Origin of the sequence: Stenotrophomonas sp. MH181796 (assembly GCF_009659995.1) — a bacterium.
GTDB lineage: Bacteria > Pseudomonadota > Gammaproteobacteria > Xanthomonadales > Xanthomonadaceae > Stenotrophomonas > Stenotrophomonas riyadhensis.
This window is the reverse complement of record NZ_RAHU01000002.1, coordinates 665,204-716,596: the sequence shown is the minus strand read 5'-3', so window position 1 is coordinate 716,596 and position 51,393 is coordinate 665,204. Positions and strand designations below refer to the sequence as shown.

Genomic DNA, 51,393 nt, shown 5'->3' with positions numbered 1-51,393 from the left:
AGTTCGAGTCTCGTTTCCCGCTCCAAATTTTGATCCACAGACTTCTACTGGGGTCTGTAGGTCATTGAAAAAAGGAGCTTCGGCTCCTTTTTTCATTCCAGCGAGTGCCACGGAAATCCACCCACAGCTACCGTTTTTGAGTGACCAAATAAGGCACAAGAATATGGGTGGGTTGGCTACCGGATAGTTGCTGGGGCTGAGCGGGAACCATGACGAGCATAGGGCCTAAGTCATTACTTAGGAGTCTCGAAATGGCGCTCTCTGATCTGACCGTCCGGCAGGCGAAGACCACCGGAAAACGCTACACCCTCTCCGACAACGACTGCCTGGGCCTGATGGTCTCAGCCGCAGGCGGCAAGTCATGGCAATTCCGCTACTACTGGCTGGGCAAGCAAAAGCGCCTGTGCCTGGGTGGCTATCCTGCCCTCAGCCTGCGCGAGGCCCGGACCGAGCGGGACAAGGCCCAGGCCCTGCTCGCCAGGGGGATCGATCCCCAGGTCGAGCGCGACCAGAAACGGCACGCGGCCAAGCTGGCGGGCGAATACACCTTCAAGACCGTCTTCGATGCTTGGGTAGAGCATCGCCGCAAGGAACTCAAGGAAGGCCGTCAGAGCACGCTTTCCCAGATCCTGCGCATCTTCAACAAGGACGTGCTGCCCACTCTGGGAAAGATGTCGATCTACGACATTCGTCGCCCCCAGCTCCTGGGCGTCCTGGCGGCGATCGAGAAGCGCAAGGCGTTCACCACCGCCGAGAAAGTCCGCACCTGGTTCAACCAGATGTTCCGATATGCGCTGGTCATCGCCGAGGGACTGGAAGTCAACCCGGCCGCGGACCTGGACGTGGTGGCCGAGCCCAAGCCCCCGGTGGCCCACAACCCCTACCTGCACCTGCCCGAGATGCCCGAGTTCCTTCAGAGGCTCCGGCTCTACAACCCCCGTGGCTGGCAGACCCAGCTTGGCGTCCGGCTACTGTTCCTGACCGGGGTGCGCACCGGCGAACTGCGGTTGGCCGAACCTGAACAGTTCGACCTCGACAGGGGCTTGTGGATCATCCCGCCGCAGATCGTCAAGCAGCTCCAGGACGAAATGCGCAAGGCGGGGAAGCGGCCGCAGGACGTGCCCCCCTATATCGTGCCGCTGTCCCTGCAGGCCATCGAGATCGTCCGCTACCTCCTGGGCGCAATGCGGCCGGCGCAAAAATACCTGCTGTCGCACCGTAGCGAACTCAAGAAGCGCATCAGCGAGAACACTCTCAACAAGGCCTTGCAGCTCATGGGCTACGAGGGGCGTCTGACCGGCCACGGCATTCGTGGCACCATCTCGACGGCGCTCAACGAGATCGGCTACCCCAAGATTTGGGTGGACGCGCAACTTTCGCACTCCGACCCGAACAAGGTGAGTTCGGCCTACAACCACGCCAAGTACGTGGAGCCGCGCCGCCGGATGATGCAGGACTGGGCCGATCGCCTCGACCTGCTCGAACAGGGCGAAGTGGGAGCCGCGAGCGCGCACCTGACCATCCGTATCGACGGGGTGCCGGCGATGGCGGAAGTGGAGGACGCGATGGACGCGGCCCCCGCGGTGGCCGAGCAGGCTCCCTCCGTCGCCCCGCCAGTGGTGGCCACGCCCATCGTCGTGACCCCGAACAGCGGCGGGATCACGTTCCAGCGGCTGTCGCAGGTGCCGCCACCGCCGACGCATGCCCCGGAGCCCGAAGTCTCTGCAATCCAGCGCGAGCGGGAAGAAATGCTGGCCATGTACGAGTCGCCGAACAACCTGCCGGTCCCGCTGTTCGGCAAGCTGGCCGGAAAATCCAAGGACCAGATCAACCGCGAGCTGAAGGCGGGCAAGCTGCTGTCCATCAGCTTGGGCAACCGGGGACAACGCGTTCCCGACTGGCAACTTGTACCGCTCAAGCACAGGCTGGCTCAGGTGCTCATGAATCAGTATCCACACGCGGATTCGTGGGACCTGTACCGCATGCTGACCCAGCCGCACCCTGACCTGGGGGACCGCGCGGCCATTGATACGGTCACGCCGACCAACGTGCCCGCGATCATCCGGGTCATCACGGGCGACTACCAGCACCATGCGGATACGCCCGAGACTATTGCCCCGCACCCCATCCCCGAGGATGTGCGGCAAAGCGTCCGCCGGTTGGTTGATAGCGCAGTGGTGCTTGAGGGTGCCTGACACTCGCGCTTCAACCTATGGCCGCGGGCGCCTGCTACGCAGCGCCTGCCCTGGCAACTTCCATCGCTCTGCGCTCGAACCGCTCAAAAACGGAGTCGGCTTGGGCGTGGGGCCGCTGCAGGTATGTCACGATCTCGTAGGGGCCGTCTGAAAGCGGGCGCATAGTGATCCCCCACGCATGGGCACGCTCAATGCGCGATTGCGCGGAGAGCCCCACTCCGTAGCCAGCGGTGACCCAAAGCGCCATCATCTCGAACGAAGTCACATGCTGAATGCTCTGTTGGCTCAACGGAAGGGAAGACAGTCGCTGATCGAGCAGTAGGCATGCCTCCGTCGGCCAGCGAAACACCGGATAGTCCAGAAGCTCGGCAAGCGTGATTTTCGCCTGGGCAAGTAAGGGGGACCCCAGCGGCATTGCAACGGCCATGTTCTCGACCCAGAGCGGCTGGCTTTTCACGGCCGGAGCACCAGTGTTCCGAAGCGACATTCCAGCGTCATAGCGGCCTTCCTCAAGGCCCGTCATCAGGTCGTCGCCTGAGGTCTCAAAGAACGCGATGGTGACTTCCGGCTCCTCCGCTCGCTGTAGGGCAAGAAGCGTTGTGAGGCAAGAGGATGGCACTCCAGGTGCGATAGCAAGCCTGAAATGGGAAAACTGGCTGGTGGCGTCATGCATGAGGGCCCCCAATAAGCGATCTGTCCAGAAAGGCAAACCAGCGTCGCAGGAAAGAGTGAAGTTTAACGTCGTTATTTTTAACGTGGTTAATTGTGGCAGATTGTTTGACGCTTCTGCTAATGCAGAAATCAACAATTCAGCCAGGCCGTCCTTCTGGCACATCGACGTATGAATCCGAGTCGGCGTTAGCCTTCGGACAGGCCGTGCGCGCTGCGCGCGTCGCTCAGGGAGTCGCGCAAGACGAGTTCGCATCTCGGGCAAGCATTTCGCGTTCTCACATGGGTAAGATCGAGCGTGGTGAGCACGTGCCCACGCTTCCGCTCATACTGAAAATTTCTACGGCACTCGGAATAAGCGCGGCTGACCTGATGACGGCGACCGAACGCAATCTGCGTGCCGACACTGATCCCTGAGTGTCTGGCCTGCCAGGCTTCGTCAACCGTCCGAAGAGTCGCGTAGGCGAACGATAAATCGCTCCACCGAAGCCGATAAATTGCTGCCGTCGGGCCGAAGCAGGTAGGTCGTGATCACGGCAGAATCCATCGCCAAGGGGCGGATCACCACATCCGGCCGTTGGGAGATGGGAATCTTGGTCGCCGTCATGAAGCCGATGCCGTAGCCGGCGCCGACCAAGGTGAGCATCATGTCGAGCGAGGATACTTCCTCGACAACATTCAGCTTGTGCTCCAACGTGTTGAGCAGCCGCTTGAGTTCGCGGCAATAGCCCTCGCATACCTGCGGGTCGCACAGGACAAGTGGATGGCCTTGGAGTTCTTGAAGTGGCACCTCCTTGTAGGTGAGCAATGAGTGTCGAGCTGGCACAGCAATCACCAGCGGGTCGCGCCAGATTGCTTCGGCAGCGATACCGTCGCCGACATCGGCCGTGTGCGCGAACCCGATCATGAAGTCGCCCGAACGCAAGCCACGCACTTGCTCTGCCAGAGGCACCTCTGACAAGCGTATTTCGATCTCCGGCTCCTCGGCGCGACAACGAGCCAGAAATGCCGACAGCCGTGGATCGATAGCTCCATCTGATACTGCAATGCGCAGGCTACCGCGCAAGCCCGCTGCCACAGCCTTGGCGTTTTCACGAGCCTGTTCCAGCACAGTGAATAGACGGCGTACATCTTGCAAGAAGACCGCACCCGCCGCCGTCAGAACTGTTCCTCGCCGGTTGCGGTCGAAGAGCACTACGCCCAACTCGTCCTCAAGTTCCTTGATGGCTCGTGATAGCGGTGGTTGTTCGATATGCAGGCGCTCAGCCGCCCGCGTGAAATGTAGCTCCTCAGCAAGAACTACGAAGCAGCGAAGATGGCGCAGCTCCATAGGCCACCCTCCCGTTCCGACTTATCCAACACTGTGCTATCTCCCTATAGAAGTGACTGCCATTCTGGCGGCGGCGAGTTCGGCCACGTCTTTGGAAACTTCTGGCTGAATGAGCCAGGGCTGGGTTGATCGTGCGATGGCCCGAGGCCGGCACAACACCAGGCGAGCCTGATCAAGTCCGTGGGGTGGTCAGGATCAGACGAAGGCTATGTCCAGCCATGCACGTCAATGGACGCCGTGCATCGCCTCCGTCCGACCCTTGGTCGATTGCGAACCAGGCGCCCGAACACGCCTGCGGTTGATCATCACCTGCGGATGCTGAGGCTCTGCTCCTGGCCCGAGCCAAGGCAAGTACCCCGTCAAAATCACAACGCCTTGGGGCAGCAGGCAAATGCCGGCGAAAATATTCGCCGGCTCCAGTTGCTGGCCGGGGACCTGCGGAGCCAGAATGCCTCTCACCAGAAAGTGTGAGACATCCTGATGCTTAGCCCGCGCCGGATGCTTACTGCCGCACTGAACCATGCGGGTCGATGACGTACTTGTATGCAGAACCCGCGTCGAACTCCTTGTACGCGGCGGGCGCGTCTTCGAGCTTGATGAACTTAGTGTTCATCATCGGCGAAAGGTAAGGCATGCGATCGTTCAGTATCGCCCGCATTAACGCGTGGTTGTAGTTGGCCGTCGGAGATTGACCAGCCGACATTCGCGGCGACTTGATCCAGGCGTTGGACCATTCCAGATCCATATGGCCTTTCTTGGCTTTCGGGTCTTTCGAGATCGGGTTTGCGCAGTACACACCGACCGTACTGGTCATTCCGCCGAAGCGGACATATTTGAGCATTGCGTTGGTAACAGCGCTCTCCACGATCTTGTCAGCCTCCGCGCCAAACCCGCGGCAGTCCACACCAACATAGTCGATGACGCGATCCACCTCCCTGTGCCCGGTAATGCGTTCGAGATGCTCCTCGATCGGCACGCCGTCGGAAAGGTTGATGGTTTCCACGCCGTGTGGCTTGAGAAGGTCCAGCCGCTCTTGAATGTAATCGGCAACGATGATGGCGCCTGCACCCAGAAGTCTGGCGCAGGCGGCACCCGCTCTGCCGACCGGCCCGGCACCGAAGATCAGGATGTTCTCGCCGACGACGTAGGCCGGTGCGGCTGGCCAGTCTGGGCCAGCGAACCCATGGAAAGCTGTGGGTAGTACGTCAGAGAGAAGGGTCAGATCGCGGATTTTTTCCATGGCGGCATCCTTGTCAGGGAAGCGAAGGAGATTGAAATCCGCATACGGTACGAAGAGATAATCACCTTGGCCCCCCGTCCAGCCACCGAGGTTGAACCCGTAGGCTCCGCAGTCGATTTCGGGGTTGGTGTTCTCGCATACATCGGAGCGCATATGCTTGCAGTTGTAACAACGCCCACACCCCACATTGAAGGGAACGGAAACGATGTCGCCCTTCTTCACGACTTCGACGTCTGATCCCACTTCGATCACTTCGCCGGTCATTTCATGGCCCATGGTCATTCCCTTGGGAACAGCAAACGAACCGCGATAAATGTGAAGGTCGCTGCCACAGATATTTGTGGTAACTATTTTGAGGATAGCGCCATGGGGTGCGCTTTTCCCTTGAGGGGTTATCAGCTCTGGAAATTTGAAGGTGTTGACCTTCATTTCCAAGGGCTTCTCGAAAGTCACGATTCGGTTACCGGTCGGAGTCATTTCGTCACCTCTGTGCGTTAATGTTTCCATCTTCTAAATCGAAGTGGGAAACGAGACTTACCGCTGTCAAGAAGAACGATCGTGGTACTGCCTAGCCGTTGGCCGCGTCTCCTTCTGCGGTCTTGACAGCATCGGATCAAGCTCAGAAGTGGTCAAACTGGAATAATCTATGTGCAGATAGGCACAATCTATCTACGCGGGCTCGTCGAGCCGTGCTCGTCTCCTAGCCGGGAGAGGGCAACGATCATCGCTACATCGCGCCTCCTAGCTTGATCTAGGAACAGTCAGCTCGACCCAGCGAAACATGAGGACGCCGCACGCAGCAGGTACTCCTGTCCCCCTAGTTGCCCCTGGACCTGGTGGACTTCGATGGGTTGCTCAGCACGTGGCGCCTGTTAGCGGCGCACACGGCATGCCTGCAATCTTCGCCTGGTTGAAGCAATACAGAGTTGCTCTTCAAGACTCGCTATTTCAGGGGGCTTTGAGATGAGTCTGCTTTGGGCTGGAACCGACGATGGATCGATATAACGGATTGAAGCGTGGCAGCGAGTTCGGGGGTGTGCACCATTTCGAGCAATGCACGCGATGACGGTGCCTCGAACGCATTTTTCCCAGCAACGAATCCGACATTTGAGTGCGACATTGGTCCATTGATTGCGATTGCGTGGAGATTTGGAATGTGCGCGAGTTGGCCGGCGAGAGATTGCGGAAGAACTGCCGAATATTTTCCTGTCGCCACGTGTGCCGATAGCACGTCAATTGAATCAGTGCGAATAGTCTGTGCGGTACATTGCGTCAGCCTATCTTGAATGGGTTCAGGTACTGCCGAGTTCAGCACGCAGAGTTGTCTATTGAGAACATGGTCCCACGTTGTGCTTCGGGGTTGCTGTGTTCTCGCGGCGTGAAAAAGGAAAATGCGTTCACGGTACAGAAGGTGAGTATCGAAGTCTTCCCCTGGGATATCCTCCAAATGCATGAGTGCGATATCCAAATTGTTTTCTCGAATCGCCTGTAGCAGGGAAGAAGCGCCGGAAACCAGAACTGATTGTTGAAGTAAGGGCGTTTTTTCAGCAAGGGCGATGCTTAATGTGGGCGCTACACCGGCAGTTCCTGGGAGTATCCCTAGCCGGAATTGCCCCTCTATACCTCGCCGTAGTGCGGAGAGTTCTCGCTCCAGCCCTTTGCAGTCGTCATACATCTGCTGAGCCCAAGACAGTACGCGCATCCCTTCAGAAGTGAGGCCGTCATAGCGTCGGCCATGACGCACGATCTCGACACCCATGTCTTCCTCCAATTGCTTAATGCCCGCGGAGAGTGTCGGCTGAGAAACATTGCAGCTTTTGGCCGCGTTGCCAAAATGGCCTTCACGGTGCAAAGCAAGCAAGTATTCAAAGTTTCTTACGATCATATATTTTCTTCTGATAAAGTTGATTAGATTTTATACTTTCACGAAAAACCCTGCGCACGCTTCGATCCGCGTCCAACCTTGGACACATAGCTGGCACGCATGAAAGGCTGCTGCGCGCAGTGCCCATACAGTAGGTTCGACTCGTCATCGACGGTCAGCACCACAACGCACGGGACAGCCAATAGCGCGAACACAGGTGCTTCGCGCTGTGGGGCGAGTCGTCCTCATGTAGCTTAGCAGTTGGCGCGTTCTGGAAGGGAGTAAGCGTGAGTGGTGAGGCACGCAACCGCAAAAGGCGGTGCTAAGCTCTTGAGCTGTTCGGGTCGTGGCCGCGAGTCGTTGAAGCGGCGAGAGAATGGAGCCTGCCGTGGCCGTTGTGGCGCAGCTAGTACACCATGCCCCCAGCGTTTCCTTAGCTGCGATTGACGGACATGCCTGGCGGTAGCTCAATAACAGCCATTTATGGATGAAGGAACGAGGGGAATGAGGCAGATGAAGATATTCACGATTGGATTCACTAAGACCTCCGCGCGGTCCTTCTTCACCAAGTTAAGTGCTTCTGGTGCCAAGCGCCTTGTCGATGTTCGCCTGAATAATGTTTCGCAATTGGCCGGCTTCGCTAAACGCGAGGATCTTCGATATTTTTCCGAGGCGTTGTGCGGGATGGAATATGAACATCTACCAGCACTTGCTCCAACCAAAGACATGTTCGAGGAATATAAAATAAAAGGGGGAGATTGGGATATCTACGCCAGGAAATTTCTGGATTTAATGTCGTCCCGAAAGATTGAGTCAATCGATAAAGAAAAGATTGATAACAGTTGCCTGCTTTGCAGCGAAGACAAGCCCCATCACTGCCATCGGAGGCTAGTGGCCGAGTACCTTGCAGGCAAATGGCCGAATGTTGAGATCGTGCATCTTTAGAGGGGCGACGTAGCTCCACGTTTCCAACGCCTCGTCTGGAGGGCTGAGAGAGACAAAGGCGCGTATCGGCGGGAGCCGGCGCCACACATTGGGCGTACAGAGCAACCTCGCCCGCCACGGCTCGATGTCGGCGCTCAACGAGGCGAGTGGCTCCAGGTGCATTGGCAGACGGGCCGCTGGCTGACGTCGTGGCGATCGGCGGATATGCACTGGGAAGCCCGCCCATGTGTTGGGCTATCATGTTGGCGACGCCTGCGCCCAGGTGGGGCGCGGCAGGATCGCCGTCATTTACACCCCAGTTTGGTACTGCTATAGGTCTTCTGAAATAGCCGATACATCAGGACAAATTGAAGTAGCTCAATTAGGAGATATCTAATGTCAACCGGTACGTTCATTCTGCACTCCAGCTATACGCCGGCGGGGGACCAGCCAGAGGCGATAGCGCGCCTACTGTCGGACATAGAAGAAGGTGCGACACACCAGACGCTGAAAGGTATCACCGGCTCAGGTAAGACCTTTACGATGGCGAATGTGATTCATCGTCTGAAGCGGCCCACATTGATCTTGGCTCCTAACAAGACGTTGACCGCGCAGCTTTATGGTGAAATGAAGCACTTCTTTCCCGAGAATGCTGTCGAGTACTTCGTTTCCTACTACGATTATTTTCAGCCCGAGATCTATATGCCGGGCACCGATCGTTTCATTCCAAAGGACTCGGCCATCAACGACCACCTTGAGCGCCTACGCCTGTCCACGACCAAATCCTTGATTGAGCGCCGCGATGTGATCGTCGTCGCTTCGGTGTCTTCAATCTACGGCCTGGGTGACCCGGATGCGTACCGAGCGTTACAGATCGCTCTGTCCCCTGGCGTCAAAATAAACCAGAGAGAGCTGATTCGTCGCTTGGCTCTGCTGCAATATGATCGCACTGAGCGCACTCTCAAACGTGCAACGTTTCGGGTGCAAGGTGATGTGATCGATATCTTTCCTGCTGATTCCGAGCATAGGGCAGTTCGGGTGGAACTGCTGGATGACTCTGTTGCGTCTGTTCAATGGCTAGACCCTGTTACAGGTAAAACGCTGGGGGCAATTGACCATTACTTGGTTTCGCCAAAGACGCTTTTTGCACCGCCCACGAATAAAATAGATTCCGCGTCCAAGAAGATACTCGCTGATATGGAAGAGCGGGTTGCCGAGCTTAACAGAAATAATCGCTTGGTCGAGGCAAACAGGCTGTACGAGCGGATCACGCATGACGTGGAGATGATGCGCGAGGTAGGCTATTGTTCGGGGATGGAGAATTATTCCTGCTACTTCAGCGACCGGGACCCGGCCTCGCCTCCGATCACATTGCTGGATTACCTGCCGAAAGATGGGCTTCTGTTCGTCGATGAATCCCACGTCATGGTGCCACAGATATCCGCAATGTACCGGGGGGATCAGGCGCGCAAGGAGACGTTGATAGATTACGGGTTCCGCTTGCCTTCGTCTAAGAACAATCGCCCGTTGAACTTTGGTGAATTCGAGAAGGTCAAGCCACAGACCATCTTCGTTTCCGCGACGCCGGGTGACTACGAGTTGAAGGTGTCGAAAGACAGGGTTGTCGAACAGGTTATCAGGCCGACGGGACTGCTTGATCCCGAGGTTGAGGTGCGCAAATCGGATGGGTACATAGATGATCTGCTTGCTGAAATATCGAAGTGCGTGAAGAAGAAAAATCGCGTGCTCGTGACCACGCTGACGAAGGTCAGTGCAGAAGAGCTAACGGATTTCTTGACGGACCATGGGATTCGAGCGCGCTACATGCATTCGGACATAAAAGCGGAGGATCGTGTTGAGATCATCAATGGCCTGCGCGCAGGAGAGTTCGATGTTTTGATTGGGATTAGCCTTTTGCGCGAAGGGCTGGATATTCCCGAGGCATCATTGGTTGCTATTCTCGATGCGGATCGGGCAGGCTTCCTGCGGTCGGCCCAGGCACTCATTCAGATGATAGGTCGAGTTGCTCGGAATGAAAACGGAAAGGCGATCTTGTACGCCGACGTGACGACTCCGGCGATGAAACAGGCGATCGATGAGACAAATAGGCGCAGGCAGCTTCAAATTGCCTTTAACGAAGAAAATGGAATTTCTCCGGTCTCCTCTGTGCGAAAACTAGCAGGAGAAGAGACGAGTACGGAGGAGCCCACAGTTCATACCGAGGCTTTTTGCGAGAATTTGTCCGACCTTTGCGACCAAATTACTGCCAAGGAGCAACAGTTGCTCGAATTTACTGATACTGGCGACGAGCAGCGCGTGGAAGATATCCGTCATCAGTTGGATGGGTTGTACCGGCAATTTATTTATATCTAATCGTTCGCCGGCATTGGATTGCATGGCCGACCGATCTGCACTTGGCGCAAGGGGCAGACGGTCGGCTCATCATTCAAACGGAGGGGTGAACCGCCGAGGCTCAGTGCCCCGCTTTCCAAGGCAGGTGTCCTACAGCGTCTTGCGGCGTGTCAGCGCAAAGCTGGCAACGATCCAACGGCGACCAGCATTTCATCAAATACCGCTCGAACCCTTCCCGGAATGGGGCCACGCTGAGGCCGATAGACGTACAACCCCCATGCCGGAGGTTCTTCGGTCTCCAGCACTCGCACGAGCTTCCCGCTGGCAATGTAGGGGGCAGCCATGTAGTCCGCCAGTTGCGCGAACGCGATTCCGGCCAACGCTGCCCCCATTTCCATGTCGGCGTTGTCGGCGACGAGGGTGGGAGCGGTGGGTGTCCACTGGCGTCCCGCCTTGAAGTGCCAAGGCCAGGGGCGGCCGGTATTGATATCCAAGGCCACGGTGACCGGCAGGCTGCTTAGCGCATCGATGTTTTCAGGTACACCCACTTTCTTGATCAGGCGCGGAGCGGCAACGATTGGGAGTCTCATGTCGGCCGCCTTGCGCGCGACGAAGCGGCTATCGCGCATGAATCCGACCCTGATCCCAACGTCAATCCCTTCGTCAACCGTGTTGCTGATGCGATCGGACAGGCGCACATCCAGAGTGATACCAGGATGACGCGCGGCCACGCGTTCCAGTGCAGGCAGCACCGCTCTGGTGCCCAAACTGTGCGGTGCGGTGATGCGAACCGTGCCGGACAGGGATGCCTGCTGGTCGGACCCAGGCGTCCGCCATAGATCCTCGAACCGCTCCAATGCCGGGCGCACCTGGTCTAACAGCCCTTCGCCGAAGGCGGTGATGCGCACCTGGCGTGTGCTTCGATGAAACAACACCTCGCCGTAGTGTTGCTCCAGTTGCTGGATGGCACGGGTGACACCTTGCGGAGAAGTCCCCAGCCGGACGGCCGCATCGCGAAAACTGCTGCTTTCGGCCGCCACCCGAAAGATGCGCAGTAGTTCCATTTCCTTGTTCATGACGAACACCTCATGGCCAGTTTCGCTGCTCGTTAATTGTTCCAGATAGTGGAATTATAAAATCGCAACAATTCCATATACAAGGGAGGCGCGGTTGCCCAAACTGGCAACACCCCCGAATGCTCCGCGCCTAACAACCCAACAAGGAACGCGAATGAACGCTGCGACTCTCATCACCGCCTACTACGACGCCTTCAACCGCGGCGATCGCGAGGCCATGCTGTCCATGTTGACCGATGACGTTGCGCACGACTTGAACCAAGGCGCTCGTGAGGTCGGTCGCGAAGCCTTCCGCGCCTTCCTGCGGCGCATGGATCGCTGCTATGGCGAGCAACTGCGCGGCATCGTGGTGATGGTCAGCGCCGACGGCCTGCGCGCAGGCGCGGAGTATGTGGTGCATGGCGAATACAAAGTGACGGACGACGGACTGCCGGAAGCACAGGGCCAGCGCTACGTGCTGCCGGGTGGCGCGTTCTTCGACATCCGCGATGGCAAGATCGCTCGTGTCACCAACTACTACAACCTCGGCGACTGGATCGCACAGGTCGGAGGGGATGCCTGAAATGACCAGCGACGTGCAGGTGCTGGTTCGTCGTGGATCGGACATTGCCGAATGGTTCGACACCGTGGCACATCTGCGGGCGAAGGTCTTCCGCAGCTTTCCATACCTGTACGAGGGCGACATCGAATACGAGAAGCACTACCTTTCCATGTACGCTCGTTCGGCAGACAGCCTGCTGGTGCTCGCGCTCGCTGATGACCTGGTCGTGGGTGCGTCCACGGGGTTGCCTCTCGGCGATGCAGAGCCGGCCTTCCAGGTGCCGTTCGCCGATCGAGGAGTCCCGATGGAGGCAGTGTTTTACTGCGGCGAATCAGTCCTGCTCCCGGCCTTCCGGGGGCTTGGCCTGGGCCACCGCTTCTTTGACGAACGCGAAGCGCATGCTCGTTCGTTGGGCGGCATGCAGTGGACATCGTTTGCGTCGGTGGATCGAGCAGACGACGATCCTCGGCGTCCTTCCAACTACCGCAGTAATGATCCCTTCTGGACCCGTCGTGGCTACGTGCGGCAGTCGGACATGAAGGTTACGCTGCCCTGGAAGCAGGTGGGTGAGCCAAGCGAAACCGAGCAGACGCTCACGATGTGGCTGCACTCCCTGGAGAACGCGAAATGAAAGTGGCAGTTGCGAAATACGCAGTGGGCCAGCCCACGGACTTCGAGGCATTTGCTGCGCGGCAGCGACTGGTTCTGGAGGAGGCGCGTCGTGGCGGGGCGGAACTGGCCGTGTTGCCCGAGTATCTATCCCTCGAACTGGCTGCAACGTGCGAGCCGAGCATTCGCCATGATTTCAACGCCTCTCTGGCCGCGCTGCAGGCCTTGCAGTCTCCGTGGCTGGCACTGTATGCCGACTTGTCGCGCGAGTTATGCATGACCATTCAGGCCGGTACGTTTTTGACCCAGGTTGGACTGAACCGCTATCGCAACCGGGCTTGGTGGTTTGCGCCTGACGGTACACGCGACTACCAGGACAAATTGCAGTTAACGGGGTTCGAGAAAGACACCGGCGTCATCGAGGGTGGCGACGAACTCAAGGTGTTCGATCTGAAAGGCGTGCGTGCCGGCATCGCTGTCTGCTACGACAGTGAGTTTCCATTGCCCGTGCGAGCCCAGCGAGAGGCGGGGGCGCGCCTGCTGCTGGTCCCGAGCTGTACCGACACCCGAGCAGGTGCAACCCGGGTCCGTGTGGGCTGCATGGCGCGGGCACTGGAGAACCGAATGTTCATCGCGCAGGCCGTGACGACTGGAACTGCCGACTGGAGTCCGGCGCTGGACACGAACACTGGCGAGGCCACGATCTACGCACCAATGGATCGTGGATTCCCGGAGGATGGCATTCTCGCGACGACTTGCGGCACGCAGACATGGGCGATCGCTGATCTTGACGTAGATGCGCTCGAACGAAACCAAGAACAGGCCCAGGTTGCAGTCGATCGCGACTGGGACGGTCAGATGTTGCCTGCACTGCGGAATGCTCGGTACTCGGGTCGTAAGGTCGCCTAGCCGGGGTCATCTTGATAGCTTCAGCTCGATGAATCCGTGTACATAGGCCATGTCTATCTGCACATAGATTTTTCCAGTTTGACCAGTTTTGAACTTGCCCCGATGCTGTCGATACATGCAAAAAATATTCATTGATTTGAATGTTTTGCGCTTCTTGGGAACAAATCTGTACTAGCCTGTAAGAGTGCTCGAAGAGCACAGAATTTGTGGCGAAGTTCGGCCGCATATACTATGGGGGAGTATTGTATAATGCGGCGATGTACCCAAGTAGAGAGGTGTTCGATGCCACACAGCCCGGAAGAAAAGAAGCAAGCACTGACGCGCATCAGGCGCATCAAAGGTCAGGTAGCGACTCTTGAGCAAGCGCTTGATGCAGGTGCGGAATGTCCTGCAATTCTTCAGCAGCTTGCGGCCGTTCGTGGGGCAGTCAACGGATTGATGGCAACCGTTCTGGAGAGCTATCTGCGGGAAGAGTTTCCCAGTAGCGAAATCAGGAGCGATTCGCAGAACAAGTCCATTGACGAGACCATCTCTATCGTCCGCTCCTATCTGCGGTAGAGGCACCAGGGTGCCCTCGGTGAGGGCAAATTTAGTTAGCTAGTAAAGGAAGCGACATCATGAAATCACGTGCAGCAGTTGCCTTTGGGCCAGGAAAGCCGCTAGAAATCGTCGAGATCGACGTCGAGCCGCCGCGCAAGGGCGAGGTGCTCATCAAGATCACGAACACCGGCGTTTGTCATACCGACGCCTTCACCCTGTCGGGCGACGACCCCGAAGGTCTCTTCCCGGTCGTGCTGGGTCATGAAGGTGCGGGTATCGTCGTGGAGGTGGGTGAAGGTGTGACCAGCGTGAAGCCTGGCGATCACGTCATTCCCCTCTATNACCAGCGTGAAGCCTGGCGATCACGTCATTCCCCTCTATACCGCCGAGTGCGGCGAGTGCCTGTTCTGCAAGTCCGGCAAGACCAACCTGTGTGTCGCGGTTCGTGCAACCCAGGGTAAGGGGCTGATGCCCGATGGTACGACTCGCTTCTCGTACAACGGTCAGCCGCTTTACCACTACATGGGCTGCTCGACCTTCAGCGAATACACGGTCGTCGCCGAAGTCTCGCTGGCCAAGATCAACCCGGACGCCAATCCCGAGCACGTCTGCCTGCTGGGCTGCGGCGTGACCACCGGCATCGGCGCCGTGCACAACACGGCCAAGGTACAGCCCGGCGACTCGGTGGCCATCTTCGGCCTCGGCGGCATCGGTCTCGCTGCGATTCAAGGTGCACGCCAGGCCAAAGCGGGCCGCATCATCGCCATCGATACCAATCCGGCGAAGTTCGAACTGGCTCGTACCTTCGGCGCGACCGAATGTCTCAACCCGAAGGACTTCGACAAGCCGATTCACGAGGTTCTGATCGAGATGACCGGCTGGGGTGTCGATCACACCTTCGAGTGCATCGGCAACGTCGACGTGATGCGTTCGGCTCTGGAAGCTGCCCACCGCGGCTGGGGCCAGTCGATCGTCATCGGCGTGGCTGGTGCTGGCAAGGAAATTTCGACCCGCCCGTTCCAGTTGGTCACCGGTCGCACCTGGAAGGGTTCGGCTTTCGGTGGGGTCAAGGGCCGCACTCAGCTTCCCGGCATGGTGGAAGACGCAATGAAAGGCGAGATCGATCTCGCCCCGTTCGTCACCCACACCATGGGCCTCGACGACATCAACAAGGCCTTCGACCTGATGCATGAAGGCAAGTCGATTCGCACGGTGATCCACTACTGATCACCCACTATCCATTCAACACCAACCACCAAGGAAATTAACCATGTCCAATCCTGTCATTTCCGGCGACGGTATCTTCTCGCACGTCTTCGTCGGCGCCGCCGACCTCCAGAAGTCGACCGCGTTCTATGACGCCGCTCTGGGTGCTCTCGGCATCAAGAACCTCGGTCCTTTCGGCAACGGATGGGTGCTTTTCGGTCGCGAAAAGCCGGCTTTCATCATCGCTCGTCCGGGCAATGGTGAAGCGCCTTCCGGCAACGGCGTGACGGTCGGCTTTGCGGCCGCCACTCCCGCCGAAGTGGACGCCTTCCACGCCGCCGGCCTTGCCGCAGGCGGCACCGACGAGGGCCAGCCCGGCCCGCGTGGCCACCTGCCGGGTGCCTATGCGGCCTACCTGCGTGATCCGGCGGGCAACAAGGTTTGCGCGTACACCTTCGTCTGAAAGCCAGGAAGCTGAGGGCGTTCTGAAAAGGCCAGCACAAGCCTCTACACGGCGAGCCTATTGGACGGACCGTGTAGAGCGGTGCCCGCTCATGAAGATCGGCCCGCAGCCATGTGCGAAACGCATGGCTGCGGGCATTTGCTTTGAAGCGTGTTTTTCAACCAATGAGAAATGAGGTCGTTATGCAAGAGCCGGCCAACATCAATACGACGACCGTACAACCCGCCCCGACCGCCACCGTGTACGGCATGCCGGCCTATGCCGATCGTGCTGCGGCCGTGGGTGAAGTGCATGCGCGCCCGCATCTGTTGATTCAGGCCCCCCGCAGCATATTGCAGCTCGCTTTCATTACCGAAGGCGATCAGGCCAGGGATCAGATGGCGATGAGTGAGTTGTCTCATCGCTTCGGCGTTGCCGAACCCGACCATGCTACGCCGCTTCACGGCGTGACATGGGATGAAGGAGACCTGCACTGCGAAAAGCACACCGAGTTCTCGACGTATCTATGGTGCGCTTCGCTGGATTCCGAGACGGGAGAGCCGTGCGGCGAAAATCCGTTCAAGCATGGATTTGTTCCTCCCGGCCCGGTCGTATCCGGCATCCGTTTGAGACTTCTTCCGTGGACGCCGGAAACGGAGAAGGAGGTCGATCGCTTCGATCCTGCCAGCCTGTGCTACTCGCTGGTGGAGAACGGCTCTGCCGCCATCCTGACCGACTTTCGACAGGATGAGGATGGCCTGACGCAGATGCTCGTCCTGGCCCGCGATTTGACCCCGGCGCGGGCGGGTGCGCTGGCTCAACGTCTGCTGGAGATCGAGACTTACCGCACCTTGGCGTTGCTGTCCTTGCCGTTGACGCGGTCGATGACGTCGGAGCTGCGGCGCATGGAGTCGCGCCTTGCGGCGATCACCGACGAGATGTGTACGAGCTTGGTGGAACGGCGCGACAGCGACGTGCTGCTGTCCGAATTGACCGCCCTGGCTGCCGAGCTGGAAGCTGGCGTTGCGGCGAATCTCTATCGCTTCGGCGCCAGCCGTGCCTACTACGAGATCGTCGAGGAAAGGCTGGCAGCGCTTTCGGAAGAAGCCGTATCCGGGTACTTCACCTGGGCGGATTTCCTGCAGCGTCGCATCGCTCCCGCCATGCGGACATGCCAATCCGTAAAGGAGCGCCAGACCAAGCTCTCCGACAAGCTGACCCGGGCCATCGCGTTGCTGCGTTCCTGGATCGACGTCGAGCTTGAACGCCAGAACCGCGATCTGCTTGCGTCGATGAACAACCGGGCCAAGATGCAATTGCGCCTTCAGCAAACCGTCGAAGGCCTGTCGGTCGCGGCAATTTCTTATTACGTCGTGAGTCTTCTCGGCTATTTACTCAAGGGCATTCCGATGGTTCACGACAGCGTGGCGCCGGTGATGGCGGTTCTGGTGCCTGCGGTGATGCTGACGATCTGGTGGATCGTGCGCAGGATCAGACACGCCCACGGTGACACGGCAGCGGAAGAGAAATCTTCCTGAAGAGCTGCCGTCCTGGTGCGCGAGAGCTGCGCCGTTCCTTTGAACATAGGAGAACACCATGGAACGCATCGAACATCACGCCAGCTTTGATGGTTGGCAGGACGTTTATCAGCATGAATCCACGACGCTCGGTTGCACGATGAAGGTCGGCGTCTATCTGCCTCCGCAGGCACAGCACAGCAAGGTGCCGGTGCTGTACTGGCTTTCAGGCCTCACCTGCACCGAGCAGAACTTCATCACCAAGTCCGCCGTCCAGCGCTACGCAGCCGAACATGGCATTGCCGTCGTCGCGCCCGATACCAGCGCACGCGGCGAAGGCGTTGCCGACGATCCCGCCTATGACCTCGGACAGGGGGCGGGTTTCTACGTCAACGCCACGCAGGAACCCTGGGCTGCGAATCATCGGATGTATGACTACGTGGTGCAGGAACTACCGGCGCTGATCGAGGCCCACTTTCCCGTGACGGCGGAGCGGAGCATCAGCGGCCATTCCATGGGCGGGCATGGCGCCCTGGTCATCGCCCTGCGCAACCCGGGCCGTTATCGAAGCGTCTCGGCCTTCTCGCCCATCGTCGCGCCCACCCAGGTTCCCTGGGGACACAAGGCCTTCGAGGCGTACCTGGGCAGCGACCGGGAGGCGTGGAAGCAGTACGACACCGTGGAGCTGATTCGCACCGTGCAGGAGCGTCTGCCGCTGCTGGTGGATCAGGGCTTGGGCGACGAGTTCCTGGAGAGTCAGCTTCAGCCCGATCTGCTGCGCAAAGCCTGCGACGAGACGGGGCACCCGCTCACGTTGAATCTGCGCCCTGGCTACGACCACAGCTACTACTTCATTGCCAGTTTCATTGGCGAGCATATGGCATACCACGCATCGGCGCTGAAACGCTGAGAGAGATGAGATCAGGTTATGACAAAGACCTCCAAAAACCGACATCACGTCGTCATTATCGGAGCGGGCTTCGGCGGGATCGAGGTTGCCAACGAGCTTGCTGGTGCCGAGGTCGATGTGACGATCATCGATCGGCGCAATCATCACCTGTTCCAACCCTTGCTTTACCAGGTTGCAGGGGCGTCACTTTCGACATCCGAGATCGCATGGCCTATTCGCTATCTCTTCCGCAATCGCCCGGAAGTGAACACCTTGATGGCGGAAGTGGAAGGCATCGACCAGGACGCGCGTCAGGTCATTCTCAACAATGGCTCACGCCAAACCTACGACACGCTCGTACTCGCGACAGGCGCTACCCATGCCTATTTCGGACACGACGAATGGGGGGCTTTTGCGCCGGGGTTGAAGACGCTGGAAGATGCCACGGCCATTCGGGGCCGAATCCTCGCGGCTTTCGAGGAGGCCGAGCTCACGAGCGATCCTCAGCAGCGTGCCGCGCTGCAGACGTTCGTCATCATCGGTGGTGGTCCCACCGGGGTTGAATTGGCCGGGACCATCGCCGAGCTTGCACGAGACACGCTGGCGCGTGACTTCCGCTCTATTGACCCGAGCACGTCCCGGGTTGTACTGATCGAGGCGGGCCCGCGTCTGTTGTCGGTCTTTCCAGAGGATCTTTCGGCCTATACGCGCCAGGCACTCGAAAAGCTCGGGGTCGAGGTCGTGCTGGGTACGCCGGTCACCGAATGCTCGGCCGACGGCGTGGTGTATGGCGGCAAGCCCCTTTCGGCCAAGACCATCGTCTGGGCCGCAGGGGTCAAGGCGTCTCCCGCGGCTCGCTGGTTGGGTGCTGCGTCTGATCGTGCGGGTCGAGTGGTCGTTGGTCCCGACCTGACGGTGGCTGGTCGCCCGGAGGTCTTCGCCATCGGCGATACCGCCTCGTGCACTATGGCCGACGGGAAGCCCGTACCGGGCATCGCCCCGGCCGCCAAACAGCAAGGGAAGTACGTCGCCAACCTCATTGGACGGCGTTTGAAAGGCAAGTCCGCTGACGGGCCTTTCATATACCGGCATCAGGGGAACCTGGCCACCATCGGCCGCAGCCTGGCCGTGATTGACATGGGGCGGGTTAAGCTGCGTGGTGCCTTTGCGTGGTGGATCTGGAAGCTCGCGCATATCTACTTTCTGATCGGTACGCGAAATCGTCTCAGCGTCGCTTTGAGCTGGGTATGGAACCACAGCATCGGCTACCGCGGCTCTCGCATCATCATGCATGCGATTGCCGACAAAGAGCCCACAGCGTTGGATAAATCCGGCTCTCTGGATTGAGGTGCCCACCTTATCGGAACGTCAACTATCAGAAATGCCAGGGAGAGCAACTTGACCGATCTATTCACGACAAAGCCCAAGCCTCCCTTGGCCGAACTCCTGCGGCCCAAGACGCTGGATGAATTCGTCGGGCAACGGCACTTGCTCGGCCCCGGCAAGCCGCTGCGTCTCGCGTTCGAGGCGGGCAAGTTGCACTCGTTCATCCTCTGGGGGCCGCCAGGCGTGGGCAAGACCACCCTGGGGCGCCTGGCCGCCAGTGCGACCGACAGCCGATTCATCGCCATCTCGGCCGTGCTGGCCGGGGTGAAGGACATCCGGCAAGCCATCGACGAGGCCCAGGCTGAACTGGACAACCATGGTCGATCGACGGTGCTTTTCGTCGATGAGATCCATCGCTTCAACAAGGCGCAGCAGGATGCCCTGCTGCCCCATGTCGAGTCGGGGCTCCTGACCCTGGTGGGGGGGACGACCGAGCATCCGGGGTTGGCGGTCAATTCCGCACTGCTCTCGCGCGCGCAGGTCTATACCCTCGAACCGCTGTCCAGCGACGAACTGAACCAGCTCTACGAACGCGCACTGCCGCATCTCCAGGGCGTCAAGTTGGACGCGGACGCGCTGGACCTGCTAAAGGGCTTTGCCGATGGCGATGGCAGGCGCTTCCTCAATCTGCTTGAGCAGGTGACGAATGCGGCGTCGGGCGCGGGCAAGACCGTGGTCGATGGCGAGTTCGCCAATCTGTCCACGAGTCCATCGCTGCGCAGGTTCGACAAGGGCGGTGACGAGTTCTACTGGCAGCTCTCAGCCTTCCACAAGTCGCTACGGGGCTCCGACCCCGATGCGGCCCTGTATTGGCTGGCCCGCATCCTCGACGGCAGCGGCGACGTGAGCCAGGTGACCCGCCGCATGGTGGTGATGGCCAGCGAAGACATCGGCAATGCCGACCCGCAGGCGCTGCAACTGGCACTCAATGCCGCGCTGGCCTACGACAGGCTGGGCTCACCCGAAGGCGAGATACCGCTGGCCCAGGCGGTGACTTACCTCGCTCTGGCCCCCAAGTCGAATGCCGCCTATGCCGCCTGGGATCAGGCCAAGGCATTCGTCAAGCGCAGCGGCTCCCAGGCTGTGCCGCTCCATCTTCGCAATGCGCCGACGAAGCTGATGAAGCAGATGGGCTATCGCGAAGGCTACCGCTACGCGCATGATGAGCCCAACGGCTATGCCGCTGGGCAAACCTATTTTCCCGAGGGCGTGGCGCGGCCGGGCTGGTACCAGCCAACGGACAGGGGCGTCGAGCGAAGGCTGGGAGAAAGGCTCACTTGGCTGCGCTCGCTCGATGACGCGACGCCGCTAAGCCCGTACACTTGACCGATATCCCCCCCGAAATCGGCCCATCGCTACCTCACGAACTACAGAATAAGAACATGCCAGACGCTTCTCTCGGTGAATCCTCTGCGAATATCAGACGGAGTCGAGTTGCCCGCTATCTACGCACTGAGTCCGGGGCGGCGGTGCTGCTGGTGATCGTCACGGTTGTGGCGCTGGCGTGGGCGAACTCGCCGCTATCCGATGCCTATTTCGGGTTGTGGCACCTGGACGTCGGGTTCAACTTTGGGCCATTGGGCCTGCACATGGATCTGCATCACTGGGTCAACGACGGCCTGATGGTCGTCTTCTTCTTCCTGATCGGCCTGGAGGTGCGTCAGGAGTTCGCCCACGGATCGCTCCGGGATCGCAGCCGTGCCGGTCTCGCCCTGATCGCGGGTGTCGCGGGTGTCGTGCTTCCCGCTCTGGTGTACGTCCTGCTCGTGGGGCTGGCCGGAGGTCAGGGCCTGCACGGGTGGGGTGCGGTGGTCGGCACCGATACGGCGTTCATGCTGGGCACCCTGGCGATCGTCGGTCCGCGGCTGTCCGGTCAGTTGCGTGTGTTCCTGCTCACCCTGACCGTGGTCGATGACTTCCTCGCCGTGTCCATCATCGGCATCGTCTATAGCGAGGAGATCCGGGTCGTCCCGTTGTTGATCGCCCTCGCCAGTCTCGTTGCGCTGTGGTGGCTGGGGCGCACCCGCCAGTGGCGGGCAATGCCGTATGTGCTGATCGTGATCGTGCTGTGGCTCGCAACCCTGTACTCCGGCATCCATGCCTCCCTCGCCGGGATGGCCGCGGGGCTGCTGATCCCCGCCTATGCGACGCAACGTCACGGGGTCGTTGCGGCAAGACAACTGTTCCGCGACTTCTGGCAGTCGCCGAGTGCCGCATCGGCCCGCGCGGTGGACTGCGGGCTGTCCCGGGGTATCTCGGTGAACGAGCGATTGCACGAGTTCCTGCGGTTGCCGACGGCGCTGCTGATCGTGCCGATCTTCGCCTTGGCGAACGCCGGGGTGGACCTGCGTGGCGGGCTGCTCGCTGAGGCCTTCGGCTCGCCCGTGACCTGGGGCGTCATCGCGGGGCTCGTGCTCGGCAAGCTCCTGGGCATCGGGCTCACCACGCTCGTCGCCGTCCGTCTCGGCCTGGGCCGGCTGCCCGAGGGCGTCGGGGTGGGGAGCGTGTTCGGTGGGGCGGCGCTGTCCGGGATCGGCTTCACCGTGTCGCTGCTGATCATCGGGCTCGCGTTCGGCACGACCTCCGACCTGGGCCGCCAGGCGACGGTCGGCGTGCTCGTGTCGATGATGCTCGCCACGTTGCTCGGGTGGCTCATCTTCAAGGTTGCCGCTCGCAGGTGGGGTGAGGAGACCGCCGATCTGCCGATGGTGCTTGAGCCGCCGGTCGATCCCGAGGTCGATCACATTCGCGGGCCAGAGGACGCGCAGCTCACGCTGGTGGAGTACGTGGACTTCGAGTGCGAGTACTGTGCGCACGCTACCGGTTCTTGGGAGGATCTGCGCGCCCACTTCGGGGACGACCTGCGGTATGTGGTGCGCCACTTGCCGCACCACCCGCATGGGCCGATCGCCGCGCGTGCGTCCGAGGCGGCATCGAATCAGGGGATGTTCTGGCCGTGGCTGGACTTCGTGTTCACCCGTCAGCACGCGCTGGAGCGCGAGGATCTGATCGGCTACGCCGCAGAGCTTGGGCTCGACGTCGATCGGTTCATCGCGGATCTCGACAGCCCTGCGGTGATCGAGCGTGTCGAGCGCGACCTCGCCAGTGCGGTCGCCAGCGGTGCGCACGCCACGCCGACGTTCTTCGTCGAGGGTCGCCGCCTGCGCGGCAGCTACGACGCCCGCTCTGTCACCGCAGCGCTCGAAGCTAGCCGCCGCGGCACCCGAACTCAGGAAGTCCCGTCCTGAGCGGGACGAACTACCGGATAAAAACATGCCAAACAATTCTTTCGGTGAATCCTCTTGTACCGCTGCCGCCAGCGGCATGGTGGAAGTGCGCGGCGCGCGCGAGCACAACCTCAAGGACGTGGATGTCGCCATCCCGCGTAACGCGCTGGTGGTGTTCTCGGGTGTCTCCGGCTCCGGGAAGTCCTCGCTGGCCTTTGGCACCATCTATGCCGAGGCCCAGCGGCGCTACTTCGAGTCGGTGGCCCCCTATGCGCGGCGACTGATCGACCAGGCCGGCGTACCGGACGTCGATGCGATCGACGGCCTACCGCCGGCGGTGGCGCTGCAACAGCAGCGGGGCTCCAGCAACGCGCGTTCCTCTGTGGGCAGTGTGACCACCTTGTCCAGCCTGGTGCGGATGATGTATTCGCGCGCTGGCGCCTACCCAGCCAACCAGCCCATGCTGTACGCCGAGGATTTTTCGCCCAACACGCCGCAGGGAGCGTGCCCGACCTGCCACGGCCTGGGCCATGTGTACGAGGTGACCGAGGCCAACATGGTGCCCGATCCCTCCCTGAGCATCCGCGAGCGGGCGATCGCCTCCTGGCCCCCCGCCTGGCAAGGCCAGAACCTGCGCGACATCCTGGTCAGCATGGGCTACGACGTTGACCGACCGTGGAAGGACCTGCCGAAGAAGGATCGCGACTGGATTCTGTTCACCGAGGAAACACCGACGGTGCCGGTGTACGCCGGCTTCACGCCTGCCGAGACCCGCGCCGCGCTCAAACGCAAGATGGAGCCGAGCTACATGGGCACCTTCACCAGCGCCCGACGGTATTTGCTGCACACCTTTGCCAACACCCAGAGCGCGCTGATGAGAAAGCGCGTGTCCCGGTTCATGGAGGGCAAACCGTGCCCCACCTGCCACGGCAAGCGGCTCAAGCCCGAGGCGCTGTCGGTCACGTTCGCCGGCGTGGACATCGGCGAGTTCATGCAGATGCCGCTGGATCAGTTGGCGGCCTTGCTCGAACCCATCGCCCAGGGCGATTTCCGCGCCCATGCAGCGGGGGCGGCTACGGACAAGGAAGCGACCCGACGCGACCGTGCCGAACGCGCGGCCTCCGGCCGCGCCGTCCATGCGGTATCGCCCGACGTGCGCCGCACCTCGGCGCTATCGGAAGAAAAGCGCCTCGCCGCGCAGCGCCTGGCCGGTGGCGTGATGGCGCGCCTGCGTCAACTGCGTGGGCTGGGTTTGGGTTACCTGACGCTGGACCGAGCCACGCCGACGCTTTCGGCCGGCGAGTTGCAACGCCTGCGGTTGGCCACGCAATTGAGTTCCCTGCTGTTCGGCGTCGTGTACGTGCTCGACGAACCCTCGGCGGGCCTGCATCCCTCCGACAGCCAGGCCCTGTACGACGCGCTCGACCGGCTGCGCGATGCGGGTAACTCGGTGTTCGTGGTGGAGCACGACCTTGACCTGATGCGCCGCGCGCAATGGCTGGTCGATGTCGGGCCGGATGCCGGGGAGCGTGGCGGCCGCGTGCTCTACAGCGGCGAACCGGATGGCCTGCGCAAGATTGCCGAATCGCGTACTGCACGCTACCTGTTCGACGAGATCCCCGCGCCGGGAAGCCGAGCACGCGAAGCGACCGGCTGGCTGGAGCTGCAGGGCATTCACCGCCACAACCTGCATGGCGTGGATGCACGCATTCCGCTGGGCGTGCTAACAGCCGTCACGGGTATCTCCGGCTCCGGCAAATCCAGCCTCGTCGCGCAGGCCCTGCCGGAGTTGGTGCTGCTACACCTGGGCCACGAGCCTGAAGACGATGCGGCCGATAACGCCACCAGTGAAGGGCCGGCCGTGATCGAAGCGACCGGTGGTCATCTGGCGGGCGACGTGGACGCCATACAGCGCCTGGTGCAGGTGGACCAGAAACCGATTGGGCGCACGCCGCGGTCGAACCTGGCTACCTACACCGGCCTGTTCGATCATGTACGCAAGCTGTTCGCCGCCACGCCCGATGCGCGACGCCGCCGCTATGACGCCGGACGGTTCTCGTTCAACGTTGCCAAGGGGCGCTGCGAGACTTGCGAGGGCGAGGGTTTCGTGAGCGTGGAACTGCTGTTCATGCCCAGCGTGTACGCGCCGTGCCCTACGTGCCATGGCGCACGCTACAACGAGGCCACGCTGAAGGTGCAGTGGAACGGGCGCAACATCGCCGAGGTGTTGCAGATGACCGTGGACGAGGCCAGCGAATTCTTCGAGGGTGAAGATGCGGTGGCAAGGCCACTGCAACTGCTGCGTGATATCGGACTGGGCTATCTGCGCCTGGGGCAACCGGCCACTGAGCTTTCCGGTGGCGAGGCGCAGCGCATCAAGCTGGCGACCGAGCTTCAGCGCAGCCAGCGCGGCCGAAGCCTGTACGTGCTCGACGAGCCGACCACCGGACTGCATGCGTCGGATGCCGACCGGCTGCTGGTGCAGTTGCAGCGCCTGGTCGATGCCGGCAATACCGTGGTGATGATCGAGCACGACATGCGCGCGGTGGCCCAGGCCGACTGGGTGATCGACGTGGGGCCGGGCGCGGGCGCTGCCGGCGGCAGCATCGTAGTGGCGGGTTCCCCTCAGCAGGTGGCCCGAACGTCTGGCAGCCGAACCGCTCCGTTCCTTGCACAGGAGTTGGCGCGGGCCGAGTAGCTCAGTTCGCTAAATGTTGCCAGCTTTCGCGGGGCATTGATCGCCACACGGTGGTGGCGATCAATGCCCGAATCGCGTCATCCTTCCTGAGTCAGAGCAAGATAGGGATTGTTGGGCGGTATTTCGGGGAATGCCAAGGACCCATCTTCCAGGAGGTAGCCATGCAGTCGGCGGGACTTCCTCGGGCCCGTGACTTCACAAGTCCAAATGTTCAGGCCATTGGGGTGCTTGCGATGTAGCTGCAGCTTCTCGAAGCGCTTCTGCATCCACTGCCAATCCTGTTGATTCTCCTGCTTGGCAAGCGCGCCCACTTCGGGATGCTCCTGCGCATAGCGTTGGAACACACCAGGGCTGACCAGGTAGGCCGTGTCATTCACCGTATGCACGAGCGCCTTCGCGTCGTTGATGATGAGCCGTCGTGAGGCGATTCCCTGCTTCAGCCAAGCCATGAAATGTTCCCCGGATGGCTTCGTCGCCGATGACAGAGGCGTAGGCGCAGGTGCAGGTGATGGAAGGGAGGTTGCGGCTGTCGCTGGCGTGGGAGTGTGGAAGAACTCCTCGGCATCCTGGCCAACGCCGGCCGACTCACCCAAGCCCACCATCGCGAGCAAGTCCTCCATGACGTCGGGCATGGGCTGGGCTGCGGGAGGTGAAACGATGGTGGTGCCGTCGCCCTCCCAAATTGGAGGTTCTTGACCTCCCTGCGCTGGTTTCCCCGAGACAGTAGGCGCGGGAGCCGACGTGCTGGCATCGTTTTCTGCGGGCGTCGCGTCGATCTCTACCGTGCCTGCGAAAGGTGCTGGTCGCTCGCCAGACTCCCAGATCAGCGCGGGAGCGAGACGCAACAGGGTGAACGAATGGGACCAGCCGGTCGTGCTGGTCACGGTCGCGCGCCAGACCGCTTTGCCGTCCGAGGTAGGCTGGAGCATGCCGTGATCCTGCAGCACGTTGAACACGGCAGTGTTGTTCGCAGGAATGCCATCGATCCCTTGAGACAGGAGATGTGCGCGCAGTTTGTCCGAGACTGTCTTGCTCACCAGCCACAAACCATCCTCGGTGAGCCAGCCATCGGAGGCTTCCGGCTGGTTCAGCTTCAACTGTTCCTTGAGCAGGTAGCGCAACCCGTCCAGCAGCTTGCGTTGCAGTGCGTGCTTGGGCGCTGCCATGGCGCGGGCTGGATCGCCGCCCAACTCCTGAGCCACGGAAGCGCGGTCGGCCTGTACGACCAGTTCTCCCAGCACGCCGGCGTGCTCGTACTGTCCGGCCAGGACGTAAAGCAGCGGTGCCCAGAGAGATGGATAGCCGCTGAGCCAGTCCAGGATGTGGCGATCGAGCAGTTGGCGGTAGAGCAACCCCGTCGCGGCGCTGTGCAGGCGGTACTCGCGGTCTTCGCGGTAGCGGAATCGGTATGGCTGGACCAGAGGGTCATGCCACGGATGCCACACGGTCCCGTCGGCCAGTTCGACGTGCAGATCGACGGCGATCTTGCCAACGTCGTGGAGCAGCGCGGCATAGGCGACGGCGGCGGTCCAGGCCTCAGACTGCGCCGCCTGATCCTCGGGACTGGCACCGATGGGTAGCAAATGGGACTGCCGGAGCTTCAGGCTGTAGGCGACGATTTCCAGGCCGTGGTCCAGCATGCCGCCGGGGTATGCGTGATGATGCGCCTCGGAAGCCGGGAAGGCCTGGACCAGCTCGGCGTAGCGTTCCAGCGGCGCCCGGTACAAGGTGGCGAACTGCCTGCGCGAGAGCGACGTGCGCTGCCAGATGTGTTCCAGCAGCTTCTGTCGGCGCGGCGTCGCCAGCAGCGAAGCGGCCGACCCAGGCCGCAGCAGCCCTTTCGGGAGATCGATGGCGGGTGCTGGCGATGGATCGGCAGCGACCGAGGGCCGTTTTCGCTGGAACAGGGAGAGCATGTGAGGTGTCCTAATGACGGGCCGACCGGGAGGCCTTTTGGCCTTTTCGAGGTAGGGCCTTTCCCCTTGCACCCCATTCCCTTGCCATTTCGGCCCTTTGGCCTTTAACCGTTTCGGTATAGCGGGGCTTGGATTGCGGCTCCACCGTCAATGTGGAACTCGCTCGAATGCATTGGACGGCGACCAGGCGCTGGCCTCGGTCTATGCTGCGAAGACGCTGCTTCCGCCAGGTAGGTTGCTCTCTAGGCGACAAAGTTGACAAGCGCGACAAAGGCGACTAGAGTGAATCCTGTCTCAAACCTACTCGGGAGATGACCATGCCCACTGCCATTGAATTCATTGCCGACCGTCTGCCGCGCGTCACGGTGGAAGATGTGCGCCGCTTCGCGGATACCGTCGAAATCCGGGATGCCACGGCTTTCGCGGCCGAGTTGCAGGCGTTCGTCCACGAGCGTGTGGAAGCGGTGACACTGCCCGCTAACTTGGAGGGCGAGACCGTTGGTCAGGCCCTTGCACGCAAGGCGGCCGCGCTGCGCGCCGACACGCGCTGGGCACCGAATGAAACCGACGTCCAGCGAGGCCGCGCTGTGCTGCTGGAAGCCTTCAACCAGCCGCACAACCTGCCGCCCACCGAGTTCGCCAAGCTGGCGGACAAGTCGCGCCAGCAGATCTACAAGGACATCCTCGCGCGTCGGCTGCTGGCGCTGAACGTTGGGCCGCGCGGTCAGAAGCTGCCCGACTGGCAGCTCGACCCGGTAAAGCAGCAGTTGACCCAAACCGTGCTTCAGGAGGTCGAGGGTATCGATCACTGGACGATCTACCGCGCACTGTCCGAACCGCTCGAAGGCTTGGGCGGTCGCTCGCCGGTGGATGCGGTGACGCATGGCACGATCGACGACGTGGCCGAGGCCGTGTTCAACGTGCTGGGCGTTCAGGTGCATTGAAGCGAGACCGCCATGAGCCACGAGCTGCCTTCGTTCCTGATCGATGCCGGTGAACTGCTCCAGCATGTGAGCCGCGTCGTCTATCGGGGCAGCCCGCTGTACTATGGCCGCGGCAGCACCAATCGCTACGACGACCCGGCCCGGGCCTACGGCGTGCTCTACCTGGGGCGCGACCTGCCCACGGCGCTGATGGAGTCGGTGTTTCACAAGCATCAGTGGCTTGATGACGCGAAGCGCTCGATCGCGTTGAAAGAAGTCCAGGGCAGGATGGTGCGCGCCGTAGGGGTGGTGGCCGACGTGCTTCTGGCCGATCTCACGGCACCGGGCGTCATGGCGGGCTACTTTGGTCTGAACCTGGAGCAGTTGGCCAGCCGTGACTACACGCACACGCAGCAGGTGTCCGCCCAGGTGCATGCGATGCTCGGCGACGACGGCCAGCCGCTGTTCGACGGGGTGCTCTATCCGTCGCGCAACAACTATCCCGCCAAGAGCATCGCGCTGTTCGAGCGTGCGGAAACGAAGGTCAGCGTCATCGAGGACATCGATCTGGTTGACCATGCGGACTGGCCGCGTTTCGTTGCCACCTACCGCATCGGCGTGGAACCCGACCCCGGCCCGGTAGAACCGGATGACGGATCGTCCTGAAGCAGAAAGAGAACATATTGAAGCCCCAATCTGAATGACGTGGAGCACACCGGAATAGGCATCCCTCAGTAGCAGGAGACGACCATGAATACCACAACCCGCACCAGCACTGCAGAACGTCTCGGCCGCGCCTTTGGCCGCGGATGGCGCGCCTATGCTCGCGGCGAACGGCGGGCGTCGAACTGGCTGGTATCCAAGGGACTGCCGCGAGCTGGCGCCGCCGCGATTGTGTGGATAGTCAAGCTGGCCGCGCTCGGAGTGTTGCTCTACAGCACCTTCTGGCTGGCTCTGCTGCTGGTGTTGGTCATGGTGGTTGCCTGGATGGCCCGCAATGCCGACCTGGGCGATGAATTGCCCGAGCCAGAGTGGCGAAACGGACCAGCAGGGTTTGGCCTATACACCTACGACGGTTTTCGCATTGATCCTCATGTCGAGGACGATTAATTCGTCACAGAGCTGTGTTCTGGAGGTGCCGATAAATCTGCTCGCGTACTTCGGTGTCTGCCACTCCCCAGGTTTTCACCTGCTTTCGGATAGCGCGTGGAAGGTTGAGCAGAACCTCGTGGAGATCGGTATCGGACAGGGATTTGCCGGTCGCATCCAACACTGTGTCATGAAGGTTTGCCATGCACGCTTCAAGGTCATGTGCTTGATCATCAGCCGCAGCAAAATCTGCTGAGCCGTCTAGATGAATTGGGCCAGTGATGAAATCGACCCCTTGCAGCCGAAGCACGGCTTCGAGCACCGACTTTCCCTCGCCGCTCGGCACGATGGATGGGTAGCGAAGAGTGTTGGTGGTCATCGTGTGAAATCCTGGCGTTGCAGTTGGTCAGGATCGCTGCATCTTTCCCTACGATAAGCCTACTACGCCGCGGGGGTTGTCGGCGCAAAGATCACTTTTTCCCCACTGCATTGATCGCAATACTTCCACCCTTGCCGCCAGCGGCCTTGGCATCTCCGGTGGCCCCGGCGAGGCCTTGCAGCACGTTGCCGGCACGAACGCCCGCCCAAGCCAAGGCCATGATCCAGAATGTAGGCAGCACGATGAACATCGTGCCCATGACGAACATCAGGAGCAGGTCGCCAAAGGCATTGTTCAACCCCACCAGCGGATCGAAGTTAGTGTGTGGCCGGTTCCAGCCGAAGCCCCACCCATAGAGCGCATCGAGGATGGTGCTGTCGATCCAGCGTGCGAGTTGGAACCAGAAATCGGTGAAGAACAGCGCGAACTGCACGACGCTGACGGTGACGACCGTCTTCAGGTCATAGGTTCCGACGACCAGTACGAGCGGGATGCAGATGACCAGTGCCATCTTGAGCAAGGCAAGCACCATGGGCAGCGCTTGGCGCACCACGTCCATGGCGGGAAATGCGGCAAGTGCCCCGACCGCCATTCCTACATCCCCCGTGGCCCGCGTCACGATGTTCGGCAGGGTCTTGTCGATCTGGCCGCCGTAGTCGGTATAGACCGAACCCTGGGTGAGCTTCTGCTGTCGCGGTGACGCGATGGTACGGACCACCGAATCGTCCACCTCGGTACGGCTCAGGAACCCGGCCCAGCCCGCCAAGCGATTCAACAGGCTGGGGTCCACCTGGCTCAGCAGCCGTGCCCGCAGGCCGTTGCTGCCATCGGCCCACCACTGCCTGCAGGTCGGGTAGCCGCCGCCACTGGCCACCTGCGCAAGCCCTGCGTCGCGGGTGTCGTCATAGGGCCATGACTCGCGCGCCGTGCTGGAACGGTAGCTGTCGTAGTAGCCGCCGGTATCCGTGAAAAACCTCGAACCGATCCAGGTCACGTCGTTCATTTGAGCTTCGTCCAGCTCCGGCCGCGCCATGAACAATTTAGCGCGTGCAGGTCCGTAGCAGTCGTGTGTGAAATCGGCCACTTCCTGAGCCAGAACCGGGTCATTGATGCGGGTAGCGTCGATCTCCATGCGCATCTGTCGCAGGTCTGTCCCGCACGGGATTGCCGCCACCGAGGCGCTGGTGACGGCGCGCGAGAGCGCGTGCATGAAGGCCCACCAGACCGGCACCTTGGCACTCTGGTTGTTGATGGTGCTGAAGGACTGGGACCAGCCGGTATCCGTGGGCTGCGGCACGTTGACCTGGCACTGGGCCGAGCGCGAGCTGTCGTACTGAATTGTGTTGAGGTCCACGTCGATGAAGGGGATGCCGGCGAACATCACCACCACGATGGCGACGAACACCCGGTTCTCGATGCGTGCGGCCGAGAGCACGCCCTTGTTGCCTTCGTCGGCACCTTCCGCACGGGCCTTAAGCCATTCCTGCACGATGATCGCCACGAAGGGCAGTGCGAATACCCCGCTGGATACCAGTACCGCCCAGATGCCGTTGTTGACGATCCAGGACACCAAGGTCAGGTAGTACTCCAGGTAGTCGGTTGTGAAAAGCGTCATGGCTCGGACTTCCCCTCAGCCCTGCATCAACAGGCTGGCTTCAAGCGCCACGATGGCAACGACGCCGGCGATCTCGCTGCGTACCAGGCGGCGCCGCGCTTGCGCGTCGTCCTCACGCGCAAGCAGCCGGCGACGCATCCAGACCCAGCCGTAGGCCGTCGCGCCATACAGGCACAGCCGCCAGACCAGGAAGTAGCCCGCTGCTGCCGCCAGCCAACGCTCCCAGCCCGCGACGCTTCCGACGAGGTAGATGCCAACGATGTTGGCACCCACGGCGACGGCCGCGAGTACCACCGTCCACAGCAGCGCCTTCGCTGCGCGCCGGTTGAACAGCCAGCGCGGGCGCAGCCAGGCCGCACGCATCAGGCTCATGGCCGGCCTCCCGGATTGCCCTTCTGCAACTGATCGAGGCGGTCAGGCACCGGATCGCCTTCGTAGATGCCACGCGAGCCCGCCGCGCGCGTGCCGTGGCGCTGGATGATCGCCATGGGCGAGTTGTTCGCCAGCTCCCGGCGCAGCTCCAGCTCGGTCTTGAGGTTGCGAATCTCGCGATCGAGCGTGTCGCTCTCGTGGTTCACCGCCTCCACGGCGAGCTGGTTGGCCGCCACGTTGGGCTCCTTCTTGCCGGTCAGCAGCGTGCGTTGCAGCAGTAGCGCCTTCTCCAGCACCGACGCCAGCGCAACCTCGGACGCCAGGCGCTGCGACAGCAGGTGCTGGTCCGGTTCGTCGCGCAGTGCCTCGACCACGCCGCGCGTGATGGGCAGCGACGCGCTGCCGGCCTCCCGCAGGTTTTCGGGCGTCGTGTTCTTCGCCTTGGAGACCAGGTCCTGGAGCGCCTGCAGCTTGGCGTCGTACTCCTCCTGGATCAGGGGCGTCAGCCCGACGCCGGGCACCGTCTCCGTCTTGGTGCAGGCGTCGCAGGTGCGCTGCTCCTTCTCGCCGAGCACCCGTGTTGCCCACTCGATGGCCGCCTGCGGCGTGGTCCAGGTTTGGCACGACAGGCTCGTGCAACTGGCCGGAGCGATTGCCGACGTGTCGGTCACCCCGCGGCCATTGACCAGGTTGTAGCCCGCGCGGGTGACGTCACCGACCACCTTGATCGCGGGCTGACCGGAGCCGCCGGCATTGCTTCCCCCGACCCAGGGCACGCCATCGTTGCCACGGCGCGTCTCGGCCTGCTCGATGGCCGAGACGGCATCCGTGCTCGAAACAGCGTCACGCAGTGCCAACCCCTCTGCCATCTGGCTCCAGCCGAGTTGGCCGCCAGCCGTTTCGGCCATCTTTTCGGCCATGGCGCGGCACGTCAGCTTCGAGCGGTCGAAATCCAGCCGCGCTTGCAGAACGCCGTTGGTGAGCAGGTTGTAGAGGCCTGGATCTGCACGCTGGATGATCAACGCCGGCAGGGACGCCACAGCACTCGTAGCACTCTGGATCACCGAGGACATGATCTGCTGAAAGCCATTGGTGACACCGTTGAGTTGATTCTTCAACGTGGTCTGAATGCTCATGTCGCCGCAGATCAGATTGCTGTTCCAGCCGACACCCACGCCGAGCGAGCGCATGCCGGCTGCGCGGCCCATCGAAACGGCGCTGCCGCCGCCGAAGGAGTACATGACGTCATCGCCGATGACGTTGCCGCTGGTCTGGTAGCCTAGTTGGCCCCAGGCCACGCCGCTTGCCAGAACCAACGCGCCGGTAATCGCCAAACAGATCATCTTGCCACGAGCCGGTGGGGAGAACTGCATAGAGTCGGAACGCTTCATCGCGACACCTCAAAGGAAATCAACGCTGCCAAGGAACACCTGTCCACGGCGTTCGCAGCAGGCATACGGCCGCCACAGCGCCCAGGCGTAGTCGCCTTGCTGGGCCTGGGTCAGGAAGCCGGTGCGTGGGAAAACCGTGCAGGACGAGGACAGGACGGGCGTGAGTTCCTGCCACTTGCCAGTCGAGGCATCACCCTCCATCAGCGCGCCGGCGGGCCAGTAGCCATCGCGGGCGTTGGCAAGCAGCGGCTGGTACACGTGCAACTGCCCCCGGCGAGTGACGATATCTCCCGCACGCTGGGCCACCACGGCCCCCGATTTGTGGTCGTCGGTCTGGTGCAGGAAGCCGCCGCGGGGATACACGTTGCCCCAAAGGCTCATCGTGGTGCGTGCGCCGACCTCGCGCATGCCGGGAATCAATGCCTCCGGGTAGGCCATCTCGGGCACGTTGTAGCGCCAGGCAAGCGTGTCCAAGGTGCTGAGCAGATACGGCATGAATGCCGTTCCCGCGCCCTCGCAGAAGTAGCCCGAGGACGAAACAAACTGGTTGAACACCTCGACGCCGGGATGGCCGATCACCTCGGCGTTCTTGAATTTCGCGAGATTGTTTTCGTGATCCTCGTTCGTCGTTCCATCGCCGCCCGCTTGGGCGGACGGATTGGCCGTACTCATCGCCCGGACTTCAACCCACGGGTTCTCGCCCGTGTTGCTGTAGCTGGAGACGACCGCATCGGGGATGTAGTGGCGCACCTTGACAGAGGTGCGCACCGTGCATCCTCCCCAGGTGCAGTAGAGCCAGTAGCAGATACCCACCACCCGGTACTCCAAGCAATCGGGCGAGGCCACCGAGGCAACGATGGCGGTGGTGTTCAAGGCGTAGCTACCCGTGGCGCTGAGCAGCATCAAGGAAGCCACGCCGGCCCGCATGCGGCGCATCAGGTCGAATGGTCGCGTCATGGCTGGGTCCTCCGACGCTGCTCGATGCGCGCGACAGCGCGGGCCACATCCGGCTCGCCATAGACCACGTAGCGCTGATCCACCACGACAGCCGGGATGCTGGTGATGCCCAGGCTCCATGCGTCGGTGACGCCCTGGTATGCGGAAGCGATGCGGCGCTGTAGGTCGGCGCCGCCTTGGTTCAGCCGACGCTTGACGGTGGCCGCCGCCTGTTCGGGGGCGGCGGGCAGTTCCGCAGAAAGCTCCGCTTCAATCCGGCGGGCTTCGTCTAGCACGATCAGCCGCTCGCCGCCCATGGTCTTGACCGGGTGGTGGCTGTCGGTGACGACCAGTACGTCGGCTGCGAAGGTGACGGGGCTGAACACGGCCAGGGACGCCGGCAGCGCCACGACGAGACCAAGGGTTCGCCAGCCCGACGCGAACGTGGAAAAGGATGCCGGCATGTCGCGTGCCCCGAAAGTTGATCAGGGCCATAGTCAAACGCGAACCCGATGCCACCCCAACAAACAATGCGCATCGCGGGCTGCCCGCATACCTGCTTGTCCCGCGCCATAAAAAATGGCCAGTGTCAAGCCTTTCGTGCAAACCACGCTAGGCTTGAAACCATATACGGGGCAATAAGTTAGCCCGACTCCAAGCCGTCTGCGGGAGCAGCACATCTACGTGCTGGGAGCCACATAGGGGCTTCGGGAAGGCAAAGCCAGGAGCGCTGCAGCAAGGTGGCCGGTGACAGTTTAACCGGCCACTGCCTTACGATTCCACGGCATGCGCATCAGCAGGCGAGCCATGCCGCAGAAGCCGGACACGCCGGCAAAGATCAGTCCCGCACCGATGGCCCCGGACAAGGCATGGAACCAAGGTGAGACGGTGGCACCCAGCACCGCCCCCAGTAGGATGAGCGCACCCGCCGTGATCTGTACCTGACGCTGCAACTCCAGGGGTTGGGATACATCGGTCACCACAGGCAGCCCGGCTTTCTTCCAGGCATCCAGCCCACCTTCCAATACGTAGGCCTCGCAGGACACGCACGCGCCCAGTGCAGCGGCATTGACCCGCGTGCGGTTGCCTGAACGGCAGTGGAAGATGACGCCTGTCGTGACATCCAGCGGAAGCGCTGTCTTCAATTGATCCATGGGAATGTGGCGTGCAGCGGCAATGTGCTCGCGCGCATGTTCATCCGCAGCACGGATGTCGATCAACACGGCACCCTGACCAACGAGATCAAGGGCGGCTTGGGCAGAGATAGGATTCAGGGACACGTCAATTGGCTCCGAGCAGTCAGGTTCAAGGGCAGAAAATCGTCTTGAGCGTGGCAATGAGAGTGGCCACGTCGGGGTTTTCGATTCGGTAGTGCAGTGTCTGCGCCTCTCGGCGGAACGCTACCAGGCCTTCCTCGCGCATCTTGGCCAGATGCTGGGACAGTGCGGATTGGCTCAGGGGAACGTATTCGTGCAGCGTACCCACCGTCATCTCCCCGTGTTCGATCAGCAAGCAAAGCACCAGCAAGCGATGCTCATTGCCCACGGTTCGCAGCATGGCAGCCGCCTGGGCGGCGCCTTGTTGCAGGAACTGCTTGTCTTTCATCGTCACGATCGCGTCATTATTTCGCATTGTTCTAATTTAGCATAAACTAATTTAAGTTCAATACTTCAGCACTCTGCTTGGACAAGCTATGCCTACTTCCGCTGACATTCAGGCGTTCTTCGATGAAGCCACCAACACGGTGAGCTATCTGGTTTCAGACCCACGCACTCACCAGGCCGCCATCATCGACCCGGTCTTGGATTACGACCATCGCAGCGGCAAGGCCTCCACCGCCTCGGCGGATCGCATCCTGGCCGCCGCCCAAGCACGTGAATTGCAGATTGCGTGGATTCTTGAAACCCATGCGCATGCAGATCATCTGAGCGCAGCGCCTTATCTGAAGATGCGCACAGGTGCGCCCGTTGCCATCGGTGAACACATCCGTGACGTGCAGCGGATTTTCCGTCCCGTCTTCAATTTGGACGATGTTTCAGGCGATGGCAGCGAGTTCGACAGACTGTTCCGCGATGGCGAAACCTTCCCCATCGGTGCGTTGACCGTAGAGGTGCTACACACGCCGGGCCATACACCGGCCTGCGTCTCCTACCGTATCGGCGATGCGGTGTTCGTGGGGGACACACTGTTCATGCCGGACTACGGCACGGCGCGCGCCGATTTTCCGGGCGGTAGCGTCGACATGCTGTATCGGTCGATTCAGCGGCTGCTGTCGTTGCCCGCTGAGACGCGCCTGTTCATGTGCCACGACTACAAGTCCCCCGAACGGGACGTGTATGCGTGGGAATCGACCGTTGCCGACGAGCGCCAGCGCAACGTGCATGTGCGCGATGGCATCAGCGCCGAGGCATTCACAGAAATGCGTCAGCGGCGAGATGCCACGCTTCCCGCCCCGACGTTGTTGCTGCCTTCGATTCAGGTCAACATCCGTGCGGGACGTTTACCGGAGACCGAATCCAACGGCGTGCGTTACCTCAAGATCCCCATCAGCCTGCTGGCAGAGTAAGGGTGCCCCCGAGCCGGGCGGGATATACGGCTCGATCTGCGCCTGCGCTTTATGAATCATGCGCGAATGTAGCTCCACCCTTCCTGCTGCAATCTCGCGATGGCAAGCACAGCAGGATCATCAAGCAAGTTCAGTGGCTCTCGGCATGATCTGTTGATCCGATCCAGAGTGTTCGGACAAAGATAGGTCACCGAATCCTGTTCATGCGGTGCAGAGTCCAACGCAGCCGCTACCGCCTCGGCATTGGCGATGATGCGCACCTCGCTATCAGGTACAGAGCGCCGAAGATTCGTTGCATTGTTTCGAGCGCGTTGCAATGCCATGGCCGTTGGCGCATGGAGAACGACTTTCAAGGACTGCTGAGTCATCACGATCCTTCATTGTTGGGATGGCACATGGCCTCACGCCCATTCCTCTCGATCTCCATCCGCCATCCGACCGTGAGCCACGGTCATATCGGCATAGGCGATGTCTCACCGCGAGGCCCGGTTCAGCGTGGCCCGAGTGCCCGAGAGAGTGCAGCCCCTTGAGGCATGCCGTTGATCTTTTGCAGCGAACCGTCTTCATCCAGAAAGATGATTCCCGGCGTCCCACGAAACCCTTGCTGCATCATGAGCAACTGGTTTGCCGCCAAGGTAGTGCGGGCAGAGGTCGAGACGCTGGCTGCTGGTTTGATTCCTCCTGTGCCGATATTGCGCTCGTTCTCCTGCAGCGCAGCCGAGGGATCTGCTGCCTCCAGAATGGCCGCTGCCTTGGGAGCACTGTCTGCCTTGATGATGCCAACCAAGAGGTGCCGAATCTGGACTTTTCCAGAATCCACCCACGGGCGAGCCGCTTCCCAGAAGCGATTGCAATAGGGGCAGTTCGGATCGCTGAAGGTGTAGACGATGCGGGGCGCATCGGCCTTGCCGTCCAGCACCCATGTGGCTGACTCCAACTGCGCCCAAGCCTGCTCGGCCATGGGCTTGGCCACCAGATTCTGCAGCGTCTCTTCGTCCAGCGGTTCTCCCTGCTCATTCAAGCGGGTGCCGACAATGGCTTTGCCATCCGCCATGACATAGATGGCGACGGGGTTGTCACCCGCCACGCCTGCAAAACCACGCATGCCAGCGCCGACATCGAACTCCTTCACGATGGTCAGGCCCTGTGCCTCCAGCGCTTGCACTGACGCCGGACGCTGCCCGTTTTCGGCTTGACTGCAAGCGGCTGTCAGCATGAGCGCTAGAGCGAGGATGGAGGATGGATAAGTGCGTTTGATCAACATGTTGGCGTTACTCCTTGTCTTGGCTGTGTTCGAGCGATGGCGCAAAGCGGCGCTTGACGGCGCTGCTGAGGGTGGCGAGCGTCAGCTCGCCCATGTGCGAGTGCACCAGGCGGCCCTGCGCATCGAAGAAGAATGTGGTGGGCAGGCCGCGCGATCCCAGCGCCTGCATGGCCTGCGACGAAGGGTCGAGCAGCACATCCGAGAAGTGCAGCCCATCCTTTTGCAGAAAGGCGCGAGCCTGCTGCGCACTTTCGCCCTGGTTGAGCATCACGAAGGCCACATCCGGAAATGCCTGCTGCGCTTGCTCGAAGGCCGGCATTTCACGCCGGCAAGGGGGACACCAGCTCGCCCATAGGTTGAGCACGATCGGACGCCCCCGGTATGCGGTCAGGTCAATGGGCTGGGCATCGAGCGAGGCCAATTGCAGTTCGGGCAGCGGTGGCGCGGAGCGTTGCAACAGCTCGATCACACCACCCGCGCCTACCCAAGTCAGAATCCCTGCCAACACCCCGGCCAGTACCGGACGCCGCAAGGGCCGTTGCGCGCGCGTTCGCCACGCGATGAAGATCAGTGCCGCTGGTATTCCGGCCCACCACGCATACCCCCCATCGCCGATGGAAAGCATGGACATCGGGGCTGCCGAATACTCGCGCCACCACTGTGCGATGTAGGCCAGCCTCGCGAACAGCAATCCCAAGAGCAGCGCATCGAAGATCATGCCGCCAGCCGCCTTGTACGGCGTGTCCGGCAGCAGTCGTTTGGCCAGGGTGCGAGCCACTGTCCAAGCCACCAGTACGGCGACGAAGACGATGACCACCCGGATGGAAAATGGGCCGATGCTGGTCATGGTGTACCTGCCGCATCGAGCCGTGCCAGGAACGCACGAGCGTCGATTTCGCCAACTACGCGTAAGTCACGGCGCTCCTTCCCGTCCGGCCCCACCAGTATCAACGTAGGCGGCCCCATCACCCCCCACTGCTTGAGCAACGCTTGATCCAGGGCATCATTGCGCGTTACGTCTGGCCGCACGATCTGCATGTGCGACAGTCGCTGCGCGACGACGGAATCGCCGAACACGTTGCGCTCGATCACATGGCAACTCACGCACCAATCGGCATAAAAGTCGATCAGCGTCCACTCGCCGCGCGCCCCGGCCTCAGCCAGTCGCGCATCGACATCCTCGACAGACTTGGCCGCTACGTAGCTGAGGCCAGGTGTTGCCGTGGCGACAGCAGGCGCTGCGCTACGCACATGCGCCAACGGTTGCAGCACGGAGTCCGCGCCCGATGCCGCTCCGACCAGCATCAGCACAGACCAGATTCCGGCGAAGGCTGCGCCAAAGCGCAATGTCCAGGCCGCACGCTGCCGCTCGACCGATGCCTGCGCCCAGGCGATCAGCCCCACTGACAACGCCAGTCCCCAGGCACCCCACAGCATCAAGCTCACGGTTCCCGGCAGGAAGCGCACCAGCATCGTGATGGCCATGCCTACCATGACATAGCCAAAAACCACGCGAACCCGATCCATCCAGGCCCCCGGCTTAGGCAGTACACGGGCACCGAACACGGCGATCACCAGCAGTGGCAGACCCATGCCGAGACCCAACGCGAATAATGCGAGCCCACCTTGCAGCGCGCTGCCGGTTTGTCCGATATAGAGCAACGCGCCGGCGAGCGGAGCCGTCATGCACGGCCCCACCAGTAGCGCGGAGAGCAACCCCAACGCTGCCGCGCCGCCCACGCTGCCGCCAGCGCGTCCGCGTCCCGCAGACTCAACCCGGTTGACCAGCGCCGCCGGCAGTTGCAGTTCGAAGAGACCGAACAAGGAACTGGCCAGAATCAGGAACAGCGCCGCGAAGGCGCCCAACAACCAGGGTGACTGCAACGCTGCCTGCAAATTTGCACCTGCCAAGCCTGCCGCCACGCCAACCGCAGCGTAGGTGCCTGCCATCGCCAGGATGTAAGCCAAAGACAGGACAAAGGCACGACGCGGCGAAGCACGACTGCCCACCACCATCGTCGAGACAATGGGAATCATGGGTAGCGTGCAAGGCGTGAACGCCAGCAACAAGCCAAACCCGAAGAACAGCAGCGTACCCATGACAGGCCCCAAGGAGGCAAGCCGCTGCGCGGCCGCCTGATCTTCCGCGACCGCCTCTCCTGCTTGCACAGCCGGCAAGGGTGTAGTGGTGTTTGGGGATGCACCTGATGGCTGCCCGGAATCATCGGGCTGCATCGCGGTGCTGTCGGCTGCTTGCGGTGCCTGAGTCTCCTTCTCGGGTTGTGCTGCGTTGCCCGAGCGAGAAGGCTGCGCGGGGACAGCCCGCACAACCGCCTGCGTTGCTGGCAGGTTCACCGCGATCGTCTGCGGGGGATAGCAGATCCCGGCTTCCGCACAGCCTTGCCAATGCAGGGTGGCGGCACCTGATGCCGTTGCAGGCAGACGCAGCTCAAGTGAGTCATCGGTGAAGATTTCGGTATCGCCGAAGAACTCGTCGTGCTTGGCAATTCCCTGGGGCAGATCCAGTGCAAGCGGCTGGCTTTGAGCATCCGTCAGCTTCAAGGAATGACGGTAGACGTAATAGCCGTCGGCAACCTGCCCGGCGATGACCAGTCCATCGGCATCCTGACGGACTTCCCCGAGCTTGAAGACCTCGGTTGCCTCCAGGAACTCAGTTTCGCGCCCCCATGAGAACAGCCCGCTGCTCGCCCATGCACTGCCGATGGCAAGACACCACAGCAGAGTCATCATCCAGACTTTTCGATACGCCGACAAATCTAATCCTCCAAGCAAAAACGCTTGGATGGTGGCCGATGTCGATTAAGCGAGACTAAAGAGCCAGATGGGTAGCCGCCGCTACGGATACAGGATCAACCGCTCCTCCCTGGGAAGCTTATTAGGAAGGCGAGAAATGCCTTTATCGCACGCTCGACAAGCTCTTTCCGCGCATCCGAACTAGCGCCAACAAGGGCTATTTCCCACGAGGAAGAATGAAGAAAATTAAGATGTCATGTGGCCAAGGGCAGATGGCAAGAACCACTCCCGCCATACGTCTTCGTAGGTTTTTGGCAGCAACGAGAGAGAACGCCACAGTTCAAACACATCAGCCTGTTTGAAAATGGCCTGTTCTTCTTCAGGTAGAGCAGCGTAGGCCACCGAGTCAGAATGGAAGTAATGTGGCCTGCCTTCCGCTAGGAATTTACGTAAGCCTTGACCATGGTATGGGATGGGAGCACACATTTCAGTGTCATCCCAAAAGTCATACTCGGCGATACGCTTCCCAAAATACTGAGCAAGCTCTTGCCAGTTCCCTTCAGCCGCCCACTGGAGTTCCGAAAACTGGTACGTAAACCGTTGAAAGGCTGCGATCAGTTTTGCTCTTTTCGCGTACCAGCGCAGCGCAACCGTTCCTCTCTCACTGCCTATTTCATTGCCCACCGGAACGTGAACTGTACGGCGTCCTTTGCTCCGGTAGTTCTCGTGTCGAGGAATCAATATTTTGTCGATGTAATCGTTAAGGCAGACGAAGGAGCAGCGCCGAGACTTCAGATCCGCGATGACCAGAAGAACGGGAATGCCAATCCCCATTCGCTCAATGGTGACCAACTCTGTTGTTTCAAGCGAGAACCTATAGGTATCAAGGGTCGCAATCTTATCCCCACGATCGAGTAGTTCCATCGCCTTTTCGACGTTGCCACGGCCATAAATATCGAGTGGCTTGATCTCTGGGTCATCAACACTTTTTAGCTGCACAAAAAAATGTTCGCCCAGCGTTTCGTGCATTGGCCGCTTACCCTCGACAGGATCTAACGTCTTAAAAACCTCGACGCTGAAATCCAAGCCGTAATCAGGTCTGTACTCACGAAGGAGCCATGGCTTGGGGAGTACTTCGCGCAGAAGCTGCTGACCCTCTTGGTCAATGATGTGCTGATCAGGTCTTCTTTTGGCTGCGTACATGGATGGATTTCAATGAGCGATATCCGAACGCTGCTCCAGCAGCTCCTGTAACGGGGACTGCTGCTCTGCCGCGTGCTGCAGTTGTTGCATGACGTTTCTGCACACCAGATCGCACAGGCTATAAATGGAGTCGTCAGCGATCTGGTAGTACACCGCCGTGCCTCTGGCTTCTCGCTTGACCAGACCGCGTTGGGTCAAAAGCGTGAGATGGCGGGAAATGTTTGCAGCAGAAAAACCACAGAGTTGTGCCAACTCTCCCACGTTGCGCTCCCCCTCTCGCAGCAGATTGATGATCTGCAAACGTGTGGGTTCAGCCAGCGCTTGGAAGTAGGCGGCCACATGGTGGAACGCTTGGGGAGGTGGAGAACTCATGGCGAAATATCAGGGACACAACCGGTACAGATCCAGTCTACGCCAAATTTGACAACCTGCATACATACATCATTGCGTATTTGACTATTTGACTATTTGCGTACTTGCGCAAATAATGAGCCTCTTTTTTCCAACGAATGGGGCGGATGATGTTTGTCAGAGGTGCGCAATCGGCGCTTGCGGTCTTGCTGTTCACATATGGCGGTGTGGCGGCCGTCGCCACAGAGGCAGAACCGACGGGTTCAACAGCGCTAGCCAGTGCGCCCGTGACGCATCAGGCTCACGAGCATGTCACGCCCATTGATGGCGTGGTCGAGGCGATCCGGCAGACCAGGGTGACCGCACAAGTCGCGGGCGCCATTGTGGATATTCGGGTCAAAGCGGGAGACACCGTGCGCGCTGGGCAGGAGTTGCTGAAGCTGGACGCGAGAGCTGCACAGCAGAACGCGGCGGCGAGCGCAGCCCAGGTACTGGCCGCACAAGCCCAACAGGATGAGGCCAGAAAGGAGTTAGCGCGGCAACGCGAGTTGTTCAATCAGAACTACATCAGCCGCGCGGCACTGGACAGAGCCGAAGCCCGGCATCACAGCACCCAGGCCGAAGCCAATGCCCTACGGGCAGCGGCGGGCGCATCACAGATCGAGTCCGGCTTCTATGTCATCAAGGCCCCTTATGACGGCATCGTCTCGGAAGTTCCAGTAGCGCTAGGCGACATGGCAATGCCTGGCAAGCCTTTGCTGACGCTGTACGATCCGAGCGCATTGCGTGTCAGCGCAAAAGTGCCTGAAACCCTGTTCTCCAGGCGCTCACAAGAGGCACCTTCGCGGCTGACCTTGGGGCACGCCGAAGGCTCCGCCATTGCACCCAAGAACGTGCAGTGGATTCCCCATGCAGACCCCAGTACGCACACCGTCGAGCTGCGTCTTGAGCTTCCTGCCGATGTGCCGCAAGCGATTCCTGGCGCATTTGCTCGGGTGTACCTCGCCTCTGCCACCGACAGTCCACGTCTGTATGTCCCCGCGTCGGCCGTCATTCGCAGAGCGGAAGTGACCGGCGTCTATGTGCTCAACGATAGCGGCCGCCCGATGTTGCGGCAGATTCGGACGGGGCCGCTCAACGGTGATTTCGTCGAAGTCCTGTCCGGCCTGTCTCTGGGCCAGCACGTCGCACTCGACCCGGCGCTCGCCGCCCGCAAGCGCTGAGGAACGGGTCATGAGTCATCGCCTGGCCCTTACAGGGCGTCTTGCCGCGTACTTTCAGAACACTCAGATCACGCCCTTGTTGGCCCTGGTCGCACTCTTGCTCGGGGTGTTCGCCATTTTGGTTACGCCTCGCGAGGAAGAACCGCAGATCGACGTGACGATAGCCAGTGTCACCGTACCGTTTCCAGGGGCCTCGGTCGTTGATGTCGAGCAGATGGTCACCATTCCCGCCGAGCAGTTCCTGTCTCGGATAGAGGGTGTCAAGCATGTCATGGCCGTCACGCAGCCGGGCATCGCCATCCTGACGGTCGAATACCATGTTGGCGTACCGCGTGAGGAAGCCGTGGTACGGCTTAACGAGACGTTGAGCGCACATGCCGACAGGTTTCCCCAAGGTCTCGGGATTGGTTCACCCTTGGTCGAAGCATTGGGCGTCGATGATGTTCCCATCGTGGCGCTGACACTGTTCTCGCGCGACGACGATGCGAGTGCGCTGGATCTGCAACATGTCGCGCACAGCATCGAAACCGAACTCAAGCGGGTTCCCGGCGCACGCGATGTCTACGCGATCGGCGGCCCTGGGCGTGCCATCAACATCGAACTGGACGCAGAACGGATGGCCAGCCGTGGCCTTGCCATCTCCGACTTGCGCCATGCGTTGCAGACAGCGAATGTCGGCATGCCGGTGGGTGAACTGCTGGGGGCCAACCGTGCAGTGCGGCTTGAGGCGGGTACGTTCCTTGGGGATGCGCAAGAAGTCTCTGAGTTGGTTGTTGGCGTGCACGATGGACGCCCCGTTTATCTGCGCGACGTTGCCACGGTGCGCGATGGCGCGCGCCCCGCGACGCAGTATGTATGGCATGGCGAAGTCGGCGACGCGGCGCAGACTGCGGGTCGCGAATATCCCGCCATCACCCTGGCCATCACGAAAAAGCCGGGCGAGAACGCCATCAGTGTCGCAAACGCACTGGTCGAGCGGATGGAGGAACTTAAGAACACCCTGATTCCCCATGAGGTGGAAACAGTCATTACGCGCAACTATGGTGCCACCGCCAACGACAAGGCCCAGCAGTTGATGCAGAAGCTGCTGTTCGCCACGGTGTCCGTGGTGGCGCTGGTATTCCTGGCGCTAGGCCGGCGCGAAGCCGCCATCGTCGGGGTCGCTGTCGTACTGACGTTGGCGGCGACCTTGTTCGCCTCTTGGGCGTGGGGCTTCACGCTGAACCGCGTTTCACTGTTTGCGCTGATCTTCTCGATCGGCATCCTGGTCGATGATGCCATCGTGGTGGTCGAAAACATCCACCGGCACCAGGCGCTATACCCCGAAAAGACACTGGCGCAGATCATCCCCGGCGCTGTCGACGAAGTGGGCGGTGCCACCATCCTGGCCGCCTTCGCCGTCATCGCTGCACTGCTTCCTATGGCCTTTGTCACCGGCCTGATGGGGCCATACATGAGTCCCATCCCGATCAATGCCAGCATGGGCATGCTGCTGTCGCTGGCCATCGCGTTCACGGTCACACCTTGGCTTTGCCGGATCTGGATGAAGAAATCGCCCGCTCATGCGGGATCGGGTGGACTCACCGCACGTATGGCCACGGTGCTTGAGGCCATCTTCAAGCCCTTGCTGGATGCCCAGCGCGGTGCGCGTCGGCGGCTTGCCGTGACGTTGGGAGCCCTGTCCCTGGTCGGCCTGTCGCTAGCGCTTCCGGTTGCCGGATTGGTGATCCTCAAAATGCTGCCGTTCGACAACAAGTCCGAGCTGCAGATCATGCTCGACATGCCGGCGGGAACACCTTTGGAACAAACCGCTTCGGTGTTGCGCGAACTCTCCGCCTATGTCGCGCAACAACCAGAGGTGACCGACTGGCAGGCCTATGCGGGTACGTCCGCCCCCATCACCTTCAACGGGCTGGTTCGTCAATACGCGCTGCGGCGCAACGGCGATGTCGGCGACTTGCAGGTCAACATGGTCGGCAAGGCTGATCGTTCGGAGCAGAGCCATGCTGTCGCCATGCGGATGCGCCCCGAACTGCAAGCTATCGCGGCACGTTACGGTGCCGACCTCAAAGTCGTGGAAGTGCCATCGGGGCCGCCGGTGCTGGCTCCCATCGTGGCCGAAGTGTATGGCCCGGATGCGGCGGGTCGTAAGGCCGTCGCAGAAGGTCTGCGCGCCATCTTTGAATCGACACCTGGCGTCGTCGATGTGGATGACAGCAGCATTGAGGCCGCGCCACGCACTCAGTTGGTGATTGATCGCAGCAAGGCTGCCTTGCTTGGGGTTTCGCAACAGGACATCGTGACCACGCTGCAGGCGGGACTGTCGGGAGACGCCGCGACATGGCTGCACAACCAAAGCAAGTATCCCGTGCCGACGGTGCTGCAACTGCCCGCCGAACGTCATGGCGATCTGGACACCTTGCTGCAGTTACGCGTGCGCACCAGCAGCGGCCAGGCGGTTCCGATCCGCGAGTTCGTGACACTGACCGAAGGCGTGCGCGAGCAACCGGCCTTCCGCAAGGACTTGTTGCCCGTTCACTATGTGACTGCCGACATGGCAGGCAAGAACGACAGCCCTTTGTACGGCATGTTTGCCGTTCGCGATGCCTTGTCGGGACTGCAAACACCCAATGACGGGCCGCTGGTCGAAGCGTTCATCGAGGCACCTGCCGACACCTGGCGCGATTACGGCCTCAAGTGGGATGGCGAGTGGCAAATCACCTACGAAACCTTCCGTGACATGGGTGCCGCCTACGCGGTCGGGTTGCTGATGATTTACCTGCTGGTAGTGGCGCAGTTCCGTTCCTACCTGACACCTTTGATCATCATGGCACCCATCCCGCTGACCCTGATTGGCGTCATGCCTGGCCATGCCCTGCTCGGGGCGAAGTTCACCGCGACCAGCATGATCGGCATGATCGCCTTGGCCGGCATCATCGTGCGTCATTCGATCCTGCTGGTCGATTTCATCCGCCGACAGGTGGAAGACGGCGTTGCCCTGGAAGAAGCCGTCATGCGCTCGGCAATCACGCGCGCGCAACCCATTCTCTTGACCGGCATCGCCGCCATGGCTGGCGCCTTCTTCATTCTGGATGACCCGATCTTCAATGGCCTGGCGATCTCGTTGATCTTCGGCATCCTGGTCTCCGCGCTGATGACCCTGGTGCTCATCCCGTTGCTCTACTACATGGCCTATCGCGGGAAAACGCCCACGACTGCGTCTCCTGCCCGGGACATCTGATCATGAAAAAACCATTTCGACAGTCTATTGCCTCCATCCCCATCAAAGCCCTGGTGCTTGCGTGCAGCCTTGGGGGCAGCTTGACGGCCCACTCGGCTTCCTTGCCTGAGCTGTGGGAGATGGCGCAAACCCATGCACCGGCCATGCAGGTTGCGACCGCCACACGGGCCGCAGGGGAAAGCCGAAAATCGCAAGCCGGCGCGCTATGGCGGCCCGATGTCACGCTTACCGGCAGTGCCGGATATGGAGAGATGAGCAGTGACATTCGAGGTGCCCAGTTTTCCGCGCCCGGATTCGGGCAAAGCGACAACGTGCGCTTCGGCACCGATGCGCAACGCGCCCGAACGGGAAGCTGGGGCGTGCAGGTCGCTCAACCCTTGATTGACCCGCAGCGCACAGCCACCAAGCGCCTTCTGGACATCTCTGCCTCCGAGGCGGAACTGCAATGGCGCGCCGCTCGCGATGCGCTGATGCTGGACGTCATCTCGTCCTACTTCCAACTGGCGCTATCGGAACAGAAGCTGCGCGTCCTGAGTCAACAGCAGCAGGCGGTCGAACATATTCTTCAGGAAACGCAGGAGCGTTTCAGGCTGGGGGACAGCCCGATCACGGATGTACATGAAGCTGAGGCGCGCGCCCAGGCTGTCCGCGCGCAGGTACTGGTTGCGGAGACTGATCTGAATCTGCGCCAGCATGACTTGATCAATCTGACGCAGGCCAACCTGCCGGCAGGCGTCGCACGACTGCCGCAGAATCTGCATGCCGCTCCTGATGCCGGTGATATGGATCTCTGGCAGAGCAAGGCCATGCAGCACAATCCGAAGATCCTGCTCATGGGGCAGAACATCGCGGCGGTCTCGCAGCAGGTGGAACGGCTGGGGCCGTTGGACGGTACGAAGCTCGATCTGGTACTCAAGGCGGGCGGAGAGCACAGCAACGGCCAAGGCCCGGCAGAACGGGCAATCAATCATGGACGCCAAACGTGGGTCGGATTGCAACTGACGATCCCTCTCTCCACCAGCGGCCTGCGTAGCGCCCAGAAAAGCGAGGCCATCCATGCGCTGACTCAGGCGCAGGCACAGCAGCAGCTCGCCCGGCAACAAGTCAGCCAGGCCGTGCGCAGCGCGTGGCTTGGGTTGACGTCGGGAAGTACACGCATCAGGGCATTGGACGCGGCCGCCCTGGCCAGTCAGGCCCAACTGGATGCCACCCGTGTTGGCCTACGTGCTGGCGACCGTAACACCCTTGATCTGCTCAATGCCGAGCATGAACGAGCGTCCGCACTCTTAGCCCTTGATGAAGCCAGAGTTCAATTGACGATGCACCGACTACAACTTGATGCGCTGGCGGGACAACTGAATGATGCGTCTTTGACCTGGGCATGGGATCAGACTCTTTCGCCTGCCGTGCGGTGAATACTGCGCACGCCAGCACCACCAAGCTGATCGCAGATTGGGAGCGCGACCGATCGTTTCCTATCTGCGAGATGCTTTCCAACCCAAAAATTGGTTCTGGCCTAACATGACCCTTTGGGAATAAAAAGTGGAAGCGTGAATGCGAGCATTGCTAGTGGAGGACGACGAACTGATCGGCCAAGGCATCGTGATCGGACTGCGCAAGCACGGTATTACGGTGCAGCATGTCTGTACTGCTGCCGAGGCGGAAGCCGCGCAGGCAGAAGACGTATTTCACGCCATGGTGCTCGATCTGGGACTACCGGATCGTGATGGCATTGAGTTACTGGGCGTGATGCGCGCCTTCGAGCCTACGCTACCGATCATCATCCTCTCCGCACGGGACTCTGTGGAGCATCGCTTGTCTGGCTTGCATAGCGGCGCTGACGACTACCTGATCAAGCCGTTTGACTTGCGCGAGCTGGCGGCGCGCCTGCATGCCCTTGTCAGACGCACGCAAGGCAGGACAGTCCCCATCATCGAAGCAGGCCCGCTGCGGGTTGAACCGGAAAGTGGCCAAGCCTGGTTCAACGACGAGCCAGTCGTCTTGTCGCGGCGCGAAGTTGATCTGCTGGTGCATCTGGCAGGTGCCAAAGGGGGCTGGATTCCACCAGACGTACTGAACGAACGCCTCTATGGGCTCAATGAGGAAGTGGGCAGCAACGCGCTCAACGTCCACATCCACAACGTCAGACGCAAACTGGGCGCTGAGGCCATCGAAACAGCACGCGGACTCGGCTACCGTTTAGGGTGGAGGCAGCACGCATGAGCCTGCGCCTTCGCGCCGTACTGATCGCAGGCATTGCGCTGCTTGTCCTTTGGGGGGCAGCAGCGGGATGGATGATGCGGGGCGTACAGGCCAATCTGGATCGGACGCTGGACGGGCGACTGGCCATGTCGGCACGCATGGTCTCGGGGCTGCTGGATCGCGCGGCCTTGGGGCCGCAATCGACCAGCACCGATTTCAGTGAGGCCGTTCGCATCAGCGGCAGTGAAGGCATTGCCTGCGAGATCCGCTCGCTGCGCGGTGAAGTCCTGGCCCGCACCATCCCGAGTCCACATTCAGCCTTTGACGACCTTCCCGCCGGCCTGAGCACCCGTGAGGTTGAGGGGCAGCAATGGCGCGTTTATGTTCTTAGAACCGATGGTTACCAGATCACGACCGCCGACCGCATTGACCAGCGCCATGTGCTGACGCAAGAAATGCTCCGCGCAGCAGGCGTTCCCTTCCTGATTGCTTTCCTGGGCGGCCTGGCAGCGCTGTGGATCGGCATTGGCCGTGGCCTATCTCCACTGAAAAATTTGCGCAGACAGTTGCGCAGCAAGGAAGTGGACGACACCACCCCGATTGAGGTGCAGCACGCCCCGAAGGAGCTGCGCCCGGTGCTGGATGCCATGAACGCACTCATGGGAAGGCTGGCCCAGGCGCTGTCCAGCCAGCGGGCATTCACCGACGCGGCTGCGCACGAACTGCGAACCCCCTTGACCGTCATCGACACGCACCTGCAGGTCATCCGTTTGACCGACGGCGAAGAGGCACAATCCTCCCTGTCGAGTGCTGAAGAAGGCGTTCGCCGACTGAGAAGAACGCTGGATCAGATGATGACGTTGGCCCATGCCGAAGCGACTGTGGAACCGGCAGACCGGTGCGAATCCGTGTGGTCTTGCGTCAACGATGCGCTCGACACAATGGAAGGAACTGCCAGGGCGAGAGTCAGCCTTACAACGCAAGGTGACGATGCGGGCAGCATCGTCCCTCGATCCATGTTGGGAACGGCGATTCGCAACCTGGTGGACAATGCGTTGCGCTACTCGCCGGAACAGACCCGCATCGAGGTGTCGGTTCAGTTCGACAACGCGGAAAAGCATTGCACCATTCGCGTGGCCGACCGAGGGCCGGGCCTGAGTGCCGAGCAGGCCACGCAAGCAGGCAGGCGATTCTGGCGAGCGGATCATGGGAGAAAACGTAGCGACGGCGCCGGCCTGGGCATCTCCATCGTGCGCGCCATTGCCGAGCGTTTCGATGGCACGCTGACCCTGAAGCCCAGGGACGGTGGCGGCTTGGTTGCAGAGCTGACCTTGCCACTTCAAACACAGCCTTACACGACACAATAGGCACCTAGCTACTTTCAGGTGACGAACGAACTCGCGGTACGGTGGACTTCCGAAATCCCCGATCCCCCGCCATGAACGCCTCCAGCATGTGCGGGATCAGCGTCGTGGCATCGACCGCCTCACCATACGCCTGGGCATGCAGCGCGGCGTAGCGGTCGAGATCGGCTTTCAAGCTGGCCGGGCAGGCGAAGGTCAGCTTCACGCTCTCGATCTTGGGCAGCGGCCCCAGCCGCAGTTTCCTGGTTGTGCTCATCGTGAAGTCCCCTTGTTGAAGAACAGCGGCTGATAGGGCCGCAGCACCAGATCGCGGTTGACGATGATGCGCACCGGCAAACCGGGGCGGCTGGTCAGCGTGGGCTGGATGTTGAGGTTGCGCCGAGTCACTTCCTGGCCGACCTGGTTCACGGCGTCCTGCAGGCTGTCACGCCCGGCGATGATGACGCGATCACCGTCCTGGCGGTTCTCGGGTGCGGCCAGTTCGGCACCGACGCCCAGCAGCGTGGTCAGCACGGCACCGGCAAAGATCCGATCCCAATGCCAGTCCACGTCGTCTTCCAGACCGGCATAGCCCGCCGGGTCGGTGCCGATCAGGTTGTCGAGCGTGAGCGAAGACGTGTCCGGCAGGATGATACGGTTCCACACCACCTGCACGCGGCTCTGCCCGTAGCTGACCTGGCTGTTGTACTTGCCCAGGATGCGCGAACCCTGCGGGATGAGTAGGAACTTGCCAGTGGCCGTGTCGTAGATCGGCTCCGTCACCGTGGCGATCACGTCGCCCGGCAGGTCGGACTTGATGCCCGTGACCAGTGCCCCGGCAATGACCGCTCCGGCCATCACCTGATATGGAGATGCGGGCATTTGCAGGTTACCGGAGTTACGGGTTTCCGCAGAGCCGCCAGTCAGGAACGCCTCTTTCTGGTCTTGCCGGTTCTGCACGGCAGTCGGATCAGCAGGCTGGGCCGCCGTCGAGGCCGGGCCCGCGGCCAG

The 51,393-nt window shown here is 61.1% G+C and carries 46 protein-coding genes and 1 pseudogene (1 of these 47 running past the window's edge); 25 read left to right on the top strand and 22 right to left on the bottom strand.

Annotation, left to right across the window (positions count from 1 at the left end; translation table 11 throughout):
- The first annotated feature begins 251 nt into the window (after positions 1–251).
- A complete protein-coding gene (locus D5301_RS07385) occupies positions 252–2,195 on the top strand; it encodes an integrase arm-type DNA-binding domain-containing protein (RefSeq protein WP_023435196.1) in 1,944 nt (647 codons plus the stop codon).
- A gap of 34 nt (positions 2,196–2,229) precedes the next feature.
- On the opposite strand, the gene D5301_RS07380 is transcribed toward D5301_RS07385, so the two are convergent.
- Complete coding sequence (locus D5301_RS07380; RefSeq protein ID WP_029885977.1) at positions 2,230–2,868, bottom strand: substrate-binding domain-containing protein; 639 nt, start codon at positions 2,866–2,868, stop codon at positions 2,230–2,232.
- Positions 2,869–2,987: 119 nt separating this feature from the next.
- Here D5301_RS07380 and D5301_RS07375 point away from each other — a divergent pair, with 119 nt between their 5' ends.
- Positions 2,988–3,281 (top strand): helix-turn-helix transcriptional regulator, encoded by a 294-nt coding sequence (locus D5301_RS07375; protein WP_009459591.1) that lies wholly within the window; start codon positions 2,988–2,990, stop codon positions 3,279–3,281.
- 22 nt (positions 3,282–3,303) lie between these two features.
- Here D5301_RS07375 and D5301_RS07370 read toward each other — a convergent pair whose 3' ends face one another.
- The 3 genes from D5301_RS07370 to D5301_RS07360 form a co-directional block, all read right to left on the bottom strand.
- A complete protein-coding gene (locus D5301_RS07370) occupies positions 3,304–4,194 on the bottom strand; it encodes a LysR family transcriptional regulator (RefSeq protein ID WP_023435198.1) in 891 nt (296 codons plus the stop codon).
- A 502-nt stretch (positions 4,195–4,696) separates the two neighbouring features.
- Positions 4,697–5,863 (bottom strand): glutathione-independent formaldehyde dehydrogenase, encoded by a 1,167-nt coding sequence (locus tag D5301_RS07365; protein ID WP_223656181.1) that lies wholly within the window; start codon positions 5,861–5,863, stop codon positions 4,697–4,699.
- A 514-nt stretch (positions 5,864–6,377) separates the two neighbouring features.
- Complete coding sequence (locus D5301_RS07360; RefSeq protein WP_054572497.1) at positions 6,378–7,319, bottom strand: LysR family transcriptional regulator; 942 nt, start codon at positions 7,317–7,319, stop codon at positions 6,378–6,380.
- Between the two features lie 483 nt (positions 7,320–7,802).
- Here D5301_RS07360 and D5301_RS07355 point away from each other — a divergent pair, with 483 nt between their 5' ends.
- The gene (locus D5301_RS07355) at positions 7,803–8,243 is read left to right on the top strand and encodes a DUF488 domain-containing protein (protein ID WP_023435199.1); all 441 of its coding nucleotides are present in this window, start codon (positions 7,803–7,805) and stop codon (positions 8,241–8,243) included.
- Positions 8,244–8,618: 375 nt separating this feature from the next.
- Positions 8,619–10,595, top strand: a complete 1,977-nt coding sequence (uvrB, locus tag D5301_RS07350) for an excinuclease ABC subunit UvrB (RefSeq protein ID WP_023435200.1) — start codon at positions 8,619–8,621, stop codon at positions 10,593–10,595.
- Between the two features lie 149 nt (positions 10,596–10,744).
- On the opposite strand, the gene D5301_RS07345 is transcribed toward uvrB, so the two are convergent.
- Positions 10,745–11,650 (bottom strand): LysR family transcriptional regulator, encoded by a 906-nt coding sequence (locus tag D5301_RS07345; RefSeq protein ID WP_023435201.1) that lies wholly within the window; start codon positions 11,648–11,650, stop codon positions 10,745–10,747.
- A 154-nt stretch (positions 11,651–11,804) separates the two neighbouring features.
- On the opposite strand from D5301_RS07345, the gene D5301_RS07340 reads away from it, so the two are divergent.
- From D5301_RS07340 to D5301_RS07285, 12 genes and pseudogenes are all read left to right on the top strand, one after another.
- Positions 11,805–12,212, top strand: coding sequence for a ketosteroid isomerase-related protein (locus tag D5301_RS07340; protein WP_023435202.1), 408 nt, complete (start codon positions 11,805–11,807; stop codon positions 12,210–12,212).
- A 1-nt stretch (position 12,213) separates the two neighbouring features.
- Entirely contained in the window at positions 12,214–12,822 is a 609-nt protein-coding gene (locus tag D5301_RS07335; RefSeq protein ID WP_023435203.1) for a GNAT family acetyltransferase, read from the top strand.
- Positions 12,819–13,709 (top strand): carbon-nitrogen hydrolase family protein, encoded by an 891-nt coding sequence (locus D5301_RS07330; protein WP_006402492.1) that lies wholly within the window; start codon positions 12,819–12,821, stop codon positions 13,707–13,709. The genes D5301_RS07335 and D5301_RS07330 overlap by 4 nt, the downstream gene beginning before the upstream one ends.
- 282 nt (positions 13,710–13,991) lie before the next feature.
- Positions 13,992–14,267 carry a formaldehyde-responsive transcriptional repressor FrmR gene (gene frmR / locus D5301_RS07325; RefSeq protein WP_007182548.1) on the top strand — a complete coding sequence of 92 codons (276 nt, stop codon included), beginning with the start codon at positions 13,992–13,994 and terminating at the stop codon, positions 14,265–14,267.
- A 59-nt stretch (positions 14,268–14,326) separates the two neighbouring features.
- Positions 14,327–15,476, top strand: a pseudogene (locus tag D5301_RS07320) (S-(hydroxymethyl)glutathione dehydrogenase/class III alcohol dehydrogenase).
- Positions 15,477–15,519: 43 nt separating this feature from the next.
- On the top strand, positions 15,520–15,918 hold the full coding sequence (locus D5301_RS07315; protein WP_023435205.1) for a VOC family protein: 399 nt from the start codon (positions 15,520–15,522) through the stop codon (positions 15,916–15,918).
- A 182-nt stretch (positions 15,919–16,100) separates the two neighbouring features.
- Positions 16,101–17,435, top strand: a complete 1,335-nt coding sequence (locus D5301_RS07310) for a DUF3422 family protein (RefSeq protein WP_023435206.1) — start codon at positions 16,101–16,103, stop codon at positions 17,433–17,435.
- Positions 17,436–17,493: 58 nt separating this feature from the next.
- Complete coding sequence (gene fghA, locus D5301_RS07305; protein WP_023103887.1) at positions 17,494–18,324, top strand: S-formylglutathione hydrolase; 831 nt, start codon at positions 17,494–17,496, stop codon at positions 18,322–18,324.
- An 18-nt stretch (positions 18,325–18,342) separates the two neighbouring features.
- Positions 18,343–19,650, top strand: a complete 1,308-nt coding sequence (locus D5301_RS07300; RefSeq protein WP_023103888.1) for an NAD(P)/FAD-dependent oxidoreductase — start codon at positions 18,343–18,345, stop codon at positions 19,648–19,650.
- 51 nt (positions 19,651–19,701) lie between these two features.
- Positions 19,702–21,015 (top strand): replication-associated recombination protein A, encoded by a 1,314-nt coding sequence (locus D5301_RS07295; protein WP_006402503.1) that lies wholly within the window; start codon positions 19,702–19,704, stop codon positions 21,013–21,015.
- 56 nt (positions 21,016–21,071) lie between these two features.
- Positions 21,072–22,937 carry a Na+/H+ antiporter NhaA gene (gene nhaA, locus D5301_RS07290; protein WP_029885974.1) on the top strand — a complete coding sequence of 622 codons (1,866 nt, stop codon included), beginning with the start codon at positions 21,072–21,074 and terminating at the stop codon, positions 22,935–22,937.
- A 25-nt stretch (positions 22,938–22,962) separates the two neighbouring features.
- On the top strand, positions 22,963–25,614 hold the full coding sequence (locus D5301_RS07285) for an excinuclease ABC subunit UvrA (protein ID WP_029885973.1): 2,652 nt from the start codon (positions 22,963–22,965) through the stop codon (positions 25,612–25,614).
- A gap of 77 nt (positions 25,615–25,691) precedes the next feature.
- Here the strand turns inward: D5301_RS07285 and mobH are convergent, their stop codons facing one another.
- Positions 25,692–27,530 (bottom strand): MobH family relaxase, encoded by a 1,839-nt coding sequence (gene mobH, locus D5301_RS07280; protein WP_023435209.1) that lies wholly within the window; start codon positions 27,528–27,530, stop codon positions 25,692–25,694.
- A gap of 317 nt (positions 27,531–27,847) precedes the next feature.
- Here mobH and D5301_RS07275 point away from each other — a divergent pair, with 317 nt between their 5' ends.
- The 3 genes from D5301_RS07275 (at position 27,848) to D5301_RS07265 (ending at position 29,563) form a co-directional block, all read left to right on the top strand.
- Positions 27,848–28,474: a hypothetical protein gene (locus D5301_RS07275; RefSeq protein ID WP_029885972.1), complete on the top strand. Its 627-nt coding sequence runs from the start codon at positions 27,848–27,850 to the stop codon at positions 28,472–28,474.
- Between the two features lie 12 nt (positions 28,475–28,486).
- On the top strand, positions 28,487–29,119 hold the full coding sequence (locus D5301_RS07270; protein ID WP_029885971.1) for an RES family NAD+ phosphorylase: 633 nt from the start codon (positions 28,487–28,489) through the stop codon (positions 29,117–29,119).
- A gap of 84 nt (positions 29,120–29,203) precedes the next feature.
- Positions 29,204–29,563 carry a DUF3742 family protein gene (locus tag D5301_RS07265; RefSeq protein WP_029885970.1) on the top strand — a complete coding sequence of 120 codons (360 nt, stop codon included), beginning with the start codon at positions 29,204–29,206 and terminating at the stop codon, positions 29,561–29,563.
- A 4-nt stretch (positions 29,564–29,567) separates the two neighbouring features.
- On the opposite strand, the gene D5301_RS07260 is transcribed toward D5301_RS07265, so the two are convergent.
- The 8 genes from D5301_RS07260 to D5301_RS07225 form a co-directional block, all read right to left on the bottom strand.
- Positions 29,568–29,921: a hypothetical protein gene (locus D5301_RS07260; protein WP_029885969.1), complete on the bottom strand. Its 354-nt coding sequence runs from the start codon at positions 29,919–29,921 to the stop codon at positions 29,568–29,570.
- A gap of 91 nt (positions 29,922–30,012) precedes the next feature.
- Positions 30,013–31,536 carry a conjugal transfer protein TraG N-terminal domain-containing protein gene (locus D5301_RS07255; protein WP_029885968.1) on the bottom strand — a complete coding sequence of 508 codons (1,524 nt, stop codon included), beginning with the start codon at positions 31,534–31,536 and terminating at the stop codon, positions 30,013–30,015.
- A 15-nt stretch (positions 31,537–31,551) separates the two neighbouring features.
- A complete protein-coding gene (locus D5301_RS07250; protein ID WP_029885967.1) occupies positions 31,552–31,908 on the bottom strand; it encodes a hypothetical protein in 357 nt (118 codons plus the stop codon).
- Complete coding sequence (locus D5301_RS07245; protein ID WP_153855213.1) at positions 31,905–33,299, bottom strand: integrating conjugative element protein; 1,395 nt, start codon at positions 33,297–33,299, stop codon at positions 31,905–31,907. The genes D5301_RS07250 and D5301_RS07245 overlap by 4 nt, the downstream gene beginning before the upstream one ends.
- Before the next feature lie 9 nt (positions 33,300–33,308).
- The gene (locus D5301_RS07240) at positions 33,309–34,256 is read right to left on the bottom strand and encodes a TIGR03756 family integrating conjugative element protein (RefSeq protein WP_029885965.1); all 948 of its coding nucleotides are present in this window, start codon (positions 34,254–34,256) and stop codon (positions 33,309–33,311) included.
- Entirely contained in the window at positions 34,253–34,699 is a 447-nt protein-coding gene (locus D5301_RS07235; RefSeq protein WP_029885964.1) for a TIGR03757 family integrating conjugative element protein, read from the bottom strand. Before D5301_RS07235 ends, D5301_RS07240 begins: the two co-directional genes overlap by 4 nt.
- A gap of 291 nt (positions 34,700–34,990) precedes the next feature.
- Positions 34,991–35,515 (bottom strand): rhodanese family protein, encoded by a 525-nt coding sequence (locus D5301_RS07230; protein ID WP_034392213.1) that lies wholly within the window; start codon positions 35,513–35,515, stop codon positions 34,991–34,993.
- A gap of 25 nt (positions 35,516–35,540) precedes the next feature.
- Positions 35,541–35,840, bottom strand: a complete 300-nt coding sequence (locus D5301_RS07225; RefSeq protein ID WP_194936611.1) for a metalloregulator ArsR/SmtB family transcription factor — start codon at positions 35,838–35,840, stop codon at positions 35,541–35,543.
- Between the two features lie 88 nt (positions 35,841–35,928).
- Between D5301_RS07225 and D5301_RS07220 the strand changes: the two genes are divergently transcribed.
- Positions 35,929–36,801, top strand: coding sequence for an MBL fold metallo-hydrolase (locus tag D5301_RS07220; RefSeq protein ID WP_153855211.1), 873 nt, complete (start codon positions 35,929–35,931; stop codon positions 36,799–36,801).
- 56 nt (positions 36,802–36,857) lie between these two features.
- Here D5301_RS07220 and D5301_RS07215 read toward each other — a convergent pair whose 3' ends face one another.
- The 6 genes from D5301_RS07215 to D5301_RS07190 all read right to left on the bottom strand — a co-directional run bounded on the left by D5301_RS07215 (position 36,858) and on the right by D5301_RS07190 (position 42,394).
- A complete protein-coding gene (locus D5301_RS07215) occupies positions 36,858–37,169 on the bottom strand; it encodes a hypothetical protein (RefSeq protein ID WP_153855210.1) in 312 nt (103 codons plus the stop codon).
- 122 nt (positions 37,170–37,291) lie between these two features.
- Positions 37,292–38,065 carry a thiol:disulfide interchange protein DsbG gene (dsbG, locus tag D5301_RS07210; RefSeq protein ID WP_153855209.1) on the bottom strand — a complete coding sequence of 258 codons (774 nt, stop codon included), beginning with the start codon at positions 38,063–38,065 and terminating at the stop codon, positions 37,292–37,294.
- Between the two features lie 7 nt (positions 38,066–38,072).
- Complete coding sequence (locus D5301_RS07205; RefSeq protein WP_153855208.1) at positions 38,073–38,912, bottom strand: TlpA disulfide reductase family protein; 840 nt, start codon at positions 38,910–38,912, stop codon at positions 38,073–38,075.
- A complete protein-coding gene (gene dsbD / locus D5301_RS07200) occupies positions 38,909–40,816 on the bottom strand; it encodes a protein-disulfide reductase DsbD (protein WP_194936610.1) in 1,908 nt (635 codons plus the stop codon). Before dsbD ends, D5301_RS07205 begins: the two co-directional genes overlap by 4 nt.
- Positions 40,817–41,065: 249 nt before the next feature.
- A complete protein-coding gene (locus tag D5301_RS07195) occupies positions 41,066–42,022 on the bottom strand; it encodes a DUF4365 domain-containing protein (protein WP_153855206.1) in 957 nt (318 codons plus the stop codon).
- 9 nt (positions 42,023–42,031) lie between these two features.
- Positions 42,032–42,394 carry a metalloregulator ArsR/SmtB family transcription factor gene (locus D5301_RS07190; RefSeq protein WP_153855205.1) on the bottom strand — a complete coding sequence of 121 codons (363 nt, stop codon included), beginning with the start codon at positions 42,392–42,394 and terminating at the stop codon, positions 42,032–42,034.
- Positions 42,395–42,540: 146 nt separating this feature from the next.
- Here D5301_RS07190 and D5301_RS07185 point away from each other — a divergent pair, with 146 nt between their 5' ends.
- The 5 genes from D5301_RS07185 to D5301_RS07165 all read left to right on the top strand — a co-directional run bounded on the left by D5301_RS07185 (position 42,541) and on the right by D5301_RS07165 (position 50,406).
- Entirely contained in the window at positions 42,541–43,596 is a 1,056-nt protein-coding gene (locus tag D5301_RS07185; protein ID WP_153855204.1) for an efflux RND transporter periplasmic adaptor subunit, read from the top strand.
- A gap of 10 nt (positions 43,597–43,606) precedes the next feature.
- On the top strand, positions 43,607–46,837 hold the full coding sequence (locus tag D5301_RS07180) for an efflux RND transporter permease subunit (protein ID WP_153855203.1): 3,231 nt from the start codon (positions 43,607–43,609) through the stop codon (positions 46,835–46,837).
- Between the two features lie 2 nt (positions 46,838–46,839).
- The gene (locus tag D5301_RS07175; protein ID WP_034394977.1) at positions 46,840–48,252 is read left to right on the top strand and encodes a TolC family protein; all 1,413 of its coding nucleotides are present in this window, start codon (positions 46,840–46,842) and stop codon (positions 48,250–48,252) included.
- Between the two features lie 139 nt (positions 48,253–48,391).
- A complete protein-coding gene (locus tag D5301_RS07170) occupies positions 48,392–49,060 on the top strand; it encodes a response regulator (RefSeq protein ID WP_034394980.1) in 669 nt (222 codons plus the stop codon).
- Complete coding sequence (locus D5301_RS07165; RefSeq protein WP_034394984.1) at positions 49,057–50,406, top strand: ATP-binding protein; 1,350 nt, start codon at positions 49,057–49,059, stop codon at positions 50,404–50,406. The genes D5301_RS07170 and D5301_RS07165 overlap by 4 nt, the downstream gene beginning before the upstream one ends.
- A gap of 4 nt (positions 50,407–50,410) precedes the next feature.
- Here D5301_RS07165 and D5301_RS07160 read toward each other — a convergent pair whose 3' ends face one another.
- Positions 50,411–50,659: a DUF2274 domain-containing protein gene (locus tag D5301_RS07160; protein ID WP_034394987.1), complete on the bottom strand. Its 249-nt coding sequence runs from the start codon at positions 50,657–50,659 to the stop codon at positions 50,411–50,413.
- Positions 50,656–51,393 carry the 3' portion of a TrbI/VirB10 family protein gene (locus D5301_RS07155; protein WP_034394991.1) on the bottom strand. It continues 540 nt past the right edge of the window, so the window shows 738 of its 1,278 coding nt (coding positions 541–1,278); the start codon falls outside the window, past its right edge; it ends in the stop codon at positions 50,656–50,658. Before D5301_RS07155 ends, D5301_RS07160 begins: the two co-directional genes overlap by 4 nt.

Coding starts and splice junctions, on each gene's coding strand:
- D5301_RS07385 (WP_023435196.1), top strand. CDS start 252: ATGGCGCTCTCTGATCTGACCGTCCGGCAGGCGAAGACCACCGGAAAA.
- D5301_RS07380 (WP_029885977.1), bottom strand. CDS start 2,868: ATGCATGACGCCACCAGCCAGTTTTCCCATTTCAGGCTTGCTATCGCA.
- D5301_RS07375 (WP_009459591.1), top strand. CDS start 2,988: ATGCAGAAATCAACAATTCAGCCAGGCCGTCCTTCTGGCACATCGACG.
- D5301_RS07370 (WP_023435198.1), bottom strand. CDS start 4,194: ATGGAGCTGCGCCATCTTCGCTGCTTCGTAGTTCTTGCTGAGGAGCTA.
- D5301_RS07365 (WP_223656181.1), bottom strand. CDS start 5,863: ATGAAGGTCAACACCTTCAAATTTCCAGAGCTGATAACCCCTCAAGGG.
- D5301_RS07360 (WP_054572497.1), bottom strand. CDS start 7,319: ATGATCGTAAGAAACTTTGAATACTTGCTTGCTTTGCACCGTGAAGGC.
- D5301_RS07355 (WP_023435199.1), top strand. CDS start 7,803: ATGAGGCAGATGAAGATATTCACGATTGGATTCACTAAGACCTCCGCG.
- uvrB (WP_023435200.1), top strand. CDS start 8,619: ATGTCAACCGGTACGTTCATTCTGCACTCCAGCTATACGCCGGCGGGG.
- D5301_RS07345 (WP_023435201.1), bottom strand. CDS start 11,650: ATGAACAAGGAAATGGAACTACTGCGCATCTTTCGGGTGGCGGCCGAA.
- D5301_RS07340 (WP_023435202.1), top strand. CDS start 11,805: ATGAACGCTGCGACTCTCATCACCGCCTACTACGACGCCTTCAACCGC.
- D5301_RS07335 (WP_023435203.1), top strand. CDS start 12,214: ATGACCAGCGACGTGCAGGTGCTGGTTCGTCGTGGATCGGACATTGCC.
- D5301_RS07330 (WP_006402492.1), top strand. CDS start 12,819: ATGAAAGTGGCAGTTGCGAAATACGCAGTGGGCCAGCCCACGGACTTC.
- frmR (WP_007182548.1), top strand. CDS start 13,992: ATGCCACACAGCCCGGAAGAAAAGAAGCAAGCACTGACGCGCATCAGG.
- D5301_RS07315 (WP_023435205.1), top strand. CDS start 15,520: ATGTCCAATCCTGTCATTTCCGGCGACGGTATCTTCTCGCACGTCTTC.
- D5301_RS07310 (WP_023435206.1), top strand. CDS start 16,101: ATGCAAGAGCCGGCCAACATCAATACGACGACCGTACAACCCGCCCCG.
- fghA (WP_023103887.1), top strand. CDS start 17,494: ATGGAACGCATCGAACATCACGCCAGCTTTGATGGTTGGCAGGACGTT.
- D5301_RS07300 (WP_023103888.1), top strand. CDS start 18,343: ATGACAAAGACCTCCAAAAACCGACATCACGTCGTCATTATCGGAGCG.
- nhaA (WP_029885974.1), top strand. CDS start 21,072: ATGCCAGACGCTTCTCTCGGTGAATCCTCTGCGAATATCAGACGGAGT.
- D5301_RS07285 (WP_029885973.1), top strand. CDS start 22,963: ATGCCAAACAATTCTTTCGGTGAATCCTCTTGTACCGCTGCCGCCAGC.
- mobH (WP_023435209.1), bottom strand. CDS start 27,530: ATGCTCTCCCTGTTCCAGCGAAAACGGCCCTCGGTCGCTGCCGATCCA.
- D5301_RS07275 (WP_029885972.1), top strand. CDS start 27,848: ATGCCCACTGCCATTGAATTCATTGCCGACCGTCTGCCGCGCGTCACG.
- D5301_RS07270 (WP_029885971.1), top strand. CDS start 28,487: ATGAGCCACGAGCTGCCTTCGTTCCTGATCGATGCCGGTGAACTGCTC.
- D5301_RS07265 (WP_029885970.1), top strand. CDS start 29,204: ATGAATACCACAACCCGCACCAGCACTGCAGAACGTCTCGGCCGCGCC.
- D5301_RS07260 (WP_029885969.1), bottom strand. CDS start 29,921: ATGACCACCAACACTCTTCGCTACCCATCCATCGTGCCGAGCGGCGAG.
- D5301_RS07255 (WP_029885968.1), bottom strand. CDS start 31,536: ATGACGCTTTTCACAACCGACTACCTGGAGTACTACCTGACCTTGGTG.
- D5301_RS07250 (WP_029885967.1), bottom strand. CDS start 31,908: ATGAGCCTGATGCGTGCGGCCTGGCTGCGCCCGCGCTGGCTGTTCAAC.
- D5301_RS07245 (WP_153855213.1), bottom strand. CDS start 33,299: ATGAAGCGTTCCGACTCTATGCAGTTCTCCCCACCGGCTCGTGGCAAG.
- D5301_RS07240 (WP_029885965.1), bottom strand. CDS start 34,256: ATGACGCGACCATTCGACCTGATGCGCCGCATGCGGGCCGGCGTGGCT.
- D5301_RS07235 (WP_029885964.1), bottom strand. CDS start 34,699: ATGCCGGCATCCTTTTCCACGTTCGCGTCGGGCTGGCGAACCCTTGGT.
- D5301_RS07225 (WP_194936611.1), bottom strand. CDS start 35,840: ATGAAAGACAAGCAGTTCCTGCAACAAGGCGCCGCCCAGGCGGCTGCC.
- D5301_RS07220 (WP_153855211.1), top strand. CDS start 35,929: ATGCCTACTTCCGCTGACATTCAGGCGTTCTTCGATGAAGCCACCAAC.
- D5301_RS07215 (WP_153855210.1), bottom strand. CDS start 37,169: ATGACTCAGCAGTCCTTGAAAGTCGTTCTCCATGCGCCAACGGCCATG.
- dsbG (WP_153855209.1), bottom strand. CDS start 38,065: ATGTTGATCAAACGCACTTATCCATCCTCCATCCTCGCTCTAGCGCTC.
- D5301_RS07205 (WP_153855208.1), bottom strand. CDS start 38,912: ATGACCAGCATCGGCCCATTTTCCATCCGGGTGGTCATCGTCTTCGTC.
- dsbD (WP_194936610.1), bottom strand. CDS start 40,816: ATGATGACTCTGCTGTGGTGTCTTGCCATCGGCAGTGCATGGGCGAGC.
- D5301_RS07195 (WP_153855206.1), bottom strand. CDS start 42,022: ATGTACGCAGCCAAAAGAAGACCTGATCAGCACATCATTGACCAAGAG.
- D5301_RS07190 (WP_153855205.1), bottom strand. CDS start 42,394: ATGAGTTCTCCACCTCCCCAAGCGTTCCACCATGTGGCCGCCTACTTC.
- D5301_RS07185 (WP_153855204.1), top strand. CDS start 42,541: ATGATGTTTGTCAGAGGTGCGCAATCGGCGCTTGCGGTCTTGCTGTTC.
- D5301_RS07180 (WP_153855203.1), top strand. CDS start 43,607: ATGAGTCATCGCCTGGCCCTTACAGGGCGTCTTGCCGCGTACTTTCAG.
- D5301_RS07175 (WP_034394977.1), top strand. CDS start 46,840: ATGAAAAAACCATTTCGACAGTCTATTGCCTCCATCCCCATCAAAGCC.
- D5301_RS07170 (WP_034394980.1), top strand. CDS start 48,392: ATGCGAGCATTGCTAGTGGAGGACGACGAACTGATCGGCCAAGGCATC.
- D5301_RS07165 (WP_034394984.1), top strand. CDS start 49,057: ATGAGCCTGCGCCTTCGCGCCGTACTGATCGCAGGCATTGCGCTGCTT.
- D5301_RS07160 (WP_034394987.1), bottom strand. CDS start 50,659: ATGAGCACAACCAGGAAACTGCGGCTGGGGCCGCTGCCCAAGATCGAG.